The sequence below is a fragment of the Chlamydia abortus genome (assembly GCF_002895085.1).
Lineage (GTDB): Bacteria > Chlamydiota > Chlamydiia > Chlamydiales > Chlamydiaceae > Chlamydia > Chlamydia abortus.
On sequence record NZ_CP024084.1, the window covers coordinates 805561 to 863231 of the forward strand.

The following is a 57671-nucleotide window of genomic DNA, read 5'->3' on the forward strand; positions in this document are numbered from 1 at the left end:
GTCTGCCTCCCGGTGTAGACATACCTGAAATCTACCCTCCTGTGATTATCGATATTAACACACTACCCAAAGAATCCCTCTACACGAAAAAAGCTAAAGAGCGCGGTTGTCAGATTCTTTACGGCTACGAAATGTTTGCTGAGCAAGCCCTCCTACAATTTTCCTTATGGTTTCCAGATAAACTCTCTCAAGAGAATAGAGAAAGATTCCGTCTGAGTGTAGAAAATATTATTAGCACTATGTAAAAAATTTCTATTTTGCTTTATACTTTTTGAAATTTTTTATTCTTTCTCCCATGCAAAAGTACTGGCTATTTTTCTTTTTTCTTTTTCCTACGCTTAGTGACTGTACAGAAACCTCGCGTTATGTAGAGGTAAAATCCATTCATGAGGTTGCAGGGGATATCCTGTATGATGATGCAGATTTCTGGTTAATACTTGATCTTGATGACACGTTACTCGAAGGAGCTGAGGCTCTAACACAAACATCGTGGCTCCAGAAAACAATAGAAGGATTTCAACAACTCGGCCTCTCTGAAAGTGAAGCTTGGCAAACTGTCTACCCTTATTGGGAAGGGTTCCTAGAAAAAGGATCGGTAAAAACTATAGAAAATACTATGCAGATCCTCATCTCAAAAGTCCAAGAAAAACAGAAAACCCTGTTTGTTTATACAGAGCGTAAACATTCCTCAAAAGCGATTACTCTACAGCAACTAAAAAGCTTAGGTCTATCTTTAGAAAGTACAGCTCCTGTGGTAACTCATGAACTTCCAAAAAGTATCCTTTTTTCTTCTGGGGTATTGTTTGGAGAAGAACTCCACAAAGGACCAGGACTCCAAATCTTCTTAGATACTATCGCAGCCTGTCCTGAAAAAATTATCTACGTGGATAATTCCAAAGAAAACGTGGCACGCGTTGGGGAGCTATGTAAATTAAAAAAAATTTCTTATCTTGGAATTACTTACTCAGCTAAAAAATTCTTACCTCCAGTATATCATCCGGAAATCTCTAAGGTCCAATATACATACACACAAAAACTTCTTAGCAATGAGGCTGCTGCTTTATTACTCAGACACCAAATGATAGAATAACATTAAGATAACAATTCCTCTATTTTCTCCAAAAATGATGGCATAAAAAAAACTTTTTTTTTTAGAGTCACAAAAAAGAACCACGTATCTTTTCTTTTGGTAGTTCATGGCGTCTTTTCGTTCCTCTCTATTATCTGCTCTATGTGCCTATGGCATGATGGTCATGCCTGCCTATGCTATTGATCCCAATCACCCTAAGCTCCACCATCATAAGTACTCCGAAAGATTGAAAAAAAGGCACACGGAAGATTCGTATCTTTCCTCTTCCTCGACGCTAGAATCCTCCAAAACCTTCGCCCAAGAACCTCGTCGTCACGTACTTACCCCCATACGTAATGTATTAGCAGATCGCCCTTGCGAAGAGGGATTGTCGATCTCCAAATTGTTCAACTCCATAGAAAAAGAGACGAACTCTCAAATTTCTGTGGATTTTACCATTCTTCCTCAGTGGTTTTATCCTAAGAAAGGTTTGCTAAAGGCAGTTGATGAAAAACAGCCGACTTGGCAATTTTACGTGAGTCCCAACGTTTCTTGGCAACTCTATAACAGCCCTACTGCAGGTGTAGGGAGTATCGATTTCTCCTATACCTTGGTACGTTACTGGAGAAACAACGCGCAAAATGCGAACAACGCTATAGGAATTGCGGGCGGGATTAATGATTATAGTACTCGAACTAATACGTTATCTCAGCTAACGTTTTCTCAGACATTCCCCGAGAATATCCTTACCATTTCATTTGGCCAATACAGCCTATATTCTATAGATGGGACATTGTACGATAACGACCAACAATCAGGATTCCTAAGTTACGCGTTATCACAAAATGCGAGTGCTACGTATTCCTCCGGAAGCGTGGGTGCTTATCTACAATTTACACCTACCCCCTCGATAAATATTCAAGCTGGTTTCCAAGATGCTTATAATGTTTCAGGTTCTTCTTTTGATCTGTATAACCTTACAAGAAACCGCTATAACTTCTATGGCTATGTCTCTTGGGCACCACAAAGTAGTTTAGGTAGTGGGCAATATTCTGCATTAGTCTATTCTACAAGGAAGGTACCTGAACAACCTGTGCAAACCACAGGATGGTCACTAAACTTCGGACAGCACCTAGGAGAAAAACTGTATGTATTTGGAAGATGGAATGGTGCCACAGGAACAGTGACCAACCTCAACCGCTCTTATGTTCTGGGATTAGCATCAGCAAATCCCATAAATCGCAATCCTCAAGATCTTTTAGGTGCTGCGTGCTCCATGAGCAAAGTCAATCCTAAAGTAATTACAGAAAAGAAAATCCGCAAATACGAAACTGTAATAGAAACATTCGCAACCATAGGATTTGGACCTCACATATCGCTAACTCCAGATCTACAAATCTATATTCATCCTGCACGAAGACCCGATAAACGTGCCGCTAAAGTTTACGGCGTCCGAGCGAATTTCTCTACCTAACATCCTACAACTTGATATCCTTAGGAGTTTGTACATGCCTTACGGAACACGCTACCCGACATTAGCTTTCCATACGGGAGGAGTCGGTGAATCTGATGATGGAATGCCTCCTCAACCTTTTGAAACTTTCTGTTATGACTCAGCTCTATTACAAGCAAAAATTGAGAATTTTAATATCGTCCCTTACACATCAGTACTACCTAAAGAACTCTTTGGCAATATTGTTCCTGTAGATCAATGTGTCAAATTCTTCAAACATGGTGCTGTTTTAGAAGTCATCATGGCTGGACGCGGAGCTTCCACAGTAGAAGGCACGCATGCTATTACTACAGGTGTAGGTATTTGCTGGGGACAAGACAAAAATGGCGAGCTCATCGGTGGATGGGCAGCAGAATATGTAGAGTTTTTCCCTACATGGATTAACGATGAAATCGCAGAATCCCATGCTAAAATGTGGTTGAAGAAATCCCTTCAACATGAACTAGATCTTCGCTCAGTTGTCAAACATAGTGAATTTCAATATTTCCATAACTACATTAACATTAAGCAAAAATATGGTTTCTCATTAACTGCATTAGGGTTTCTCAACTTTGAAAATGCCGATCCGGTAACAATTAAGTAAGGAGAATACATGATTTCTAATGGGAGTAAATCCGGGAAAAATCTCGGAGCCATAGCTTTAGCAGGCATGGTCATTAGCTCCATGATTGGGGGAGGGATTTTCAGCCTTCCCCAAAATATGGCAGCATCTGCAGGAGTAGGCGCAATTATCTTAGCATGGATCCTAACAGGCGTAGGCATGTTTTTCATTGCCAATACTTTTAAAATTCTCTCATTAGTACGCCCGGACTTAACGACAGGAATCTATATGTACAGCCGAGAAGGATTTGGCCCCTACATAGGGTTTACTATCGGCTGGGGATATTGGTTATGCCAGATCTTTGGGAATGTCGGTTATGCCGTGATGACCATGGATGCATTAAACTATTTTTTCCCTCCCTACTTTCAAGGAGGAAATACTCTACCCGCCATTCTAGGGGGCTCCATACTCATCTGGGTTTTCAATTTCATCGTCTTAAAAGGAATCCGTCAGGCATCGTTCATTAACATCATCGGCACAGTAGGCAAACTCGTTCCTCTGATTGTATTCATTATCATCACAGCCTTTCTTTTTAAACTTGCGATTTTCAAAACAGATTTTTGGGGGGATACGGTTACAAAAACACAACCGTTATTAGGATCTATGACTAGTCAGCTGAAAAGCACAATGTTAGTTACCTTATGGGCTTTCATAGGCATCGAAGGCGCCGTAGTCATGTCCGCACGTGCAAAAAGTCCTAGTGCTGTTGGAAAAGCGACGATTTTAGGTTTTACTGGGTGTCTCACTGTTTACATACTTTTATCTATCTTACCTTTTGGCTCCTTATTTCAACATCAACTCGCCGGTATTGCCAACCCTTCCACCGCGGGAGTATTGGATATTCTCGTAGGAAAATGGGGAGAAATTTTAATGAATGTTGGTCTCCTTATTGCCGTACTTTCTAGTTGGTTATCCTGGACTATGATCGTTGCTGAGATCCCGTATTCTGCAGCAAAAAATGGGACATTCCCAGAGATTTTCGCTATCGAAAATGCGCATCGCTCTCCTAAAGTTTCATTATATGTTACTAGTGCTCTCATGCAAATCGCTATGCTTCTGGTATACTTTTCAACCGACGCATGGAATACCATGTTGAGCATTACAGGCGTAATGGTCTTACCTGCCTATTTCGCAAGTGCCGCTTTTCTTGTGAAGTTTAGTAAAAACAAAAAATACCCAAATAAGGGACCTATCAAAGCCTTCACTGCAAAAATTACAGGACTTCTGGGTGCCGTTTATTCTATTTGGCTCATCTATGCTGGAGGGCTGAAATATCTACTTATGGCTATCATTCTCTTGGCGTTAGGCATTCCTTTTTACATCGATGCCGGGAAAAAAGGCAGAAATGCAAAAACATTTTTTGCAAAAAAAGAGGTTACAGAAATTACCATCATTGCTTTTCTAGCCTTATTGGCTATATTCCTCTTTTCAACGGAAAAAATCCGTTTATAACCAAACGATCTAATCACCCTTTGGGAGAGGCCTTTGCGCCTCTCTCATTTATCCTCAGGGGAGATATAGAGTGAATTTCTAAATTCAGATCCTAGATTTCAAGGTAGACTTATGCGTATAGCAGTTTTAGGAGCAGGATATGCCGGGCTTTCTGTAACTTGGCATTTACTGCTGCATTCTCAGGGAACAGCAACTATTGATCTTTTTGATCCTGTACCTTTAGGTCATGGGGCTTCGGGATTGTCTTCAGGTCTCCTCCACGGATTTACTGGGAAAAAAGCGATTAAACCTCCCCTCGCCGATTTAGGAATTACCTCTACGCATAGCTTAATCACAGAAGCTAGCAAAGCATTACATACCCCTATTGTTCTTTCCCGTGGGATCATCCGCCCAGCAGTAGACAATGAACAGGCGGAGATTTTTATGAAGCGTGTCGAGGAGTTTCCTCAAGAACTCGAGTGGTGGGAGAAAGCACGTTGTGAAATGACTGTCCCCGGTATTGTTTCTGATCTCGGAGCTTTGTTCATAAAGAACGGTGTAACCATAAATAATAACGCTTATATTAATGGTCTCTGGGATGCTTGTGCTAATCTTGGCACCCAGTTTTACGATGAGCTTATAGAAAATCTCTCTGATATTGAAGAGTTTTATGAGCATATTATCGTTACACCAGGAGCGAATGCCCATTTCCTTCCCGAATTACAAAAACTCCCCTTATCCAACGTAAAAGGCCAGCTTATAGAAATTGCCTGGCCTAAGGATCTGGCTATACCACAATTCAGCATCAATGGCCGGAAGTATATGGTAGCAAACACAGAAAACCATACCTGTATTTTAGGATCTACTTTCGAACATAATCAACCCGAAATTGTTCCTGACGAAAATGTTGCCTATAATGAAATTATGCCTCCTGCTCTCTCCCTATTTCCAGCTCTTAAAGATGCGACTATCCTGAATTATTATGCGGGGATGCGTTCATCAAGCTCGACACGTTTACCCTTGATTAGTAGGGTAAAAGAAAACCTTTGGTTCCTAGGAGGTTTAGGATCCAAAGGTCTACTTTATCATGGCCTTACCGGAGATATGCTAGCTCAAGCTGTTTTAAAACAATCTACAGCTTATATAGCTAAAGAGTTTCTATTTACTCTTTAATCAGATGGTCTTGAGAGGTTTGCTTCATTAAGTAAAAGTCAAAAGAGAAGTTAAAGAAAAAAGAAAGAGCTGGTGTAAGAATCAAAGCTATGGGCATGACCAAGACCAGGACCTCCATTAAAAACGATCCTGTGTTCATATCGGATAAACACACAAGATGTGACATCAAATAAAACGAATCTAAGGCGAGCCAGCTACACAATGCTAAAGGTGTCGCTGCTATGATAAATCCTATAGACTGTTTCAATACGTTACCTTTAAAACAACTTAATAACTGCATATAATCCACGCTTTCATGATCGCTAAGCACAGGTATGCAAAAAAATAAAGATATGAAAGCACCGAGAAATAGTAAGATCAAAGTTGTTGCTGAAAGATAGGGAACAAAAATTAACAACGTGTGAAACACTTTACCAATCCAAGGCAAAGAGCTTAAAAACATCGATAACAAAATTATTGTACTGACTACAACCATAGCAATAAAAAATGGCATAGAAACCAGTAAAGATAACCACAGGGATTTCCAATTTTTATGAAATGTTGCTGTGATTTTTTCTACGTGACCCACAGATTCTTGTTTTAATAACGCCTGGACAACCACAGCAGATGCACACACAATACTAAAAGAAGAAAAAAACGCTCCTAAACCTAGGGTTGATAGCGAAAAACTAAGAACAAATTGTGAGCATAATTTTAAAAATATAGAAAAAACAAAACCAAAACAGCACAAACTAGAAAAAATAAAAAGAAATCGCTGTTTATTAAAAATCTTTTTAAAAGCATTTTGACTTAATACGTCAAAAGATTGAGTCATAAATCACCCCATTAACTTGTGCTATAACAAAGATACATTGGCTTTTTCCTGAGAAATTTCATCCAAGGAAATTTGAATCTTATTTTTTATAAAGGTATCCCAAAGCAATCCAGGAACAATCTCATAATCCCCAGAAGGCAGCATACGACATGGAAAACCAAAAATTAAATCTTCAGGAATACCATAGGGATTGTAGTCAGAGCATACTCCAGTAGAAAACCACTCTCCATCTTTAGGGAGAAAAATAGAGCGTGCTGCCTCTGCTAAAGCACGAGCAGCAGATGCTGCAGAGGATTTCCCACGAGCTTCTATAACGGCACTTCCTCGATTTTGAATAGAGGGTAACATGATATTCTCAAGCCAATCGCGGTCACCAATCACTTCAACAGCAGGTTTCCCTGAGATTAACGCTTGAGTAAAATCGGGAACTTGTTTTGCCGAATGATTTCCCCAAATGACAACGTGGGAAACTTCATCCAAAGGCACTTCGGCGCGATGAGCTAACATTGTATGCATCCGGTTCTGATCTAACCGCAACATAGAATGAAAATTCCGTCTATTCAATCTTGGAGCTTGGCTCATCGCAATCCAGCAATTCGTATTTACAGGATTACCAACCACAAAAATTTTTGCGTCACGCTTGGCAGAAGTATTTAAAACAGATCCCTGAAGGGAAAAGATCTCTCCGTTACGCTTTAAAAGATCCGAGCGTTCCATACCAGGACCTCGTGGTGCCGCTCCTATAAGAAAAGCCGCGTCAATACCATCAAAAGCATCTTCTAGAGAAGTTGTAACACGCAGAGACTGCAAAAGAGGATAAGCACCATCATCGAGTTCCATACGAACACCTGAAAGCACTCTCTCTAACCCAGGGAGGTCATATATACGTAAATCTATCCCGCAATCACTACCAAAAACATCACCATGAGCTAGAGCAAATAGAAAACTATAGGCAATTTGCCCTGTCCCCCCTGTAACAGCAACGCTAACCGTACGCGTTAGTTTCATAACCACGCCTCCCTAAAAAAAAACACTATAATCCTTAAATAAAAACAAAATCAAGCGCGTCTATTTTGTGATAGCTAAGAGAAAGCGATTCCTAAGCTAAAACCGTGTCAAGAGGCGAAATACATATAAGCGTTACGCTCCTATCCACAATACTCCGCATCTGAATTCTATACCAAGACTTATGCTTTACTAACGTTTCTGTCAAACCCTAGTTGTTAGCATAAACCCAGTAAATCCCAAAGATATCAGAGTAAAATTGAGGTAGTACGTTGCAAAAAAATACTGCTGAGCAAAAAAAATACAAAGAAAGACGTTTGCGTCTTAAGAACTGTTGAAAATCAGGAAATGTGCTCAGGAAGCTATACGATAGAAAATGGCTCCTCGAACACCTACCCAAACCCCTGAACGAGATTTCATCACCTGTTCTCCCTTACGCGTAGATAAAACACCGTGAATATCTAAAAAACCTAATGAACGCACACGAATAAAAAACATAGCGTTTCCATCCATCGCTAAAAAAATGAAGACACTATTGTAGCATAAAAACTATTAAAACCTTGAGGGAAAATGAGTTCCCTCTCTGGCAACAGACTTTAAGATTTTTTCTTCTGTGTACTGTTAAAAAGCTTTAACAATGCTTCTGCCTCAAGGCAAGCCCCTTCTTTCGCCTGCCCCTGCATAATTCCCAGAACCTGGTTGGCGAGATCTTTTCCTAGAGTAACTCCTTCCTGATCGAAAGAGTTAATCCCCCAGCAAAAGCCTTGGAAGACGATCTTATGTTCGTAGAAAGCCAAGAGAGCTCCCATAGTGTAAGGAGTCAGCCGCTCAGCAACAAGAAGAGAAGAAGGACGATTGCCTCTAAAGCTCTTATTCGGGTTAGTATTTTCTCGTCCCTTGGCTAAAGCTATAGATTGCGCGACCATATTAGCAAAAAGCTTCTGGGAAGAGGTAGATCCAGAAATGACGATATCTCTTCCTCTTTGATTATCAAGAAAACCAATAAATTCTATAGGAATGACATCGCTACCTTGGTGTAGGCACTGAAAAAAGGAGTGTTGGCTATTGGTACCGACTTCCCCCCAAAGGATCGGACTGGTAGCAAATCCTATTATCTCCCCAGTTTGAGCAATACTTTTCCCGTTGGATTCCATACCACATTGCTGCAAGTGCGCGGGGAAGTACTCTAAACCCGCAGAATAGGGAACAATCACTGAGGTAGGGTAACCCAAGAAATTACGGTTCCAAATTCCCAACATTGCTGCTAACATAGGCAGGTTTTCACTCATTTGCGGTGCCAAAGCAGCTAAATCCATAGCTGCAGCTCCTTCAAGGAGCTGAAAAAAAACATCAAATCCATAAGCAAAGCCTAAAACAACACCACCGACCATAGATGTAGAGGAATACCTCCCCCCAATGCTATCCCAAATATGGAAAACTTCAAGATACTTACTTCTGTCGTCCATGGGACTCCCCTCACAAGTAACAGCAATGAAGTGGTCACGGAAGTGGAGACCCTGTTTTAAGAAATGATCAGCAATGAATTCTTCATTCACAGCAGTTTCTAATGTAGTTCCTGATTTCGATACAGTCACAACTAAAGTTTTGGAACAATCGATCTCCTGTAAAACTTCTGCTGCATTATCGGGGTCAATATTAGAAACGAAATAGACTTTCTTATCCGAAGGACAACAACCTTTTAAGGCACGATGTAAAGCTTTCGGCCCCAGCTCCGAACCCCCAATACCAATCTGCACAATAGTAGTAAAAGCATCTCGATATTGATGTAAGAAGTCTTTTAAGCGTTGTGCTTCAATTTTAGACCTTAAAGCAATATCCTCTGCATTTCCTGTTAAAGGAATTTCCTTAACCCAAGCACGTGTTGCTGTGTGCAAGGCAGGGCGAGATTCACTAGGGAAATTATCAATATAGTTTACAACCTCGCCGCTTTGCATCGCTTGCATAGAAGACACAAGACCACGTTCAGAAGCTAAATCCGTCAAGGCTGATACAACACCTTCATCAACTCGTTCTGTAGCATAGCTTAGGGTGAAACCTCCTATGGATAATGAAAATCTTTCTACACGCTCTTGTGAAATTATTCCCGGGGTAGTTAAATCCACAGGCGCGACAGCCAAATCTTGTAATATCTTTGTTGAGGGGCTATCTAAAAAGCCTTTTCTATCCATCATCTACCTCATCCTAGCTTAAAATCTACCTACAACCTATACTAAAAACTAGACCAGCCGAAGTTCGATTTTATGACCTCAGCCCAGTTTTGCGATGCTATCCTTGAACAATTTACTCTTTTTCTATCAGTAGATCGCGGTCTTAGCTCCAATTCGATTTCCGCCTATTGTCAGGACATTACCTTATTCCTAAAAATCAACACCATTACATCAATTGCAGAAATCTCTCAAGACAGTGTGCATCTGTTCGTTCGTCAGCTACATAAACGCAAAGAAGCTGAAGCCACTTTAGCACGTCGTCTCATCGCCCTAAAAGTATTCTTTCGATTTCTCAAAGAGGCGAAGCTTCTTGAACACCCCCCTCTGATCGAGCATCCCAAAATTTGGAAACGCCTACCCACTGTACTCACGCCACAAGAAGTGGATGCCCTTTTAGCGATTCCTAAGAAAACGCCAACCTCTTCTCTCATCTCTACTCGAGATACGGCTATTCTCCATACGTTATACTCTACAGGTATACGTGTATCTGAGCTCTGCGGTTTACACATCGGAGATGTTAGCGATGACTTTCTTCGCGTTACAGGGAAAGGTTCGAAAACACGACTTGTTCCCTTAGGGAAACTTGCGAGCGCAGCCATTGACGCCTATCTCTGTCCTTTTCGAGAAAACCTCCAAAAGAAACAATCTGAAGAGCACCACCTATTTCTCTCTATACGCGGACATAAACTCGAGCGTTCTTGCGTATGGAAAAGAATCCATTATTACGCAAAGCAAGTCACCCACAAACGCGTCTCACCCCACTCGCTAAGGCATGCCTTTGCTACTCACTTATTAGACAACAAGGCCGACCTCAGAGTCATTCAAGAAATGCTCGGTCATGCACGCATTGCCTCTACAGAAGTCTATACACATGTAGCCGCAGATACCCTAATGGAAAACTTTCTTTCCTATCACCCGAGGAATCTCTCCTAATCACATTGATAGAAAAACGTTCCGTTCTCTAGGTGAGAATAGCAGTCTTCATGTCCTTGTGATGTTCCAGTATATCCTCCATAAGTCTCAGGATAATAATACCCGTATTCGTATGGATAGTAAAAGCTGTAGGGCACATGACCATTCTGCTCCTGAAACTGCAGTCCTGAGACAGCAACCGCTTTGACTAAGGGTGTAGACTCTGCTACACAGGAATTGCCTCCAAAAGCTGAAGAAAAACAAGCACCTAGGAAACACGCTAGGGCTAGAAGCTTTTTCTTCATAAACTTCCTCAAAAAAATCTAAAACTCTAGATTTTATTTTACTACGGATGGGAATTTAATGATGTGTCTACAAGGAAAAAGCGTTGAAATGCCCAGGATAGGACTTGAACCTACATGCCGCGAAGCACTGGATCCTAAATCCAGCGTGTCTACCAATTTCACCACCTGGGCAGAAAAACACTCTATGATGGCTAGCGGGTTCATTTTGATTCCTCTAACTGTTTTTGTAAATAGAAAACCCTATATTCTCGGTGATTCTCTCTTATAGTCTAACCCTTTTATAATCAAACTTGCAGGAAAATTACGTTTTATATAATTTTCATCGCTTCTATGTCCCCATAAATCACTCGTGCGAAAATTAGTATGAATACACCCCTGCCTTCAGCAGTCCCGTCTACCAATGTCACCCTCAAGGAAGACGCCTCTTCTTCGTCCTCAGCCTCAACATCTTGTAGTATTTTAAAAACCGCAGCCGGCGATGTTGTACTTTCTTTGTTTTCTTCAGAGGGGTCAGCACCGGCTTCGTTAAGTTCCCTTGCTACGCTTGCTTTAGCACAAATTTCTGCGATGGCTGGCGACAAAACTGATCTGTTTCAAGATTGTGCTCATAATTTTGTATTCTTATCTCCTGAAACAGTTGAACTTGAAATACAGATTGCCGACCTCCTGCAAACTTTAGAAACGTTAAATCCTCAGACAACTAGCGAAGAAAAAACCCATTGTAAGCAACAAGAACAGAGCTTACTCCACAAAGGCTACGAACCTCGGGAAGTCGCACCAAAATCGGCAAAAGATATCCCGAGCTCATCCAAAACATTGCCCCAGCCTCTAAAAGCGTTTTCTGGACATGCGTCTGCGAAAACTTCCGATTCCCGCCCTTCGGCAAACTCTTCAACGATTCCACATAACTCGGAACAATATACATCACGAGCTTCGCATTCTTCTACGCCATCGCAGCAACCTCGAACAGAAAAAGAGAGTGATTTCATTTCGTATTCATCTTCCCTTGCCTACACCACAGAAAAAAAAGAACAACAGATCTTTACAACGAAATCTCAAGAGTCCAAACAAGACCGAGAAAACCGAGATCAAAAGCAAGATCAACAACGTAACGGGCAACATCAAGAAGAGAATCATCAAGAAAAACAGAGAGAAAAAAAACACAAGTCACAGTTTGATATCGACAAAAATCTCCCTACATCTTCTCCATTATCTATAATGCAACTTCAGTATTTTGATGACTTACGCCAATCTCGAGAAATCGATATGGAGAAAGAAAACACCTTTAAGAAAAAAGCACCATCTCCGATGTCGTTGTTTGCTTCAGCAACGCCTACTCCAGGGTATGCTCCCATACAAACGCCAAAAATCGAAAACGTGTTCATACGTTTTATGAAACTGATGGCAAGGATCCTGGGGCAGGCGGAAGCTGAGGCTCAAGAACTCTATCTTCGTGTTAAAGAACGTACTGATAATGTTGACACTTTAACTCTATTAATTTCTAAAATTAATGCTGAGAAAGGTGCCATTGATTGGAGAAATAACGCAGAAATGAAAGCTCTTGTTGACCAAGCGAGAAAACTCGATGTCACCATATCAGATACGTTACAATGGACTGAAGAAGAGAAAAAGCTTCTGAGAGAAAATATTCAGATGCGCAAAGAAAATATGGAGAAAATTACCCAACTCGAAAGAACAGACATGCAAAGGCATCTTCAGGAAGTCTCGCAATGTCACCAAGCACGCTCCAATGTATTGAAACTTCTCAAAGAGCTCATGGATACCTTTATTTACAACTTGCGTCCGTAATGTCATATTTAGCGTATTTATTAGAAAAAGTAGCAGCCTCTAGCAAAGAAGATTTTCCTTTTCCTGATGATTTGGAAAGTTATCTTGCAGGATATTTCCCAAATCAAGATCTTCCTTTGGACACGTACCAAAAGCTATTCAAAATCTCTTCAGAAGAGCTAGAACGTGTGTATAAAGAAGGCTATAACGCCTATTTAAATAGAGAATATCAAGTAAGTAGTGAAACTTTCCGTTGGCTAGTATTCTTTAATCCTTTCGTCTCGAAGTTTTGGTTTTCTTTAGGAGCTTCTTTACATGTGAGCAAGCTCTATCCCCAAGCTTTACATGCCTATGCAGTCACGGCATTATTAAGAGATAAAGATCCTTATCCTCATTACTATGCTTACATTTGCTATACACTCATGGACGAACATGAGAACGCAAATAAAGCTTTAGAACTTGCTTGGGAACGCGCCAAACATCATAGCGCTTACCAAGAACTAAAAGCAGAAATCTTGGATATAAAAAACCATGCATAATCCCATAACTATGGGGAATTGACTATGTCTTCCTGGCTCGCACAATCTACAGAAATCCTCTTAAATCAACAGCCGTATATCCCAGATAGTCCTAAACAATCTGAAGCCACTTCAAGTATAAAGTATTCTATTACTCAAGCTACAGAATCTTCTGGGCAATCCTTAACAAAAATTTTTATCAACAAGCAATGTGAGAGATTGCTGACAAAAAATGGCGAGAAAGTTGTCACAAATAAACCCCTGACCCCCGCAAGTCCTAGAGAAAAAATCCTACAATTTGGAAGTTCTCTAGCCTCACAATTACCAAGAAAAGAACAGACTTCATCATCTTCTCCTTGGAATCTCTTTTCACGAACAAATTCTAAAGAATCGATGACAGCTCTTCGCAAAGATTTAATGATGCCGAAATTTGAAGAAGCAGCTACCGAGAAGAAAGTCTTTTCTGAAAAAACTCCCTACACGGAAACGTGTGTACAACATAAACAACAACCAAGAACTCAACATGACATAGAAAGATCTAAGACGTTCTGTGAATCTACAGAAGATACAGAACATACACTACTATCCGAGGAGAAATTTCTTTCTTCTCGGGATGCTGATTTGCGTAATAAAGAAGAACATCGACTAACTCTAAAATCGCCTCTAGGAAAATATAGCAAAGGATTATCACAAGATGAGCATCCAGGAAAACAGCACCCTCAAAAATGTGTCTTTAAAAAATTCCAAAAAAATAAAAAAACGCGAGCAGCTTCTGTTGTTCCTATTATTCATCCTCCTTCTGTTGGTGTATTTACCTTAAGTTACCTACTCACAAAACAAGGGATACTTTCCGATTTTTCAGCTTATGCATCCTATAAAGATTGTGTAGAAACTACGCAAAAAGAACTTGATGCAACACATGCAGAGCGTATTGAACAAATCCAAAAGTCTATTGAGAAGGAACGGCAAGCGCAACGCTGGGGCTCTTTAGCCACTCTTATGGAATGGATTGTGCCCTGGACCAACTTGGGCATCTCTACTTTTGCTGTAATCATGGGGGGAGGGATTTACTATTGGGTAGCTGTGCTATCCGCTCTTATTATACTCACACTCACCTTATTGAATACTATAAACGGTTGGGACGCTATTGAAAAATTCCTCCCAGGGAAAGACAGGCAAACAAAACAAAAAATACTAAGAATTGTACAAATTGTTCTTTATGCCATCGCCACTATATTATCCTTTACCGTTATAAATATGGAAAATCTTGGGCTATCTCCACTTATAGAAGGAGCCCTGCATGGGTTAATCCCCGCTTTAGAAGGGGCTGTAAGCCTACTACGCGGGGCTACGCTGTGGATACGCTCAAAATTATTCAAAATGAAGTCCCGCTACATGCTTCTCGAAACAAAAATCGAACTTCTTAGCTTAGAAAGGGATGATTACATCGCGCGTACTCAAGAAATCTTGGAAAGTCTTCATGACTCTTTCGAAAATCTCGTGCGCATGCTACAGTTGTGCAGAGAAATCGACAGAACGTTTCTGGAATCTCTAAAGTAAATTTTTTGTAAGGAATCTTATGACAGCATCTTGTGCAGTAACAGCCGGTTCAACTGCAGAAAGTACGGAGATCGATTTACTAGCTACAGCATCAGAAACTGAAGCATCTGCAACAACCGACGCTGAGGTGAGTGTTCCTGATTGCTGTCAGATGGCTATTTTGCGTTCCATGTCGGATGCCTGTCTAAGCTTATTGAACCAATCAGGTTCGGTATTCTCACAATTTTCTCCTCAAAACAAACCGGCACCTTCAGAAACTCTATTGGCAAAAAATGGTATGTTGATGAAATCTTCATCTCTACCTAATCTATCATCACAAAAATCCCTGGATACATTTTCTTCAACTGATAGAAACCCTTCTTTACAACAAGCTCGGCTATATTCTTCTTTTACCTCAACAAAAGAAGAAAAAACTCCATCGAGCTCAGTATTTTTTTCTTGTCCAGCTCCTAAAGACGCAAGTCTCATAGCAAAAACAACAACATTACTCTTAAAGCTGCCAGAATCTAAAGAAGATGGAGATAGTCGAGATAAGTCTTCTTTTAATCTATGTTCAACAAAAGTTCAAGTGCACACCTACGACAAGGAAACAATAAAAGCGCATAGCTCTAAAAACTCGACGAAAACTTCTGAAGAATCTGCAAAATCCTCCCCTTCTTTACCAAAACCTTCTACGTCTTCTCTCAGTCCTCTGGCCCTATTTAGCCATGTACAAAAAGAAATTACGGAAACACGTCGCGATACTCAATCTCAAGAAAAAGAAGAAGGCCAGGGAGAACAAGGACAACAAGAACACCAAGAGCAACAACAGCATAAACAGAAAAAAGACTTGGCTATTGAAGAACTTTCTCATCAAATATCTTTTCATTATACGCCATCTTGCAGTTTACCTAAGGAGATTGTTGAATTTTCTCTTACAGAAGCTCAGCTGAGCTCATTGATGCATATGCGCGTATCGAATCTAGATATTCTTAAAATCTGTGCAGAAATTATGAAGCTGATGTTGAACAGCCGAGAGCAGGATAATCTCGCCCGTTTAGAAGCTAGAAAACATCTTTTAGAAAAAGCCCACGAACTTATTGAAAGTTATGAAAGTCAAGCTAAGCTTTCTCAATGGTTAGGGATTGCTACAGCAACTTTAGGAATTCTAGGTGCTGCTACTCCTATCATCGGAGAAATCTCTGGGAAACAGATTCTTGGATTTATCCAGCAACATACAGGATTGTGGAAAAAAGCAACAGCGCATACCTTCTTCAAAGGCATGGGAAAAATGTGTTCCTCCCTATCACAACTTACAGAAACCTCGTCTAAAATCTATGAATTAAAAGAAACAGCATCAAGAACATTTGCAGAAAACTATAAAGAGATATTCCGCATAGAACATGATGAAATCACCCGATCTATTGAAGAGGTGAAAGATCATTGGAAAAATATGGACAATTTCCTCTTGCAAATACTACAAACAGAGCACGATGCTGTTCGCAGCCTCTACCAATAGAAAGCCTTTATTTCCTTATATTTTTATATGCTTTCGTCTTCCCCCAAGGGAAAATGACATTGCAGCTTTTCTCAGTGAAAAACAACTGATCCCCTCCAGGTAAAGAATCCAAAGGAAAGGAAATACTGATAACCATATTTCCAGGTTTCAGCTCTTTCAAAGCCTTTAAAACACTTTTTAATACCTTTAAAGAATACGAAGAACCATAGAAGTAAACACAAGAGGCTTGAGACAACAGTGTTTCGTGGAAATGTTCTTTCAAAAATACCGCAGGTTGTACAGATAAGAGACGATGTAGATACGAGGAAAAGTTTATGAAAGTAGGCTGATTATCCACACCGACAACCTGACATCTAAGGATATGGGAAAACCAAAAACAGACTTTTCCTAATCCACAGCCTAAATCATAAACAACATCTTGAGAAGTCACTCCAAATTCCCTACTGACTTTATTCAAAGCCAACCAAGGAGTTTCTCCATATACATTCCCTTCTCTCAATAATGAAGATTGTGGAGAACGACGTAACTTTCGGTAAGGATTTTTTAATAAAGAATAAACAAACTTCGCTAGATCGTATAAAAGCAACTTTGGATAGCGAACATAGAGGGATACAGATAGACCAACATATTCTCTAATAGAAAACCATATTCTATACATCCATACGCGCAATACATATATGAATGAAGACTTTTTAAGTACGAAGCTCTTTAGGCGGTTGGAATACGACATCTTCTGTAGTAAATATATCCTCTTCAACTTGTAAATCAGGTATTAATTCTTTCAACCTAGAAATACAAGATTGAATAATATGCTCAGGAGTGGATGCTCCTGCTGTTACGGCAATATCACCAGAATAATGTAAAATTTCATCAGAAATATGATCGGGACTATTCACTAGCCGTGCGGGGATATTTCTTTTTTCAGCAACCTCACGTAACCGGTTAGAGTTAGAACTTTGAACATCTCCAATAACATAAACAAAATTCACCCTAGGCAGCACTGCACGTAATGCTTCTTGGCGATTTTGTGTAGCATAACATACTGAAGAACTCGGTAAAGTAATAATATGAGGATAACGTGCCTTCAAAGCTTGGGTCACCTCGGCAACATCATCTAAACTCAAAGTGGTTTGAGTTACAAAAAATAAAGGCACATGAATATCGAAGGGTAAGTTGGCAACATCTTCTACTTTTTCTACTACGGTGACACTCTCGGGAGCTTCACCTCGAATCCCTATAACTTCCACGTGCTTCTTCTTGCCTATCAAAATAATTTGATAACCTTTGCTCGCATAAAGCTTAACCGCAGAATGAATCTTAGTTACCAAGACACAGGTCGCATCTATATCAAAAAGATTCCGAGCCTTTGCCTCCTCACGAACTTCTGGAGGGATACCGTGAGCAGAATAAATAACCTTTTCTCCACAAGGAACATCCTTAAGATCTTCTATAAAAATTGCCCCACGTCTCTTAAGATCATCAACTACATGACGGTTGTGAACAATTTCATGTTTTACATAAATAGGAGCTCCCCATTTTTCTAAAGCAGATTCCACAACTTGAATAGCCCGAACGACTCCAGCGCAAAATCCTCTAGGATTACTTAAAATCACTCTACGCATACATCCTCCAAAATGGGTGTGATGCTTAATAAAAAAAACCTTTAGAAAAATACGCTTTTTTCTAAAGGTTTCTAAGTATAACTGAAGATTTTTTATATTGTAATCCCTATTACGACTCAGTGATTTTGTCTGCACTTTCTTCCGTATGAGAGGCTGTCTCATCTTTCTCAACAAGCTGAAGAACTATACGTTTTACACTACCAATGTAATCCGCATATCTTCCTGTTTGTATATCCGCATCTGTAAAGCCTAAAGATACGTGAGGAGACACTCCTAAGTTCTCTATGTATGAACCATCTGATCTTACTGCTAGAGAACCTGTTAAAGAACAATTTTTAATCCCTGTTCTACTAGGAAAATCAACAGTAAAGACAAAACCCCCAGCTCCTGCTGTAGTCGTTCCTACAATGAGAGCTCGACCATTATCTTTCATAATCGCAGGCAATAAATCTCCACAGGAGAAATCCTCTTCATTGATCAAGACACAAATAGGATGTGTGTAACGATGCTCAGGGTGCGGGTGTACATAAGCAAACCCTAATAAAGGTACAGGAACAGTGAGATTGATATCTCCTCTTTCCCAGCAATTTAAAATCGTGTGTGAGAATTTTTGTAGATACCCCACAGCATGCATATCAATTGGATACCCTTCCATATCTTGACCGAGAGCATTTCTTGCTTGCTCATCTGTTTCCACACCTTCAAGCATCTCTAACCATTTTATGGCTGCTTGCACTTCACTTTGAGTGAGTATCATTCTATGTTTAGGTGTTTCTAAAGGCTTATCCGTTAATCTACTCAATAACCCATAAAGATAGAAAACACTTCCCCCAGGATTATTTGTTTGATCGATAATTAAAGCCTCTGACTTAGATTGAAGAACGTCGATGATCCCGTTGAAGTCTTCCCATGGGGAATTCATGTTCTCAACACTACGATCTTCCATATCGGTCCATGAATATGTAGAAATTCTAAGGAATCCGATTTCATGAGATTGCCCACGATCATCTGCCACTGTAAATATGTAAGCGTGATATGGCTCACTTTGTGCTCTCCATGTCACTTTCCCAAAATCAGGAAGAAAGCCTTTTTTACTTCCAATATTGTAATCACTGTAGAAACCACGTTTATATTGCTCACGTAATTCGCTCCAGAAATACGGGACCATGGCATTCGTAAACAAACATTTGTCAGAAACACCGGATAATAAAGGTAAAGCGCGTGGTGATTTCATCTCTATTACAGGATTTTGTACCAAAGGAGATATCAAAGATAAATCCCGAATATGTTCAGGAGTATGACGCCATTTAACTTTTAAAGTACGCGTTAAACCACTAGGACGACGAATTTTTAACGTAGCTATCCCTACAGGAATCTGATGCCCCAAAGCAGCAGAACGCGAAAAGAGCATACGCGTAGCTGTAGCATAGTCAGAAGGAGCTCCTCTACCAGTACGTATACTTTCGATCGCCTCCAAAATGGGTACACCATCCATCTCCAAAATTTCATCACCTACAGATATATCAGAGTGGTAGGTATGCACGTCGACAACAAAACACCTATTATTGCTACTTAACTTTAGTGTATAGGGTAAATACGACCCCTCTGTAGCAAAGAATGTGATCCCTGCGTGGAAGTCATTTAAACTAGCAATATACTCAGAAAGAACCCCTTGACAATACTTTACAGAGGGATTTTCCTCTAATTTTAACTTTACACGCGCTTGATCTGTGACATCTTTAAGATCCCAACGGAAAAGCTTATGCTTCCAATCTTTAGGAGCGTATTTAATATCCAATAAGTGTTCTAAAAAATCCAAATCTGCGCATGCGCTTTGGTGAACCAAGGTCTTCGCAGAACCCGAAAAGTGAAAACCCAGTAACAGGGAACAAATCAAGACTGTAATTTGTTTTAGCTTCATATTTACCTCTCTTCCAAATAGAGAATATTTATAAGGAGGTGGTATGATAGAGGTATAAAGATTTTATTAAAACAAAGTTTTAAAAAATTTTTTTACTCAAAAAACAACCACGTCAAAAAAACATGGCGATACGCTCGAGCATAAAATATGAAAACAGACCGCCAAAATAACTAGCCAAAGCAATCCAAGAAATTGTCTTAAGATACCATAAGAAATCCACCTTCTCAATGCCCATAAAGGCAACTCCAGCAGCTGATCCAATGATTAAAATGCTTCCTCCAGTGCCTGCTGCATACGCGATTAATTTCCATAAAGTATCATCAATTGGAACTTGATACATACCCATAGTCGCAGCAACAAGGGGAACATTATCTAATACACTTGAAATAAGGCCAATAAAAATAGCAACCACGTTCCTAGAAAATATTCTATCCATACTTACAGAGAGTTCAGAAAGAATATTTGAAAAGGTTAAAGCATTGACGGCCAATAAGATTCCTATAAAGAAAGTAATTGAGGAAATATCAATCTTCGTCAAAATATGTGGGATACGCAGATGGTAGCGATCCTCACCGTGAGGAGAATGCACCCAATCACTGGCTAGCCAAACAAGCCCAAGACCTAACAAAGCACCGATAAACGGAGGTACCCCTAAACAGGCTTTCCATACCGGGACCATTAACAATGAACCCAAACCAATACAAATAATTAAACCACTTTTTTTAGGCGATCCTTCTATCTCAACATCCTTAGAAATCATTCCGGAAGAGCGTTTTTTCAGCAGGAACTGAGCACAAATTCCAGCAATAAGTACACAGACCAAACTAGGAACAAATAGAGCGCGAATAATTCCCCAAGAAGTGACTTTATTATTAATCCACAACATTGTTGTTGTTACGTCTCCTAAAGGTGTCCAAGCTCCCCCAGCATTCACACTAATCACACAAATAGCGCCTAAAAGTAACCGATCTTCTCTAGATTTCACCAAGCGTTTCAAAATAGAGATAATAATGATGATAGAAGTTAAATTATCGAGAGCTGCTGATAAAAAGAAAGAAAGCCCAATAAGGACCCAAAGCAATAGAGTTCTCGATTGTATGTAACAACACCGGACGATAAGAGAAAACCCTTTGTGTGCATCTATAAGTTCAACTATAGCCATTGCTGCGAATAAAAAAAAAATGACCTGAGCCATGTCAGCAATTTCTTCAGCTAGAATCATGTGATCTGCATGTTGTATATGAGAAAAACACACTAGCCACATCAAACCTCCCATAGCCAGAGCTACAGCAGACTTATTGACTCGCACAATATGTTCGAAAACAATCGCGATGTATCCAAATAAAAACAGAGCACACAATTGGAATTTCAACATAATGACCTCAAAAATAATACTACGAACTAGTGTACTCCTATTTACAGGTTAGGTAAAGTAGGAAAAATTCTTCCGTGATTAAGAAAAACTTTTGTTTTTTTACACACTAAAATTAAAATTTGTTATTTATCACCGTTTTATAGAAAAATTCTATATTCTTGCAGCTTAGATTTGAAGCAACAAAACATTTATAAATATAACGAACTATTTGACAAAGATACAAAAGAACTCAACAATAATAAAAGTTCTCTAGTTCTGGATCACGTTAGGAGTCTAGTGAAAGTCGCCTTATCGTTTAAACATCTTATTCCCAAACTCTATACTTGTATTAAGAACGGTTATACCTTTAATACATTTAAAAAAGACTTCATAGCCGGACTTACTGTAGGTGTATTAGCATTTCCTTTTGCCATTGCTATTGCTATCGGTGTCGGCGTATCCCCCATACAAGGTTTATTAGCATCCATCATCGGAGGATTTATAGCCTCAGCATTAGGTGGTAGCCGTGTTCTTATATCAGGACCCACTAGTGCTTTCATTTCTATACTTTATTGCATTTCAGCAAAATACGGCGTTGAAGGGTTATTTACAATCACCCTCATGGGAGGGATATTCCTCGTAGCCTTTGGACTTACTGGACTAGGCACCTTCATTAAATATATGCCCTATCCCGTCGTCACAGGATTAACAACAGGGTTAGCTGTTATCATTTTCTCCTCTCAAATTAGAGACTTTTTAGGTCTACAAATGGGGGATACTATCCCTACAGACTTTATTGCTAAATGGGTAGCGTATTGGGATTACCTATGGACATGGGATAGCAAAGCTTTTGCTGTAGGGCTGTTCACTCTACTCATCATGATTTACTTCCGTAATTACAAACCACGATATCCGGGAGTGATGATAGCAATTATCGTAGCTTCAACACTAGTTTGGTTACTAAAAATTGACATTCCCACGATCGGCAGTCGTTATGGAGCTCTACCACAATCTATACCTTTACCTGCATTCCCCCATCTCAGTCTGACAAAGATGTTACAACTCATGCCAGATGCATTAACCATTGCTGTTCTTTCAGGCATAGAAACCTTGCTGTCGGCTGTAGTTGCTGACGGTATGACTGGATGGAGACATCAATCTAACTGCCAACTCGTAGCTCAAGGCATTGCGAATATCGGGACATCTTTCTTTGCAGGGATGCCTGTAACAGGGTCTTTATCAAGAACAGCTGCAAGTATTAAATCTGGAGCTACCACTCCTATTGCAGGATTAATTCACTCCGCTTTTATTTGCGTTATTCTTTTGGCCTTAGCCCCCTTAACAGTAAAAATTCCCCTTACCTGTTTAGCCGCTGTCCTTATCCTCATTGCCTGGAACATGAGTGAAATTCACCACTTCATTCATTTATTTACCGCACCTAAAAAAGATGTCGTTGTTCTTCTGACCGTTTTTATTCTTACGGTTATGACAACCATCACGTCTGCAGTGCAGGTAGGTATGATGTTAGCCGCGTTTCTATTTATGAAACAAATGAGTGATCTTTCTGATGTGATATCCACAGCAAAGTTCTTTGATGAAAATAAGCAGACAAAAGATAATGATCTCTTTTCTAAATCTGAAGTTCCTGCTCATACAGAAATTTACGAAATCAACGGCCCATTTTTCTTTGGAATTGCCGATAGATTGAAAAATCTTCTAAATGAAATAGAGAAACCTCCTAAAATTTTCATATTGTGCATGAGTCGCGTACCTACAATCGACGCATCTGCTATGCACGCTCTAGAAGAATTCTTCCTTGAGTGTGATCGTCAGGGAACGCTTTTACTTTTAGCAGGAGTAAAAAAAACACCACTAAGTGATCTCAAACGTTATCATTTAGATGAACTTATTGGTGTTGATCACATCTTTTCGAATACGAAAAGTGCTCTCTTATTCGCTCAAGCCCTAATTAATTTAGAGAGCAAATCGTCTCATTAATGTTTCCCCACCATAGATTCGGGAACAACAAGACGATCGAACTCTTCTGCTGATAAGTAGCCCATCTGTATACAGGCTTCTTTTAAACTTAGGTTTTCATGAAAAGCTTTCAAAGCCATTTTCGAGCATTTATCATAACCTAAAACAGGAGTTAAGGCAGTAACAAGCATCAAAGAGTTATCCAAGTATTCTTTAAGTCGAAGCTTATTCACTCGCAAACCTGAAACAAAATAATCAGCAAAGGCTTGCATACCACCTGAGAGGATATCTACAGATTGTAAAAAGTTATAAATTATCAAAGGTTTCATTACATTAAGTTCGAAGTTCCCTCGACTTCCACCAACAATGATTGCCTGGTTATTACCAAGAACCTGAGCACAAACCATCTGCAAAGCTTCGCATTGCGTTGGGTTGATCTTCCCAGGCATTATCGAAGATCCCAGTTCATTCTCAGGAAATAGTAATTCCCCTAAACCGCATCGAGGACCTGATCCCAAAAAACTTAAATCTGTAGCAATCTTTGTTAAAGCACAGGATAAAGTAGCTAAAACACCATGAGCATGTACTAAAATATCGTGATTCGATAATGCTGAAAAATAATTAGATGAGGCAATGAAAGGCTCTCCTGTTTCTTGACGCAAATAGTGAATCATCTTATCTACAAAGCCTTCAGGAACATTTAATCCTGTTCCTACTGCTGTTCCTCCTATCGCTAATTCATACATGTGCGTCAGCGAAAAAGCCACTCTCTCTAAACATTGACGTATTTGGCTACTGTAACCAGAAAATTCCTGCCCTAATGTCATAGGAACAGCATCCATTAAATGTGTTCTGCCAATCTTGACACAATCTCGAAATTCCGCAACCTTAGCATCTAACGCCCTCTGTAAATGATCCAGAGCAGGAATGAGTTTCTTCTTCAGACTCATGACTGCAGCAATATGCATAGCTGTTGGGAATACATCATTTGAAGATTGAGATTTATTTACATGATCATTAGGATGTATGGGTGTTTTGCTACCTAAAACCCCTCCGTGACGTTGAATAGCTAGATTCGCAATCACCTCGTTCACATTCATATTTGATTGCGTTCCACTACCTGTCTGCCAAACTTTTAGAGGGAAATGTTCATCAAAATTGCCTGCGATAATCTCATCAGAAGCAGAAACAATCATGTCACAATATTTTGAATCTAGAAAACCTAGATCACGATTGGCCTTAGCAGCACATTTTTTAATCCATACTAAAGCTCGAATAACTTCTCGAGGCATCACCTCAGGAGCCCAGGAGAAATACTTCTGAGAACGCGCTGTTTGCGCTCCATACAACTTGTCTTCAGGGACTTCTACGATTCCTAAACTATCATTTTCTTGCCGCATATATTCTATTCCCCTATGATTCCCTTTTATTTTCCCCTCTACATTTACCAAATGAAAAAAAAACTTTTATGTTATTTTCTAACTACTTCATTTTTCCTTTTGTTTTGGGAATATTTTTCTAAAAATAATCCCTCCTTTTCCTTTTTATGCCCTCCACCATCAAAAATAGCTGTTAATTTTTTACATTCTACACATCTTATTGCTTCTTCTTCCTGGTATACTCTCCAAGGGATTTTAGGGGGATTCTTTTTAGCCCTATTATTGTCTATAGGGCTCGTCATCCTCATGCTAGCCTATAAACCTGCAAAAGATCTCCTGAACCCATTTTTCATATTGGTACAATGTACCCCCATGTTTACCCTAGCCCCTCTCATCGTACTATGGTTCGGCTGGGGATTGAATGCCGTCATTGTCCCGACAGCACTCACAGTATTTTTCCCATTAACAATCACGATCTATCAAGGGATAACATCAACTCCTGAAGAATTCCTAGAGCAATTTATTTTGCATCAAGCAACAAAACAACAAATTTTCATCAAACTACGTCTCCCTCATGCTCTTCCTCATATATTTTCAGGACTCAAAATTGCTATGGGATCTGCAGGATTTGCAGCAATAGCTGGAGAGTGGCTGGCTTCACAGTCTGGTCTAGGGATCCTTATCCTAGAAAGTCGAAGAAACTATGATATGGAAATGACCTTTGCAGGATTGTTTGCTTTAACCCTGCTCACATTTACTCTCTTTCAAAGCATTTTACTCATTGAGAAGCTAACCTTTGCCCTCTTTCGCATAGAAAAAACAACAAAGAAATATAGACTGCCTAATAAAAAATTCGCTTGTCTACTCATCCCATTACTCATTCTACCCCTATGGAAGTTTAAGACTAAGCAAGTACACCAAAGTCATCTCACACCTATAACTTTACTTTTAGACTGGACGCCTAACCCTAACCATATCCCGCTATATGTCGGCGTATCCAAAGGATTTTTCCGCGATCAAGGTATAGATTTACACATTCAAAAAAGTACAGATACAGGTGCGGTTATTCCCCATGTCCTATTTGAACAGGTCGACCTTACCCTATACCACGCTCTCGGAATAATAAAAACTTCGCTACAAGGAGCTGATATACAAATAGTTGGGTCTTTAATCGACTCTACACTACAAGGGTTTATCTATAGGAAAGAAAGTAATATTTCAAAAATAGAAGATTTGAATAATAAAGTTTTAGGATTCTGTTTAAACAACTCACGTGATCTTTCCTATCTATTAGAGACATTACGTCTACACGGTGTTGTTCCCTCGGAAGTACGAAATGTAAGCTCAGATTTAATCTCGCCAATGTTATTGAAAAAAATCGATTTCCTCTATGGAGCGTTTTACAATATAGAAGGCGCGAAACTAGAAACATTAGGAATGCCTGTAGGCTGCTTCCTCTCTGATTCCTATGGTCTTCCTACAGGGCCTCAGCTCCTTCTATGTGGAAAAAAAAATACCAAAGCCACCTCTCCAGAAGTTGTGGAGGCCATACAAATAGCTCTCCAAAAAAGCATTAACTATTGCAAAAAACACCCTAAAAAGTCCTTCCAAGCGTATATTAAAGCTACACCTGACACACCGAAAATCATTAAAGATGAATTTCTCCAATGGAAAATCACTCTCCCTTTACTGTCGAAATCTCAAGAGCCATTAAATACACATCTAATCGACACCTTGTTGCAGGCTATCCTAAAGCGCTATCCAAACTTTGAGGATAAAATCCTCAGTTTCTCTCCAGAGCAGATATACCCATCTAATTCACAGGTCTGCCAGGATGAGAAAAAACGTGAGCAAGACGAGATAGAACATCTCGAAGCACTTCCATTGGCTTCTGCTCAGCACTAATGCGCGATACCTTATGAATGGGATAATGTTGAATAATCGCATCTATGTCTTTTTGATAGGACTGCAAACGCTTTTGTAATACTTCAATACCTACTTCATTGATTCTTCCCTTACTATAGAGAGAATTTTGCGTGCGTTTGAGTAACTGCGCTTCTTCATGCACTTCTAAAATAATTACATGACGTACATGAATATAGGAATCAAGAAGCTTGGCTTGATCCACCGTTCTTGGAAGCCCACTAATAAGTAAATCCTGACGATCTGGAAGAAACTTCCCCGTAGCTATCAGCCCTTGAACATAGTAGTTCCAAACAACAACAACATCTTCATCAGGAATCAAAGATCCGGAAACTGCATATTTATGAAACAGTTGGCGAATCGGAGACTCTATAGGATAACAACGGAAAATATCTCCTAAAGAAACATAAACTTGGCTACCACCGTGTGCTATAAAATTTCCTAATAAATCTTTACCAGCACCCGGAGGACCGAATAAAAGAATAGAAGAAAAAGGTTTAGTATAAAGTTTTATGCTTTCAGCTATCAATTTATCGATCATAAGATATTTTAGATCCTATTTGTCATGTTTCTTCGCACTTTAGTTGATTACCTTGAAAAATAATAGCCCTAGCATATAAAAATTCTTCCCATGGACACTTTTTATTCTTTATTACCTCAAGCTTGTATACTATTGCTGGCGACGGATGCCTTAACTAATGTGTTAGTGTTAAATCACGTACTAGCGCGTTACTCAAGAAAAGAACGGTTGTCACTATTAGTACGAGAAAGTCTGTTCGCTCTTTTTAGCATGTTTGCTTTATATGAAGCCGCCGTGGGCACCTTGTATGTATTAAAAACTCCTCTATGTGCAATACAAGTTGTAGGAGGCATTGCCGTCACATTGACAAGCATGAGGGCTATTTTAAACCTAAGTAAAGAAAATAGTTGGAAAGGTTTTACGACTCCCTCCGCTCTATCTATGGTAACGCCCATCGCTTTACCTCTAATGATCGGTCCTTCTTGGCTAGCAGCTTGTTGCATTTTGATAGGGAAACGTTACAGCTTCGCTTCCATTTCTCTTATTCTTATTCTTTCTTGGGTCTTTATTTCTCTAACCACTATAATCTTACAAGTTTTTGTCAGCGGAGGAAAAGATAAGGCAAAGGTACTCCTTGCTACCCAAACAGTACTTGGTCTCTTCGCAACGATCGTGGGTACCCAACTACTCATGTCCGGACTACAACTCGCCTTCTTATAAAAGAGACATTTTATGCTAACTCTCATCAATCTTAGCTTATTATTTTACGTACTTTTTGATTCTCCTGGATCTATCCCTGTTTTCGTATCTCTGTTAAAGCGCTTTTCTGCCAAAAGGCAACAACGCATCATTCTCAGAGAATGTATTTTTGCTCTTGTTACCCTAATACTTTTTGTTACTTTCGGAAGAAAATTCTTCCACTTTCTTGACATTTCCTTGTACGCATTTCAATTTATTGGAGGCGTTCTACTGTTCTCCGTCTCATTAAAAATGATGCTTGTACCCCCACCAGTAGAATCCGACTCATCTGAACCACAATCCGAGCCCATCTTCTTTCCCCTGGCTTTCCCTGTAATCACTGGCCCTGCTGTAATTACTTCTTTACTCAGCTATATGGAAGAAGCTTTGTTATCTAAAGAAATTATTTTCAGTGCTATGATCATTGCTTGGGTACTTTCCGTATTTACTTTATTAAGTTCGAGCTTTTTTAATCACATTCTGGGATCTTCAGGCTTAGTCGCCTTAGAAAGATTATTCAGCATCGCGTTATTATTAATGTCGGCAAACCTCATGCTTAAAGGTATTTCAATAGCATTTAATATAGGATTTTATATTCAGTAGTGTAGATAAATGAAAAGAAATGATCCCTGCTGGTGTGGAAGCAAACGTAAATGGAAATATTGCCATCCTCTGGCCCCTAAACTATCTTGGGAACAACAAAAACAATATTACGCTTCGCAATACGATATTATTTTAAAGACTCCAAAACAAATCGAAAAAATCCGTCATGCTTGTCAAATAACTGCGCATATACTCGACGCTCTTTGCCAAGCATCTAAAGAAGGCGTAACTACAGAGGACTTAGACCAACTCTCCCGTCAATTACATAAAGAATATGACGCAATTCCAGCACCTCTAAATTATGGCTCTCCTCCTTTCCCAAAAACGATTTGCACTTCACTGAATGAAGTGATCTGTCACGGCATTCCTAACAATACCCCTTTAAAAAACGGCGATATCATGAACATCGATGTTTCTTGTATTGTTGATGGGTATTACGGAGATTGTAGCAATATGGTCATGATTGGCGAGGTCTCTGAAATAAAAAAACGCGTCTGTCAAGCATCTTTAGATTGTTTGAACGCAGCAATTGCTAGATTAAAGCCCTATGTACCTCTATACGAAATCGGCGAAGCTATAGAAGCTTGTGCCGATAGTTATGGATTTTCTGTAGTAGATCAGTTTGTAGGTCACGGTGTGGGTATAAAATTCCATGAAAACCCCTATGTCCCGCATTACAGGAATCGTAGTGCTATACCCTTGGCTCCTGGTATGATATTTACTATAGAGCCCATGATCAACGTAGGCAAAAAAGAAGGGGTTATAGATCCCAATAACCATTGGGAAGCAAGAACTTGCGACAATCAACCTAGCGCACAGTGGGAACACACCCTACTTATTACTGAGACAGGTTATGAGATACTAACTCTTCTAGAGAAATAATTTCTTCTTCCAGAGATTCTATATGCTCTAGAAGATTCTGAATTATCTCAATGTCTCTCATGTCTGTAAAGGTAGAGACATTTTCTTCTTGTTTTTGGAGGGTAAGATACTTTTCTCGAACTAAGAAAAGCTCCTTACGAACTTCTGTTAAAATCTCAGTTTTTTCTGCAAACTGTCCCCGCAATTGAATGTATTTATCCTTATAGGACTTAATTTCATGGTCATCAGCCGATATTTTAATTGCAGTCTCTTGTTCTTTTATACAAGCATGCAACTTAATAATTTCTTCATCCTTTTGATTTAAAAGATTCTGCAATTCTTCTAACTGTAACCGTAATTGCTCTACTTCTTGAACATAGGCCTGAAAACTATCACATTGATCTTCTAAACTCTTCCTTAAGAGTTTTTCTTCGATAAGCTGGTTTTCCAGAGACGTCATTTTTTCGTCTTTTTCTTGTAAAGCACGTAACCATAACTCAGTTCCCTCGTTCTCTCTATGTGAAACTGTGTCTTTTCCAGATACCCAAGAAAATACAGAAGTAGTCTCATCTCCAGCGACAAGACGGACATATTCGTTATGCAAAACAGCATAATCTTCTAGCCAACTATTTTTCTGATCTGCAAGAATTTGTAAATCCAAAGCCATATGTTCTTGTTTCTTACAAGAATCATGTAACATAGCTCGGCACTCTTTAAGCTCAGATTCTAAAGCATGTGCTCGTTTTTCTAAAAATTCACACGCTATAGATTTATCATGAACTGCTTGATCATAAGATATTTGTATCTCACTATACTCATTCGCTAATTGATCATATTTCTGTTGCCGTTCGTTATTTTCTTCATCAACAAAGGAAATACCAAAAACAAAAATTCCCCAAGATAATAAAAAAGCCAAAGACAATCCTAAAGCCCATAATAATGAAAAACTTACATTAATATATCTGTAATAATATACTGCTAAAAATACACAGGACACGACACCGTATCCCCAAAAACGAAAATATACAGACGCAACTAATGCTAAAGCAGAAAAAAACATAGTCAGTAGAAGTAAAGTGGCATCAACTACATAAGCACAACCTAATCCACTGAAAATCAAAATTATAGACGATAGAAATACCCATTCTACTGAGAAAGATCTACACCTTCCCAACAAAGTTCCCCACCTAAATCCTTGATAAACTTTTCGATAAAGACGCTTATTAAAAACGTGCATGGCCTCAAATCCCATACAAGAATACGCCTAGGACTCTTCTAAAGAGTCATGAGCTTTAGTTAATAAATAGCTAATTACAGCAGGATCTCCTTCATAGGTCATCTCCACTTTCATCTTGCCGTCTGAAGACACATGCGCGCAAGTCACCAGCACATAAGCACTCACATCCTCATCGAAAGTTCCTGCACCGTCATCACATTCGTTTCCAGACACTTCCTTCTCCTCGCTAGCTAAAGGCTACTATTCTCAATCAAGCAACCTCATGTGCACCGATTGATAGCAAGTCCTTTATTTTCTTTAGAAACTCTAAATTTTAGAGATAAAAACTTTTTTACTTTCCTTGCAAAATTTTTTAATTTTATTTGTCGCTAAAGGAAAACAACTTAATAAACAAACCAAGCGTTTGTTGAATTTATTATTTAATAAAACGTTTTGTTTATTGGTAAAATAAAACTAAACAAAACTAAAAAATTTTCCATTATGGCAGTACAACCTATTAACACCACATCTACAGCTTCAATAGCATCTGGAGAAGCGACGCAGGCTACTCAACTTCCCCCCTTGGATCCACTAAATACACCTCCTATTGGCGCTTTGCTTTTTAGCATTTACGAGCTTCTTTTACAAGCGATTGAAATTCGACAACAAACAGTTCTGACTCAATCACAACAATTAAATGATAATACTAATATCCAACAACAATTAAACCAAGCAACTAATCAAATCAAATTTGCTGTGGTAAGTGCTGGGGCGAAAGAAAACGAAATCACTCGTGTACAAAACCAAAACCAAAACTACTCTGCTCAAAGATCAAATATTCAAGATGAATTGGTTACTGCTAGACAAAATGGGCAAATTATTCTCTCACACGCATCTACGAACATCAACATCATCCAACAACTAGCCTCACAAGATTCTTCCTTCTTAAAGACGACCAGTTCTATTGGAAGTACAGTAAACCAATTAAATAAACCTCCTTCATAAGCAGGTAGGGAAACAACTTAAAGTTAATTGAAGATAAATAGGTAGGAAATTATGTGGTTCTCTTCTACACCACTGCAAGCTAACCCAAGAGCCGTTATCGATGTTCCAGGAACATCTATCACAGGCGGTCCTAATACAGCAACAGCTGATGAAATTATTGCAAAATTTGCTAAAGATTCCAATCCGCTGATTATTACCGTGTACTATGTCTATCAATCTGTATTGGTTGCTCAAGATAACTTATCTATTATCGCTCAAGAACTTCAGTCTAATGCTTCTGCTCAAACTTTTTTAAACAACCAAGAAGCTTTATACCAATACGTAACTATCCCTAAAAATAAATTAAACGATAACTCATCAGCATTCTTGCAAGATGTTCAAGCAACGAACCAAGCTGTTGGAGCTTCTAGACAAGCATTACAAAACCAAATTTCAGGACTAGGAAATGGCTCCCAAGTGATTTCAAGTCACTTGAATACCAATAATAACATTATCCAACAGTCTCTACAAGTTGGTCAGGCTTTAATTCAAACATTCTCACAAATTGTGAGCTTGATAGCTAACATTTAATTATAAGGAACCTAGAATAATGAGCGTCTATTCTATAGCACCAGATGTGGATAAAGTCCCTACAGTAGTTCCCCCATCGACAAAAGTTGTATCTGACAACACGGTAATAAATAAACCCTCTGCCATCTACTTCTGTATTTCCGTTATGCTACAGTTATTTACATCGACTACAGAATTTGGAAAAGCGATCATGGCAGTATTACAAGATAATACGATAGCTCAACAAAAGAAAACAAAAGAGCTAATCAACCTACCCTTATTAAAAGTCCCTGATCTGCAAAAAGCTGATAATTTTAATGAGGATAAGCCCGAGTACAAAAACCAAACTGAAATCCAAGCATACCAAACTTCAAACCAACAAATCTCTGCTAACCGACAGCTTATCCAACAAGAGCTTTCCGCAGCACAGCAAAGAGCTCAAGCAAATCAAAAGGCAGTGAATGCAACTTCTACAGAGTCTATGAAGTTATTGCAAGCAACTACAGCGCTCCTATCTTCATTACAAGAATATACTATTAAAGCAAATCTAACGACATCTCCGTCTGATTAATTATTTAATGACTTCTAATAAAACAATCCATAATCTAGTATAAGGCATTACTAAAAAGAAAAGAATCAGGTCAAACCTCTATGAGGGTTATCTTTCCAGATAAACATAATAAAAACCCGTTTCTCACTCAGGTACTTAGACAGCTTCCTTCATTTATCTTAATAACCTCGTGTATATCTCCCCTACTTTCATACCTGATGAAAAGGTTATTCGGTATTCCAGGGATCATCGAAACTCTAGCCCTATCCAGAGCAGGAATTCATAAACACAATTTTTGGCAGTTTATTACCTATCCCCTCATTACAGCTGACTCCCTATGCATCCATAAAGAAGGCTGCATGGACATCACACAACGTCTACTCGTGAGAAATGTATTAGGCTTCACCTTTTTCTATAAAACAACTAACCACATTATTCGAAAACTAGGATCGATAACTTTTCTTATTCTTGTGACTAGCCAAATCCTAATAACAGGAGTAGTGGTGTGGGCATGTCTCAAATTATTTCATAGTTCGCAAGCCCTATTCGGACCAGAATGTTTAATTAGCACGCTTATGCTCATTTGGGTTTTCCTAGATCCAGAAAAACGCCTTGGCCTTCACCCCTTCCCAATAACCATATCACGTAAATGGGGATTTGTCGTTTTGGCAGCCTTTTACTTCCTGATTCTACTATTTTCTGGAGCCTTTGCATTATTCTTCGGATCCATACTCTCATTAATCCTGGGCGTTCTGTTTTGCTATAAAGAAAAAATTCCTAACCCTTACAGAATATCCCGAATCTTTTAAGCTTCATCGGCAAATAAAGCTAAAATTGCTGCTCTAGCCTCACCTAATCCGGAAAGCACCCCCTCTTCAAAACGGAACAAAGGGTTTTCTTCCAATAAAGAAAAATCCATAGGTTGCAACACATCGTCCGAAGTTAAATTAGGAATGATTTGCTCCCCCACGTTTTGTAAACGAGATTTTTGATTTTCATAAAGCTGATTCAACAACTCATGAATTTTATTTTTCATTTTTCTCTTTTCGCTTCTCTATAAAAAATTGTTTCATTAATTGCTCAGCATCCGCACAACAAATTCCGAAGAAACACTCCACCTGATGAAATGGATGTTTTTCTTTAAAAACATTAAGCCAACTCCCCCCTGCTCCCAAACGCAAATCAGGGGCTGCCCAAACGATTCTACGAATGCGAGCCAGTTGTATAGCTCCGGCACACATCAAACAAGGCTCAAGAGTACAATAGAGCACAGTATCAACCAAACGCCAGTTCTCTAAATATTGTGCTGCAGCTCCAATACATAAAATTTCAGCATGAGCTGTCGGATCTTGAAGTTTTTCCGTCGTGTTATGACCTCGAGCAATGATTTTATTATCTTTTACGATCACACAGCCCACAGGAACTTCGTCCTCATCATAAGCCTGGCGCGCCTCCTTAAGAGCCTGATTCATAAAAAATATATCTTTTTCTATATCCATCGCCTGTATACTAGATAACTCAAAACTACTTTTTGCATCGGATTATAAGAAAAAAATTCCCTAATAAGAAATAGTAAAAAGTCGTCATATTAGTTTAACGACCATTTTTCAATGAGATCAAAAACGTAGAATTTTTATTTTCAAATCAAAAAAACCCATCTCACTATACCAAAAGGTGTACATTAACAAACTTCTCAAGTATAATTGGCTTTTGCGGCAATTATTTTAAGGAGACATCCAATGTCTTTGGATAAGGGAACTAAAGAAGAAATTACAAAAAAATTTCAACTTCACGAAAAGGATACCGGTTCAGCAGATGTGCAAATCGCCATATTAACAGAACACATTACAGAACTAAAAGAACACCTCAAGAGATCTCCTAAAGACCAAAATTCTCGACTAGCTCTGCTTAAGTTGGTAGGACAAAGACGAAAGCTCTTAGAGTATCTTAATTCTACAGATACCGAAAGATATAAAAATTTAATTTCAAGATTAAATCTAAGAAAATAATCTTTTATTTATTTTCCCCGGCAAAAAAATCTAATTAGGAGACCTTCATGACATTTGAAACTATTTCTGTTACCCTTGAAGAAGGCAAAACGTTAGTATTTGAAACGGGGAAAATAGCGCGTCAGGCTAACGGCGCAGTTCTTGCTCGCATGCAAGAAACATGGGTCTTTTCTTCTGTTTGTGCGGCTAACCTTGAGGAAGCTGTTGACTTCCTACCTCTAAGAGTTGACTACCAAGAAAAGTTTTCCTCTATAGGAAAAACTTTAGGCGGGTTTATTAAAAGGGAAGGTCGCCCAACAGAAAGAGAAATTTTAACTTCTCGCCTGATAGATCGCTCCATGCGTCCTTCGTTACCCAACCGGTTAATGCAGGACATTCAAATTTTATCTTACGTATGGTCATACGACGGAGTCACTCTTCCTGATCCCATCGCAATTTGCGGTGTTTCTGCAGCCTTAGCAATTTCTGACATTCCTCAGACTAGTATTGTCGCTGGTGTTCGTGTCGGCTTTGTGAACAATCGTTGGGTAGTTAACCCAACAAAAGCGGAAATGGACGTTTCCAGAATGGAACTCGTTTTAGCAGGAACAGAAAATGCTATCCTAATGATCGAGGGACACTGCGACTTCTTCACAGAAGAGCAAGTTATCGAAGCTATTGAGTTTGGTCACAAACACATTGTTACTATATGCAAGGCACTAAAGGATTGGCAAAAACACATAGGTAAAGAAAAAAATACAAGTGGAATTGTTTCTCTTCCAGAGGAAGTCCAATCTGCCGTAAACACATTTGTGGAAGGAAAGTTTGTTGACCTCCTGAAAATTAAGGAAAAGAAAGCTTTCGAGGCTGCTTCAAAACAGTTAGAAAATGAAGTCATCGAACAGCTCCAAGAAGAAAATGAAGTCTTTACTGCGTTCAATATTAAAATTGCTTTTAAGCAAGCAAAGTCTAACTTCATACGTGGTTTAATACGTGAACAAGGTCTACGTTCTGATGGACGTTCTGTAACGACTATTCGTCCTATCTCTATTGATACGTCTTTCCTCCCCAGGACTCACGGCAGTTGCTTATTTACTCGGGGAGAAACTCAAACTATGGCTGTCTGTACGTTAGGTAGCGAAGCCATGGCCCAACGGTATGAAGACTTAAATGGTGAAGGATTAGCCAAATTTTACTTACAATACTTCTTCCCTCCCTTTTCTGTTGGAGAAGTAGGAAGGATCGGCTCTCCAGGAAGAAGAGAAATCGGTCACGGTAAACTTGCGGAAAAAGCATTAAGTCACACGCTACCCGATCCTATGAAGTTCCCCTATACTATCCGCATAGAATCCAATATTACAGAATCTAATGGTTCTTCATCTATGGCATCTGTTTGCGGAGGTTGTTTAGCTTTAATGGATGCTGGGGTGCCTATTAAAACTCCTATAGCTGGTATAGCCATGGGACTAATATTAGAGGATGACCATGTAACTATTCTCTCAGATATTTCCGGATTAGAAGATCATTTAGGTGATATGGATTTCAAGGTTGCTGGAAATACCGAAGGAATTACAGCATTTCAAATGGATATTAAAGTAGAAGGCATTACTCCTGATATTATGCGAGCTGCCCTAGCCCAAGCTAAAGAAGGTCGTCAAGATATTCTTGAAACCATGAAACAAGCTCTTGCGGCTCCTAAAACCGACTTATCCCAATACGCTCCTCGCATTGAAACAATGCAAATTAAGCCGAATAAAATTGCTACTGTTATTGGGCCCGGAGGTAAACAGATTCGTCAAATTATTGAAGAAGCTGGAGTACAAATTGATATTAATGACTCGGGTCTTGTCAGTATTTCTGCCTCTTCACCACAAGCCATAGAGAAAGCTAAATCTATTATTGAAGGCTTAGTTGGCGAAGTTGAAGTAGGTAAGATTTATGAAGGTCGCGTAACATCTGTTGTCCCTTTTGGAGCCTTTGTTGAAATTCTCCCTGGTAAAGAAGGTCTTTGCCATATTTCTGAATTTTCTAAACAACGTATAGACAATGTTGGTGATTTCGTTAAACAGGGGGACACCCTAACTGTTAAACTTTTAAGCATCAACGAAAAAGGACAGTACAAACTCAGTCATAAAGCTACTCTCAGTGAGTAGTCCCCCCCTTTTTCCTTTATTGTTTTTCTTTAGATCTTTTTGAAAAGATAAAAAAAAAGCCCCTAGTTAGGGGCTTTTCACATCAGTACATAATCTATAGATTATGTAGTGGTGTTATTGAGTTTTAACGTACCATCTTTCATAGCATCTTCTTGAGGAGGAGGAGGAGGTAAATCGTCAGAAACTTTCTTGAACGTCATACCTTCTTCTTTTAAACGTGCTCGTTTTTTCTCTGGGTCCCAAGTGTGATCCATGATTTCTTTAACATCTTTAGCGTCTAAAGTTTCAAACTCTATTAACATCTGAGTCATCAATTCCACTTCATCACGATGTTCTCTGATGATGGTTAACGCGCGTTGGTATGCAGCATCCAATAAGGCACGCAACTCACTGTCAATAGCTTTTGCAGTTTCCTCTGAATAACTTTTCTCATGATAAGAGCCGTAACCTGTAGAGGTATCTGAACGCTCATCATAAGTTACAGTACCTAATTGCTCACTCATTCCCCATTCGCAAACCATACTACGAACTAATTTCGTAGCTTGAGAAATATCTTGCTGAGCGCCACTAGAAATATCCCCTAAAAAGATATCTTCTGCGGCTCGGCCTCCCATAAGAACAGCCAACTGATCAAACAACTCTTTTTTCCAGTAGCTAAGTTTATTCTTCTCAGGAAGAAAATGCGTAGCTCCTAAAGATAAACCCCTAGGAATAATAGTAACTTTGTCCACAGGATCGGCATGTTGAACACACAGCCCAACAACCGCATGACCTGATTCATGATAGGCTGTTGTTTTTCGTTCTTCAGCATCCATTTCTAAGCTACGACGCTCTTTACCATAGAGAACCTTATCACGAGCTTCAGCAACATCTACAGCAGTCACTGCAGTACGATCCTTACGCGCAGCAAGAAGAGCAGCCTCATTTAATAAATTCTCTAAATCTGCTCCTGAAGCTCCGGGAGTACTTCGTGCAACTGCCATAAGATCGACTTTAGGATCCAATTTGATTCTCTTCGCATGTACGGAAAGAATTTCAAATCTCCCCTTAATATCAGGTAAATTCATCACCACACGACGATCAAAACGTCCAGGACGCAATAAAGCCTTATCTAAAACATCAGGACGATTCGTTGCAGCCATGAGGATCACACCCTCATTAGTGCCAAAACCATCCATTTCTACAAGCAGTTGGTTTAATGTTTGCTCACGTTCATCATGACCTCCGCCTATACCAGCGCCTCGATGACGACCTACAGCATCGATCTCATCAATGAAAATAATGCAAGGAGCATTTCTCTTAGCTTGTTCGAACATATCGCGAATACGACTAGCTCCAACACCAACAAACATCTCTACAAAATCAGATCCGGCTATAGAAAAAAATGGTCGGTCCGCTTCTCCAGAAACAGCTTTAGCTATTAAAGTTTTTCCTGTTCCAGGAGGCCCGATTAACAACACGCCTTTAGGGATTCTTCCCCCTAAACTCGTAAATTTCGTAGGGTTCTTAAGAAAGTCTACGATTTCTATTAATTCTTCTTTTGCCTCTTCTATACCCGCAACATCAGCAAAAGTGACTTTGTTTTGGCCCTTCATTAACAAGCGCGCTGGAGATTTCCCGAAGGACATTGCTGAACCGTTCATACCACGCACTTGTCTAGAAAAGACAAAATAGACAAAGACAAGCACAAGTATAATAGGTAAGAAAGTAAACAGATATCCTATGTAATGCGGCGCAGGCTCTTCACTCTTAAATGTTTTCTCTAATACTAAATTTCGTGGCTGATCCGGAGCTTTGAAAGTTAAAGCACGGTTATTGGAGAATCCTTCCCACTCTTGTTTAGCTCCAGAAAACCAATGAGCAAATACCTCAGGGTCTTGTTTTTCCAAAGCTCGAGAAGATAGCTCTTGGTTATTAAAATACCACACCACCTGGCTAAGCTCACCACGAAGCTTATCTAACTGTGCTTGATTAATCTGACTATCTTCTATAAGTTTCTCATATTTACTACGTTCTTCACGATATAAACGTACAGAACGCAATTGTCCAAAATGCTCTCCTCTATCAGATAAAACTAGTGATGTAGAAATCCTCTGTAGAGAAGATAAAACTTTCTCATAGAGAACACTAAGCTGCTCCGCATCCATTGACTGAGTTAGAGAAAGCTCAACCTGTTGATAAAAATCTTTGAGTTCACGCTTTATACTCTCAGAACCTATGCCCAAAGCTGGGGACAAATATTTCCCAATAAGCTCATATAAATCAGAACCAAACGTACGTAAAGCTTCACTAGATCGAGGCAGGGTGGGATAACGTTGCTCTAAAGAACGCAAATTGACAATTTGGAAATTATTCGAACCATGAATAACAAGAGCTTCCAAAGAAGACTTTCCTAATTCTGCACTAGGAGATATCACATAACCTGTTTCAGGAACCGGAAACCCAGAAATTGCGGAAAACCACAAAACAGAACTCTCGACCTCTTTTGCAAGATTATCGACATTCTTACTCACTTCCTGAAGATCAAACTCTAATTGATGTTTTTGATCTATTAACTCTAAGTAATGATAACGCAGCTGACTGTCAGCTGTTGGAGATTCACGAAAACGCCCACTAAACGAGACTAAATTATCGTTTAGGGCAATTTTCCTACTATCTTCAGGATAAATCAATTTTAAATTTACTAAATGCTCTAGCTGATGGCTAAAACTGACCCGAGCTTTCTTGGCAACTAGAAAATTTTGAACAGCAATCACGCCGAAAATTACACCAAATAGAAGGAAAAAAAATACCGTAGGAAAATTTTTTTTCGATTCGGGCTTTATTTTTTTATCTTTAGACATAAACTACACAACTAAGCTAATCAATCAGACAGGTAATTATTTAATGTAGCATATTTTTTATTATTTTGTTTATAAAACCAAGTTATAAAATAAAAAATATGAAAATCTGCTTATACAATGACCTACTACTCATCATCTTCGAATACAGTATAAGAACCGTCATTATATACTTTCTATTCTATCATTACTACCCCAGCTTTTACGATGACTCTTTTATCTCGAAGTCGCATTTCTGCTGGTAAATTCCGGCTTAAATGATCATAAACCATTTGTAAAAAATGCCTTGAAACAACAATACCAACCTTATAAAAGAACTCCTTACACACCCACTTAGCAAGAAAAACTTGTTCTATCAATGGCTTAGGAATTTCAATAGAGCAAGTTGTATGTTCTTGCCGTATATTTTCAAGAAAGGGTTGCGCTTGTTGTTTCATATAACAGGAAAGTTCCTCAGAATCTTGAGCGAGTGTGAGTAAAGGTTGTGTGATGTTCTTAGCAAAAATTTCTTCTAACCAAGGAAATATCTTATTCCGCATTCTAGCACGTAGATACCGTTCATCAGTATTTGTTACATCATGAACATAGGCAATATTTTCAGCATCTAAAGTCTGCATTAAAACCTGTTTGGGGATATGCAATAAAGGCCGTAAAAGAGGGATTCTGTTGTAAGAGGCTCCACTCGTCATCCCTTTTAAATTCCCTAAACTCGCTCCCTCTAATACACGCTTTAATACAGTTTCTGCTTGATCATTAGCATGATGAGCTAAAAAGATCCCCGCAAGGTTGTCTTCCCGACAAATTTTACAAAATAATGCATAACGATAACGCCTCGCCGTATTTTCTGGATCTTTTGATGTTGTATATTTGGAAGGAACATGATCGACTATAAGGGGAACGCCTTCTTCTTGACATCTAAGCTTAAGCTCCTCAGCTTCACGATAAGATGACTCTCTCCATCCGTAATCTACGTGAACAGCAGTAAAAGAGACTCCTCGAGATTTAAGAAGATATAGGAGAAATAATGAATCGCTTCCTCCTGATAAAGCAAGTAGATAGCTTTTTTTCATATCTAAAGCAGAAAAAAAAACTTCTAATCGCTTATCATTTCTGAGTAGGCAAGATAACATAATTTAAATACATGTCCGTATAAATTCATTACAAATACTTTCAGGCTTATCAACTTACAGAGATAGGCTTACTTTGTCCTTAACCTTGAATAACTCCTGATACCAGGTATGCTATGCCCATTTTATGGAAAGTCTTAATTTTCCGTTATTTAAAAACTGTGACTTTTTGCACGCTTAGCCTTATCTGTATTTCTATTATTAGTTCGCTTCAAGAAATCGTTAGTTATATAGCAAAAGACGTTCCTTATCCAACAGTGTTGCGACTAACAGCTTACCAGATTCCCTACTTATTGCCCTTTATTCTTCCTATTTCTTGCTTTATTTCTGCTTTCTCGCTTTTTCGAGGATTGTCTGATAATAACCAAATTACCTTCCTGAAAGCATCTGGAGCTTCCCAAGCGATCATTACTTTTCCGGTGCTTATGGTTTCTTGCGCCATTTGTTGTGTAAATTTTTATACATGTTCTGAATTAGCTTCTATTTGTCGTTTTCAAACCTGTAAAGAAATTGCCAATATGGCCATGACTTCGCCGACATTATTACTCCAGACACTACAGAAGAAAGAAAGCAATCGTATTTTTATTACTGTGGATCATTGTGCTAAAAGTAAATTTGACAATGTAATTACTGCTTTAAAAAGAGATAAAGAAATTGCTAATGTGGGGCTGATTAAAACTATCATTCCCGATGTTGCTAATGATACTGTACAAGCACGGGGTGTAGTGATGATCTCCAAGCTGCCCTCCACACTGACGGATCAATGCTCTTCGCATTCCAAAGAATACTATATAGAGACCTTAGATGAAATGTTAATTCCTAAGATAACTTCAACGTTATTTGCTGGAAAATCTTACATGAAAACGCGGACAGATTATTTACCTTGGAAGCAACTTGTAAAACAATCATTTAGCCATACATATCTACCCGAAACCTTAAGAAGAATTGGTATAGGTTTGCTCTGTATTACTCTTACCTATTCTGGTATGGTTTTAGGTACCTATAAGCCAAGATTTCGCAAATCCATAACTCTTTATTGTATTTTCCCCGTGATGGATTTAATTTTATTAATAGTTGGCAAAAACACGTCCTCTCTATTTCCTGCTCTTACGTTGTTTATTTTCCCTCAGGTAATTTCTTGGATTGTTTTTGCTATCAAAGCGTATCGAGAAAATAGGGGTTATGCATAAGTCATGTATATTTGGAAACGTTATGTGTTAACCAAGTTTTGGTTTTCCTTGGTATCATTAATTGTATTAGCTTTTGTTTTTTATGCCTCTATTCATCACTCTCTTCATACTATCAAAGGGAATACTACCTCTCTGGCCTCAGGGGCATCGTTAAAGCTCTCCATTCTCTATTACCTAGCCCAGATAGCTCTTAAAGCAGAATTCCTCATTCCGCAGCTAGTGGCTGTAGCAACTACCATCACTCTATTTTCCATGCAAAATAAACGTGAAGTCCTTCTCCTACAAGCCTCCGGACTCTCTTTGAAGTCTTTAACAGCTCCTTTGATCCACTCGAGTTTTATTATTACACTACTTTTATATGCGAATTTCCAATGGCTACATCCTATATGTGAACAAATATCCACAACTAAAGAACATATAGACAGAGGCACTCTAGATAAAGTCCAAGACAAAGTCCCCGCTCTCTACCTTAAAGATCAAACCGTTCTACTGTACTCTTCTATTGAGCAGAAAACATTAACCTTGAATCAGGTGTTTTGGATTAAAAATCCTAAAACGATCTACACGATGGAAAAACTGGCATTTACAACACCATCTCTTCCTATAGGGCTAGATGTTATACGCTTTTCTGCAACAGAATCGGGAAGTATGGAGCTGAGTGAATACTCTGATATGAAAGAGTTCCCTGAAATTGAATTTGGATTTTACGATAATCCTTTTTCTAAAATTTTCACAGCAGGAGGGAAAAATCGCCTTTCGGAGTCGTTTCAAGCTATTCCTTGGAATGCCACAGGCTTAGGGTTGTCTACAACTATTCCTCAACGTATCTTATCTTTATTGTCGACATTTTACTATATGCTAATTTCTCCTTTAGCTTGCATATCCTCTATGATTATCTCTGCGTATCTTTGTTTACGATTCAGTCGTGTTCCTACAGTGACTCTTGCCTACCTTGTGCCTTTAGGAACAATAAATACCTTTTTCATCTTCTTAAAAGCAGGTATGGTCCTGGCTAACAGTAGTGTGTTACCGATATTGCCTGTAATGTTCTTCCCGTTAATTATCTTAGCTATAATCACAAACTATGCTTATGCTAAGCTTCAATGATTTCATTGAGATAACCTGAGAACTGCCATTTTTCTAAATCATAATTGTAGAACGGTCTAAGGTTAGAAAGGTTCTGTCTATTTTTCCTCAAACAATTGAGAAATTTACTCATCAATTCTATATGATGTGCAAATACCAGCCGGTCTCTAGCTACTAAAGTCGGTGCAAGAACCTTTGTCATCAGCAATTTTAATTTGTGCTCATCCCAAGCTTCTTCACTAGCAAAGAAAGTAAATCCTGCAATGAGTATCGATGCGTAATCCAATCCGTCCTTAGACATGACTATAAGGTTATTTGGATCTATAATTTCTATAAGCTTAAAGACTGTGAGGTAGGAAATAATATGCAATAGCAAGAGTTTATCGTTTTTAAATAAAATCTTTTTCTTAGAGAAGAAAGTGTCTTTTAGAACTGAGAGGCTAGCGTCAAGAAAATCATAAATTTGGCCTTTGGATATACTCGGAACGGAAAACAATGATAAAGATCCGGATTTATTGAATTCTTCTTTAAAGATAGAAAAGAATCCAACAAAGGTTTCTTGTTCTCCGTGAACTTTTTCCATATGTTTTAATAGATCCTCAGGTTCTGGGAATGAAAATATATGCGCCTTATCGATGCTATCTAAGCTTTCTTCTATAACACGGCTTCTTGCACGATCTTTCCTAGATAAACGATTCTGTATGTTTAAAATTAGTGTGATATCTCCGAGGCCTTCCTTAGCATTGAGAAATCCGATAAACTCCTCATTACAATTCGCATAGAGTATAGAGCTTTGTGTTATAGGGCTTGGGGATCTTATGATATTTATTGATTTATCTCCTAACTTCAATGTGCCTTCTAATCCTGGAAATACTCCTAAAACAATAGGATCAAATACTGTGGAGCGAGAATCTAATATTCTGTCTATAGCTTTAAATAAAGGGCCATTCGGATATTTAGAAAACAACCGATACAATTCCTCGTACACTTCAGAAACGTATTGTCCGGATGATAGAGGTTTCTTATCTTTCTCGTTTTGGATTTTTGAGTGTATATGAAAATATAAATATCGAGCTGCTTCTGTAAATGTCAGTTTAGTTTCAAAAATCCCACTACTTAAAGAAGACATTAGTGTGTGTGCATGTCGATAATGCGTCTCATTAGTAGGAACATTGTTTTGTGTTTTCCATGCATCTCTCAAGAAATAGAGAAAATCATTAAAGTATTGGAGATTATCTTTCTGAGGATTATGAGAAACCATGGTGGTTGGATATCTAGATAAGAACAGCCCCATGACAGCATTGTGTATTTTTTCTGTAGATTTGATCTCTAGATTACTCAAAGCCTTCTGATAAAATAACCGTATAGGCATATCGTTCGTGAATACTAACGAAGACGCTAAATTATGAAGTTCTTCGCTATTCCAAACTGATGTTTTTATTAACGGGTCACCTTCATGAGCTGTTTCATGAATCTTTCCCTGTTTGCAGATAATCTGCGTGAGTGTATCTGTATAAAAACGCCGATTCTCCTCGTCAGACATGTAGAAAAGCTCATAGGAACGGTCTCGTTTTACTTCTACTAAGTTATTTAAGAAATGCTCTTCCTCCTGCATTTCTTCTAATTCCCGTTCGATGATTTCTTCGTTGTCTTCTTCTTCCTTAATAATCTTTCGGCTGAGATTGGCTTGTGTTTTATTGTACACCCTACTTAGCTCAGAATAATCATGAACTAAACTCTGGTATAGCCCTCGCTCTCTACTTTCTAGGAAAGAAAAGACGTTTTGCACCCCAGCTATAAGGAAATTAGACTCTTGTAAAGCCTTATTTGCTTCGCTTTTAGGTAGAGAACCCGCTTTCTTAAGATAATCTTCTATATTCTTGATTGCCTGTTTCATTTCATCGACACAATGATCTTCAGAAAATACATCATCAGGCTTAGTGTTACGAATAAAAGACGATGGCAAATTATAAGAAATCTTTTTTAACTTCTCTAAATGCTGCAATGCTTTTTCAAAATTATGACAAGACTTTCGCATATTTACTCTTAAACGAATCAAAAAATTAGATTATTATCTTACGATCGTTATATTAGTTTATTATAAAAATAATTTAACCATCAAACTAATTTGAAAAGAAAACGAAACTACAATTAATAAAACATTGAATTAAAGAAATTAAAAACTGATAAAAAAATAAGAGAGGATAAAAATAAGAGAAAAGCTTGAAATACGCTAAAAGACTGACATCTAAAAAGAAACGGAAGAAGAGGGATTCGAACCCCCGGACCCTTTCAGGTCTCCTGTTTTCAAGACAGGTGCATTAAACCGCTCTGCCATTCTTCCTTAAGAAAACTGCTGTAAAAACCTTAAGTCGTTTTCACAGAAAAGACGAATATCGGAGATACCATGTTGTAACATAGCTAACCTCTCGATACCCATGCCAACAGCGTAGCCTGTATAGATCTCAGGATCAAATCCGCTGTTACGCAAAACTTGAGGATGTATCATACCAGCTCCAGCTACTTCTAGCCAACCAGTATGTTTACATAAGGAACATCCTGCTTGTCGACATTCACAAGAAACATCGACTTCTATTCCCGGCTCAACAAAAGGAAAGTAGCTGTGACGTAAACGCAACTCTATTTCCCTTTCAAAGAACGTATGGTAAAACTCCGTAAGCATCGCTGTCAAGTCAGAAAGTGTTACATAACGATCGAGATAAAATGCCTCTACTTGATGAAAAATCACATGGGAGCGCGCTGAAATATCCTCGTTACGGAAACATAGACCTGGAGCGACTACTTTTATCGGAGGTTGCCCTTTGCGTAGTTCTCTAACCTGAACGTTGGATGTGTGTGTGCGTAATACTGTTTTAGGATCTAAGTAAAAAGTATCATGCATTTGTCTCGCGGGGTGATCTTCCTCGAAATTCAGCAAAGAAAAGTTATTTTCTTCACTTTCGATGTTTGGAGCTTCGCGAACACAGAAACCGAGATGAACAAAGATATCCACAACATCGTCTAAAACTTTTTTCACGATGTGTTTCCCTCCAGGACAATGCGGTTCTCCTGGCAAGGTAATATCAATCTTTTCTCTTAAGAATTCTGCTGCTTCTTCTGCTAAAAGGATCGCATGATTTTTATCACGGATGAGATTTTCGATATAGGTTTTACAGTCATTTATGGAAGCACCCATTAGAGCCTTTTGGTCTGCAGGACACTCCCTTAACTTATCTGCAAAACAACGGAAAAGACCTTTCTTCCCTAGATAACGCACCTTTAGGTCAAAAAGATCTTTTGAAGAGTTAACTTGACTGAGTTCTGCACAAAATTGTTGCTTTGTAGCTTCAAGCTCCTCTTGAATCGCCATGAGATTTATTTCCTAAAGATTTGCCTCTAAAGCTTTTTTAGCTTGATTAGCCACTTCTGCAAAACCCGTGGGGTTATGAATAGCCATTTCTGATAGCATTTTTCTGTTTAAATCGATTCCAGCGCACTTTAAGCCATTAATTAAGCGGCTGTAGGATAAACCGTTGATTCTAGAAGCGACGTTAAGACGAGCAATCCAAAGGCTGCGGAAGTCACCTTTACGATCTTTTCTATGCATGTAATTGAACGCCATAGCTCTCATTACTGAGGAGCGGCTTTGACGAAAATGGCCTTTTCTATCTCCCCAAAAGCCTTTAGCTTGTTTTAATATACGCTTACGACGGCACCTGGAAGCTACTGAACCTGTTGCTCTCACCATAATACAATTCCCTTACCTTTAAACAAGCATCATTCGCTTATACATACCTACTTGTCCCTTATCGACTAAAGGCTGCTTAGATAGGTTACGTTTTTCCTGCGAAGATTTTTTCGATAATTTATGCCTCTTGCCTGGACGAGTTCTCTTTAACTGGCCAGAACCTGTCAACTTAAAACGCGCCGCAACGGACTTATTGCTTTTCATCTTGGGCATTGATCTTGTCCTGCTTTTTCTTAGTTTTTACCGTTCCTGGAGCGACTACGCAAATTAAGGAACGACCATTTAATTTTGGCTCAGATTCTATGAATCCTACGTCTTCGAGACCTTGGCTCATCTTTTGCACAACTGTGTACCCGTGTTCTGGGTAAGCAAGTTCACGACCTCGAAACATACACGTAATTTTTACTTTATTCCCTTTCTCAATAAAGCCTCGTGCTTGTTTTAACTTTGTAGCGAAGTCATTGTCATCAATATTTGGCTTCAATTTGACTTCTTTCACACGGACTTGGTGTTGAGCTTTTTTAGAGTCTTTCTCTTTCTTTGTGAGATTATAGCGATATTTGCCATAATCCATAATTTTACATACAGGTGGCTCGCTGTTTGAAGCAACTTCCACAAGATCTAAATCGGACTCCCTGGCCAAGTCTAGAGCATCTTTGGTATTCAATATACCCAATTGCTCGCCAGCAGAACCTATAAGACGGACTTTAGGAGCTCGTATCTGTCTGTTAATTTTTAAATTTAATGCCACACTCTATCCCAGTTGCTCGTTAATACGATTCTTTAAATGATCAGAGGCTAGTACTTTGCCCTGGAGAAAACCTATAGAAACAATCTTCTCCTCATCTAGACAAAGAAAGATAGAATCTTAGAGAATCCTTAAAAGAAAAGCAATTGAAATCCCATTGCCCAACAGCTTGTTTGAGAACTTTTCATCTCCTAACATAGGGGAATCCTGCCTTTTCAAAACTTATTTTATAATACTCTAAATAAAAAATGGTTGAAAGTCATCCTGAGGTTTATGATTTTTTGTTGCATTTAAAACTTTATAAAATATAACCTTAGTGCTTTCTCATTTCGCATCCTTCTATACTAAGTTCCTAATTTAGCAAACTGTAATAAATCATTGTTGTTTTGGTGTCATAATGTCTACTCTGACTCCTGAAAGCTCCTTAGGGTCTTACGTCAAACTTCCTCGTCCTCTCCCCAAACAAAAAATGCGGGAGATTGTACTGCAAATGCTTTATGCTTTGGACATGGATCCTATGTCTGAAGAGAGCCTTGTTCCTCTCTTAATGTCGGAGACTGCCGTTACTCAAAAACACGCTTCTTCTGCTTTAAATTTTTCAAAAGAAATCCTTGCAAAGTCTTCTGAATTGGATTTATTAATTGCTCAAACAGTTAAAAATACCTCTTTTGAGAAGCTGACTTTGATGGAGAAAAACGTTTTACGTTTAACATTGTATGAGCACTTTCATGGGCAGCCTATCAATACTGCTATCTTGATTGCGGAAGCCACAAGGCTGGTTAAGAAATTTAGTTATGTTGAAGCTTGCTCTTTTGTTCATGCAGTTTTAAATGATATTTTTCGTTTAGCAGCGCCGATGACACACCCTGATACTTCTCTCATGTGTTGTTAGACTTAGCGTTATTTTAAACTTATCTGGAATTCTAAATGTGAAAGCCTCTACTGTCATTCGTTTCCCTTTTTCAGTTCGCCGTAGTGTTTGGTTGAATAAGTATTCTACATTTCGTATCGGAGGGCCTGCGAATTACTTTAAAGTAGTGCATTCAGCTAGCGAAGCACAGCAGGTAATTCAGTTCTTACATAGTCATAACTATCCATTTATTATCGTCGGGAAAGGTTCGAATTGCTTATTCGATGATCGAGGGTTTGATGGTTTTGTTTTGTGTAATGGCATACAAGGAAAAGAATTTGTCTCTGAAACGACCATCAAAGTGTATTCGGGAACTTCTTTTTCTTTTTTAGGGAAAACTCTTTCTTCTTCAGGATATTCAGGTTTAGAATTTGCCGTAGGCATTCCAGGATCGGTGGGTGGGGCTGTATTTATGAATGCTGGCATTGGCAATCAGGATACGGCTGCTGTAATTGAAAGCGTGGAAGTCATTAATTCTAAAGGAGAAATCCTTTCATATAATACTGAAGAATTAGGATTTGGTTATCGGACATCGCGTTTTCAACATTGCAATGAATTTATTCTTTCTGCAACTTTCCGCCTATCTAGGAATTCTTCATCCGTAAAAATTGCAAAAGACTTGCTCCGGAATAGATTACTTTCTCAACCTTACCAACAACCTTCTACAGGGTGTATTTTCCGTAATCCCCCAGGAAATTCCGCGGGGAAACTCATCGATGAAGCTGGTTTAAAAGGCTTTTCTCTAGGAGGAGCTCAAATATCTCCAAAGCATGCGAACTTCATTGTGAATACGGGCAGAGCGACATCTCAAGAAGTTAAACAGCTTATTCAAATAGTTCAAGACAAGTTAAAATCACAGGGAATAAACTTAGAAGAAGAAGTGCGCATTATTCCTTACCAACTCCCCTAAGAGAACGGAACACAAAAAGCCTAGGGGCCTTATATCTATTCATAATATAGAAAGAGCCCACTTCCCAAAGCTTAGGATCTAATGTACATGCCAGTCCTTCAACAGAACACATCTCATTTGCTCCCTCTGCATGACCTGGATAGCATACTACGGTAACTACCCCTTGAGGAGCTACTAAGGTAAGTGCTTTTTGAATACTGATCATAGTTGAGTAGTCACACTTTTATCGCCCTGGGGAAGGTAACCTAAATTATAATGAAATAGTTTAGCTCCTGACTCGCTAATATGCTCATGGGACATCTCTTTAAATTCTATAATAGATTTTTCTTCATTGGACAAAGACGTAGAACACAAAAGAGAAGCCCTCATCAAAGCTTCTCTTTGTACATCATAAGCCACGAGTTTCCCTTTTCCTTGTAGTATACGGGCTAAAATCAAGCAATCTTTACCGTTTCCACAAGTGGCATCCACGACGGTATCTCCAGGAGTAAGCACATGTTGAAAGATTTCATGAGATAACCGGACAACATTTCCTTGAAGCAATCCTATTCCTTTAAACATCAATAAGCCTATTGCAAAGATACTCTTTTCTCGATAACATTATGCCCTAGTTTTTGGGGTATTAGCTCAGTTGGTTAGAGCGTCACGTTGACATCGTGAAGGTCAGCTGTTCAAGTCAGCTATATCCCAACTTTCTTTACAAATTCTGTGTAAAAAATTTCCTGTCCTTTCGATCTCCACAACCTTTCAAACCAAGAATCTCCGTAATTCTCCAGCATCTTACAATAATAAGGCTCTTCCAATTTAGGCAGTAAGCGTTGTTGCATAATCTTGATAGCCTGAAGAAGGTAATTTTTATCATCTGTAGCGAGAATGATAATTCCAGAGTCTACTAGAACCCTAACAATATCGTTCATAAACTCATATTGAAATAAACGATGTTTACGATGACGCGATTTTGGCCATGGATCAGGAAAGTTAACAACAATACGTTGTATAACCTCATTCTGAATATAATGACGGAAAAAGGTTTGAGCTTCACCGCAAACAATCCTCAAGTTTCTCACTTGAGAATTATGCATTTTAGACCAGATTTTCCTTACCCGATCAAAGCGTTTTTCAACTGCTATCCAATTCATGTTCGGGTTTTTGTTAGCTTGCGCAACTACCCAATCACCGTTCCCTGAACAAAGTTCACAGAAAATTGGGTGATTATTCCCGAAAAATTCTTCCCAACTAGGCATCTCAAACTGACCATGTTTGAAATAATGTTCAGGAATGTAAAGGACATCATCCTTGATTTGGGTTTTACGTTCTTCCCCAAAAAAAGGAGCTTTTAAATCTTGTGGTTTCATTTAGAAATAATAATAAGAGATTACAACTCAAGAAATTATAGAAGCTCTTTCGGTTTTCTTTAAGAGTTTTCTTTTCAAGAAAAAAAGAGAGAAAATACAATTTATATCAGAAAAAAAACGACCTTTGGGAATCCCAAAAGTCGTTAAAGTACGTGTATAATAATGATTTCAAAAAACTACCAACTTAAATTCGCAGCAGTCTGGTATTCTATTACACGAGTTTCAAAAAAGTTTTTCTCTTTATTAAGATCGATAGTTTCACTCATCCATGGGAAAGGATTCTTAGAATGATAAATAGGCTTCAAACCAATTCTTTCTAAACGACGATCAGCAATATGACGTACGTAGTCAATAAACATTGAAGCTTTTAATCCTAAAATCCCACGTGGCAAGCAATCACGAGCATATTCGATTTCCAAATCTACAGCCTTTTCAATAAGTGCGATAATTTCACTTTGAAGTTCTGGAGTCCATACCTCGGGGTTTTCTTCTTTAATTCCGTTGATAAGATCGATACCGAAATTCAAATGGATAGTCTCATCTCGTAAAATATACTGGTATTGCTCTCCAATTCCAGTCATCTTATTTTGACGATGGAAAGAAAGGATCATTACAAAACCACTATAGAAAAAAATCCCTTCCATAATGATGTAGTAGCCTACCAAGTTTTTAATAAACTGGCTCAATCCTTCTAGCGAATTCGTAGAAAAATTAGGGTCTAAAACATCCCCAGTCAAGGTCATTTGGAAATCATCCTTAGCCCTAATCGTTGCACGTTCGTTATAAGCATTGAAAACCTCTGCTTCATCTAGTCCCAAAGACTCACAAATGTAAAGAAACGTGTGCGTATGCACAGCTTCTTCAAATGCTTGTCTCAATAAATATTGGCGTGCTTCAGGATTTGTAATGTGCTTAAAAATAGCCAAAACAATGTTATTCCCTACTAAACTTTCCGCTGTACTGAAAAACCCAAGGTTTAAAAGAATAACTCGACGTTCATCTTCGGAAAGATTGTTTGATTTCCATAATTCGATATCGCGAGCCATTGGGACTTCTGTTGGGAGCCAGGTATTCGCGCATCCATTTACATAGTGTTCCCAAGCCCATTTATACTTAATAGGGACTAACTGATTCACATCCACCTGATTACAATTAACCAAGCGCTTGCTATTTAATTGGACGCGTTTTGATTTACCTTCTAAAATATCTGCTTCCATTGTTTCCATCCTTCTCTTTTATATTACTGGCAAGATTCGCAACCTTCCTCGAAAGAACAGACGGGTGTTTTCTTAGCTCTGTCTACGACTATACTTGTAGAAGCAGACTTGTTTTTCATCCATCTAGGTTGAATTCCTCGTTTATTGATATCAGTAAACGATTTTTCTACAGAGGTAGCTGCTGAGGACCTTAAGTAATACGTGGTTTTCAGTCCTTTTTTCCATGCTGTAAGATACATAGCAGAAAGTTTTTTACCGTTAGGTTCCGATAAATATAAATTGAGGGATTGACCCATGTCTATCCATTTTTGTCTTCTAGAAGCACATTCAATTAACCATTCAGGCTCAATTTCAAAGGCTGTAAGGAAGATCTTTTTCAAATCATCAGGAATCCGTTCTATTTCCAATAAAGAGCCGTCAAAGTACTTCAAATCATCTAACATATCGTCATCCCATAATCCTAATTCCTTGAGCTTACTGATCAAATAGACATTGGGAATTGTAAACTCTCCAGAAAGATTAGATTTCACAAACAGGTGCTTATATGTTGGTTCTATAGATTGAGTGACCCCGATAATATTGGATATAGTTGCTGTTGGAGCAATTGCCATAGTATGACTGTTTCTCATTCCATAAGACTTGATTGCTTCACGCACAGGAGTCCAATCCTTACGACATGATGTATCCATCAAAACATTTTCTTCTCCGCGGTATTCTTTCAATAACTCTATGGTATCTAGTGGGAGATAACCTCGATCCCATTTAGAACCTTTGTAAGAGCTATATGTTCCGCGTTCTTTAGCTAATAAACTTGAAGATAGTATGGCATAATATGCAACCAGCTCTGAACTCTTATCAGCGAACTCTACAGCTTCTGGAGATGCATAGCTAATATTCAGTTTATAAAGAGCATCTTGGAAACCCATAATTCCTAAACCAATAGCCCTATGAGATAAGTTAGCGTTAGCCGCTTCTTGAGTTGGATAAAAGTTAAGATCTATGACGTTATCTAAGATACGAATAGCTATTGAGATAGTTTCCTCTAGTTTCTTTTCATTGATATCACCATTTTCAATATGTTCTACCAAGTTTACAGAACCTAAGTTACAAACTGCTGTTTCATTCTCTGAGCAGTTTAACAAAATTTCTGTGCACAAGTTCGAACAACGTACAACACCAACATGATCCTGCACAGCACGAATATTAGAAGGATCTTTGAAGGTCATCCATGGATGTCCTGTTTCGTAGAGCATACTTAACATCTTACGCCACAAATCTGCAGCCGGTATCTTCTTATATAATTTGATTTCTCCTGTATCTATTTTGCTTTCGTATTCTTCATAAAGCTTATCAAATTCGGTACCATAAGCCTCATGTAATCCAGGAACATCATCGGGACTAAATAGAGTCCACATACCCTGCTGCTCTAAACGCTTGAAAAATAAATCGGGAATCCAGCTTGCAGTGTTGATATCATGAGTACGTCGACGCTCGTCACCAGTATTCTTTCTTAACTCTAAGAAATCTTCGTAATCTAGATGCCATGTCTCTAGATATACGGACGTAGCGCCTTTGCGTTTACCTCCCTGATTCACAGCAATTGCTGTATCATTCGCTACTTTAATGAAAGGAATAACACCTTGGCTTTTTCCGTTGGTTCCTTTAATCAAAGAGCCTGTAGCACGTACTCCAGTCCAGTCATTACCGATACCTCCAGCCCATTTAGAAAGCATAGCATTATCTGATATGACTTTATAAATATGCGCGAGGTCATCCTGTATTGTAGACAAGTAGCAAGAACTTAATTGTGAATGACGCGTTCCAGAGTTAAACAGGGTAGGTGTTGCTGGCGTATAACGGAATGTAGACAATAGATTGTAGAAAGTAATGGCCCAGAAGGTTTTATCATCACCTTCGTTCAACGCAAGCCCCATGGAAACACGCATCCAAAAAATTTGAGCTGTTTCTACTCTAAGCCCTTCATGTTGATTGAAATAACGATCATAAAGATTTTGTACTCCCATGTAAGAGAACTTTTGGTCTCTAGATATATCTAAAGCTTCGGCCAAAGCATCAAGGTCATACTCTTTCAAACGAGGATTTAACCGATACGTTTCTCCATTAAGAATATAGTTTTTAAAACATTGCTTTTGCGCTTCAGCAAGATCAGAATCCGTTGCGGTTTTCCCCATGGCCTCTTGATAGACCACATCCATGAGCAGCTCGGCTGCTACATATGCGTAATCAGGCTCTTTTTCAATATTGGCTCGCGCTGCCATAATGCAGGCCAAAGCAATTTCTGATTCTTTAATTCCAGAATAGAAATTGGCAAATGCCATATCAGCAAGTACCTGGGGATCTGTTGTTTCAGGGAATCTTTGACACGCCCAAATAAATTTATCAATTAGCTGAGATTTATTTATCGAATATGTAGTTCCGTCACTTTTAACGACATCATATACTTCTTCAACAAGATCTTTCTGAGCATCTATCTGTTGCTTGTTTTCACGAATTCTAGAACGTGCTTCTCTATACAAAATATAATTTTTAGCTACGTCATAATGGCCAACTACCATTAATTGTTTTTCAACAATATCTTGTATGACTTCTATATCAATAGTTTTTTCTGGAGAACAAACTCCTAAGATTTCTTCTACTATTTTATTTGTCAGCCCATTGATCTCAGAAAGAATCTCTTGAATAGAAACATCTGTGATTTTCTGTGTAGCCCTAAAAGCTTTTTCTAAGGCTGCAGAAATCTTCATGGGATTGAATTTTACAGTACTTCCATCCCTACGTATGACAGAAACACAATGCCACGACCCTTCCCGTTGTTCCTTATGATGGTCTCTGTAAATAATATAATCTCTAGCGACATCTTGCAAACCATTCACATACAACTGGTTCTCTACCATATCCTGAATACGTTCAACAGTAACAACCTGACCTTCTCTTATTTTTTGAATGACTTCATTGACAACTCGATGAGTAATATCGGAAATAGCATTTTCTAAATCTTTGGGTAAGGGAGAATCATTTTCCAGACTACGTGTATCACGAAAAGCAGCTTCCAAAGCTTGGAAGATTCGTTCCTGATTGAAGGGAACAAACATGCCATTACGTTTTACAACAGTATAATGTTTCTCTTTTACCTCGACCATATATCATCCCCTGAAAGCTGTATTTTCGATTCAAATAAGTATTTCTAAGCAATAACGGAATTCGACTAAACACTTAGGGAAATTCTAGGAGATCTCTCATAGTTGAACATCAAAAAACTTAGAGAAAAGTCTCCCTTTCCTAGAAGACGTTTCTTCTAGAAAAACCCAATATGTAGTGAAACATTATACACTTGTATACCATATATAGGAATAGACAACGTTTCGTGCAATTGAAAAGTACGATCATTCTCTGGAAAAAAATATCCTTCTGAGGGACATTTTTTAACTTAGATATACGATGATCTTTTTGGCAAAAACTTGTTGATTTTTGATGAATATATTATGCTATGCCTGTAACGAACTTCCGGAATTCTCATGGCAGAATTGGAACCAGAAATCCGAGGTAAGCGTCGAGTCGTGACTCCTAACGCTATCACTGCCTTCGGTCTCTGTTGTGGACTTTTTATTATTTTTAAGAGTGTTTTAAAGACATCATCTTCTGTAGAACTATTGCATCGTTTACAGGGGCTTTCGCTTTTGTTAATCAGTGCGATGATCGCGGATTTTTCTGATGGTGCTATTGCTCGCATTATGAAAGCGGAAAGTGCTTTCGGAGCACAATTTGATTCTCTTTCTGATGCTATAACATTCGGTATAGCGCCTCCACTCATTGCGATTAAGAGTCTGGATGGTGTGTATGCTGGGGGATTTTTTTCTTCCCTACTTTTAGTAACCTCGATCATTTACTCCCTGTGTGGAGTTTTACGGTTAGTCCGCTACAATTTGTTCTCTAAAAAACCTAACGAAACTACACGGCTTCCCTGCTTTATCGGTTTGCCGATTCCTGCTGCTGCTGCATGTGTTGTCTCTTTAGCTTTATTCATAGCCTCTGACTTTGGTACAGTACTTCCGGTACAAGTGCGTGTGACTTTGATTTCTTTAGGTCTACTATTTATTGGAAGTCTTATGATCTCCCCGTGGAAGTTCCCGGGGCTCAAAAACCTACGTTTTAAAGTTTCTTCTTTTTTACTTGTTGTTACTACTGGTTTAGTCGCATGTTTGTTTTTCCTAGGTCTTGTTGATCATTTTACCGAAGTATTTTTCTTAGTTTCTTGGTTATATGTTTTGGTAGCGTTCCCTATTTTTGCGATCACATATCAAAGAAAGACAAAACGGTTATGATAGACTTTTCAATAACGCATATTCTTGTTGCTTTCCTTGGCCTCAGCTTAGGGGTTGCTTTATCTTCTTATTATTATCGCAAGAGAGAATCTTCGTATTCCGAAGCAAGAAGAAACTTGGAACACGAAAATGAACTCTTGAAAAGTTCTTTAGAGTTATCACGTCGTCAAGAACAACTGATGGAAGATTTCAGCAATAAACTTGCCGTATCTTCGCAATCTCTTATTAAAGAGATGAAAGAAGAAACGAAGAGCTACTTCTCTGAGAAATCTAAAACTATTGAATCTATATTAACTCCTGTTCAGGCTACACTGACTGCCTTTAAGCAGAACTTAGAAACTTTCGAGACTAAACATGCTGAAGATCGAGGTTCCTTAAAAGAACAAATATCTCATCTTCTTGCTGCAGAAAAAAAACTTGAAAAAGAAACGCAAGCCTTGACGGATATCTTAAAACATCCAGGATCACGCGGCCGTTGGGGAGAGATTCAGTTAGAAAGAATCTTAGAGCTTTCAGGCATGCTTAAATATTGTGATTATGAAACACAAGCTACGGATGCTGAGGGTTCAGTACGCGCGGATATGATCATCCGTCTTCCGCACGAACGCTGTTTGGTTATTGATTCCAAGGCTCCATTTTCAGAAACTTATTTGTCCCAAGATACTTCTGATAAATCTGACCTGATAGGGAAAATCAAGGAGCATATCAAAACACTAAAATCAAAAAGCTACTGGGAAAAATTTCATTATTCCCCAGAATTTGTTATTCTTTTCCTTCCTGGTGAGAGTATTTTTAATGATGCTCTACGTATTGCTCCTGAACTTATCGATATTGCAGCAACTTCTAATGTCATTCTATCGGGACCTTTAACACTACTGGCTTTATTAAAAACTGTTGCCCATACATGGAAACAAGAAAACTTAAGAGCGCAGATCCAGGAAATAGGGCAATTAGGAAAAGAATTACACCATCGTTTACATGTAGTTTTTAACTATTTTCACAAGATTGGGAAAAATCTTAATAATACTGTGCAAAGTTATAATGATATGTCATCTAGCTTGCAGCATAGGATATTACCCACTCTACGGAAATTCGAAGATTTAGAGATTACATCTTCTCTACACAGAGTAGAGGATCCCTGTCCTATTCATAATCCCGCAATATCTTTTCTTCCAGGCTGCGAAGAAGATGACATCGCTTCAGAAGATCGCCTACTCCAAGAAGATAAGCTGTAATACCTATAAAGCTGATTTTATCGGCAACTCTTGATCAAAGCGGCTAGCGTTATCTTGTAGCATTTCTTTCCCAGCAAAGGAAACGAATGTTGCCTTATCTCTGTTGTCCTGTAGGTACTTCTTCATAACAGAACAGATATGTTCTTTAGTTACAGCTAAGACAGCTCTACGGAATGCTTGCCGTAAAG

Annotated in this window: 54 protein-coding genes, 3 tRNA genes and 1 pseudogene (2 of these 58 only partly in view); 29 read left to right on the forward strand and 29 right to left on the reverse strand. The window is 38.7% G+C overall.

Going from position 1 to position 57671, the window contains the following annotated elements; all coding sequences use genetic code 11:
- From CHAB577_RS03660 to CHAB577_RS03685, 6 genes are all read left to right on the forward strand, one after another.
- On the forward strand, positions 1-245 hold the 3' end of the coding sequence (locus tag CHAB577_RS03660; protein WP_006344307.1) for a bifunctional 3-dehydroquinate dehydratase/shikimate dehydrogenase. It extends 1189 nt beyond the left edge of the window; the window shows 245 of its 1434 coding nt (coding positions 1190-1434); its start codon lies off the left edge, out of view; its stop codon occupies positions 243-245.
- 50 nt (positions 246-295) lie between these two features.
- Positions 296-1090 carry a DUF2608 domain-containing protein gene (locus tag CHAB577_RS03665; RefSeq protein ID WP_011097270.1) on the forward strand — a complete coding sequence of 265 codons (795 nt, stop codon included), beginning with the start codon at positions 296-298 and terminating at the stop codon, positions 1088-1090.
- 106 nt (positions 1091-1196) lie between these two features.
- Positions 1197-2543 carry a porin AaxA gene (aaxA, locus tag CHAB577_RS03670; protein WP_011097271.1) on the forward strand — a complete coding sequence of 449 codons (1347 nt, stop codon included), beginning with the start codon at positions 1197-1199 and terminating at the stop codon, positions 2541-2543.
- Positions 2544-2577: 34 nt separating this feature from the next.
- Positions 2578-3165 (forward strand): pyruvoyl-dependent arginine decarboxylase AaxB, encoded by a 588-nt coding sequence (gene aaxB / locus CHAB577_RS03675; RefSeq protein WP_011097272.1) that lies wholly within the window; start codon positions 2578-2580, stop codon positions 3163-3165.
- Positions 3166-3174: 9 nt separating this feature from the next.
- On the forward strand, positions 3175-4635 hold the full coding sequence (gene aaxC / locus CHAB577_RS03680) for an arginine/agmatine antiporter AaxC (protein WP_011097273.1): 1461 nt from the start codon (positions 3175-3177) through the stop codon (positions 4633-4635).
- A gap of 111 nt (positions 4636-4746) precedes the next feature.
- Positions 4747-5787 (forward strand): NAD(P)/FAD-dependent oxidoreductase, encoded by a 1041-nt coding sequence (locus tag CHAB577_RS03685; RefSeq protein WP_011097274.1) that lies wholly within the window; start codon positions 4747-4749, stop codon positions 5785-5787.
- On the opposite strand, the gene CHAB577_RS03690 is transcribed toward CHAB577_RS03685, so the two are convergent.
- The 4 genes from CHAB577_RS03690 to CHAB577_RS03705 form a co-directional block, all read right to left on the reverse strand.
- Positions 5777-6601: a hypothetical protein gene (locus CHAB577_RS03690; RefSeq protein WP_006344313.1), complete on the reverse strand. Its 825-nt coding sequence runs from the start codon at positions 6599-6601 to the stop codon at positions 5777-5779. The genes CHAB577_RS03685 and CHAB577_RS03690 overlap by 11 nt on opposite strands.
- Positions 6602-6622: 21 nt before the next feature.
- Positions 6623-7609, reverse strand: a complete 987-nt coding sequence (locus tag CHAB577_RS03695) for a malate dehydrogenase (RefSeq protein ID WP_041461342.1) — start codon at positions 7607-7609, stop codon at positions 6623-6625.
- Between the two features lie 351 nt (positions 7610-7960).
- Entirely contained in the window at positions 7961-8104 is a 144-nt protein-coding gene (gene ltuA / locus CHAB577_RS03700) for a protein LtuA (protein WP_045071932.1), read from the reverse strand.
- A 98-nt stretch (positions 8105-8202) separates the two neighbouring features.
- The gene (locus CHAB577_RS03705; protein ID WP_041461364.1) at positions 8203-9795 is read right to left on the reverse strand and encodes a glucose-6-phosphate isomerase; all 1593 of its coding nucleotides are present in this window, start codon (positions 9793-9795) and stop codon (positions 8203-8205) included.
- 72 nt (positions 9796-9867) lie between these two features.
- Between CHAB577_RS03705 and CHAB577_RS03710 the strand changes: the two genes are divergently transcribed.
- Complete coding sequence (locus CHAB577_RS03710; RefSeq protein ID WP_011097278.1) at positions 9868-10767, forward strand: site-specific tyrosine recombinase XerD; 900 nt, start codon at positions 9868-9870, stop codon at positions 10765-10767.
- Here the strand turns inward: CHAB577_RS03710 and CHAB577_RS03715 are convergent.
- Positions 10764-11051, reverse strand: a complete 288-nt coding sequence (locus tag CHAB577_RS03715; protein WP_180379787.1) for a hypothetical protein — start codon at positions 11049-11051, stop codon at positions 10764-10766. The genes CHAB577_RS03710 and CHAB577_RS03715 overlap by 4 nt on opposite strands.
- Before the next feature lie 89 nt (positions 11052-11140).
- A tRNA-Leu gene (locus CHAB577_RS03720) sits at positions 11141-11222 on the reverse strand.
- 192 nt (positions 11223-11414) lie between these two features.
- On the opposite strand from CHAB577_RS03720, the gene CHAB577_RS03725 reads away from it, so the two are divergent.
- From CHAB577_RS03725 to CHAB577_RS03740, 4 genes are read left to right on the forward strand one after another with little or no spacing between them, the layout of a single operon-like run.
- The gene (locus CHAB577_RS03725) at positions 11415-12860 is read left to right on the forward strand and encodes a hypothetical protein (protein WP_011097279.1); all 1446 of its coding nucleotides are present in this window, start codon (positions 11415-11417) and stop codon (positions 12858-12860) included.
- On the forward strand, positions 12860-13378 hold the full coding sequence (locus CHAB577_RS03730) for a SycD/LcrH family type III secretion system chaperone (RefSeq protein WP_006344320.1): 519 nt from the start codon (positions 12860-12862) through the stop codon (positions 13376-13378). Before CHAB577_RS03725 ends, CHAB577_RS03730 begins: the two co-directional genes overlap by 1 nt.
- A gap of 24 nt (positions 13379-13402) precedes the next feature.
- Complete coding sequence (locus CHAB577_RS03735) at positions 13403-14917, forward strand: hypothetical protein (RefSeq protein WP_041461343.1); 1515 nt, start codon at positions 13403-13405, stop codon at positions 14915-14917.
- Positions 14918-14936: 19 nt separating this feature from the next.
- The gene (locus CHAB577_RS03740) at positions 14937-16415 is read left to right on the forward strand and encodes a hypothetical protein (protein ID WP_011097281.1); all 1479 of its coding nucleotides are present in this window, start codon (positions 14937-14939) and stop codon (positions 16413-16415) included.
- Between the two features lie 7 nt (positions 16416-16422).
- On the opposite strand, the gene CHAB577_RS03745 is transcribed toward CHAB577_RS03740, so the two are convergent.
- The 4 genes from CHAB577_RS03745 to CHAB577_RS03760 all read right to left on the reverse strand — a co-directional run bounded on the left by CHAB577_RS03745 (position 16423) and on the right by CHAB577_RS03760 (position 21333).
- Positions 16423-17145: a class I SAM-dependent methyltransferase gene (locus tag CHAB577_RS03745; RefSeq protein ID WP_006344323.1), complete on the reverse strand. Its 723-nt coding sequence runs from the start codon at positions 17143-17145 to the stop codon at positions 16423-16425.
- Positions 17108-18037, reverse strand: a complete 930-nt coding sequence (ispH, locus tag CHAB577_RS03750; protein ID WP_011097282.1) for a 4-hydroxy-3-methylbut-2-enyl diphosphate reductase — start codon at positions 18035-18037, stop codon at positions 17108-17110. Before ispH ends, CHAB577_RS03745 begins: the two co-directional genes overlap by 38 nt.
- A 109-nt stretch (positions 18038-18146) precedes the next feature.
- Complete coding sequence (locus tag CHAB577_RS03755; protein ID WP_011097283.1) at positions 18147-19958, reverse strand: protease-like activity factor CPAF; 1812 nt, start codon at positions 19956-19958, stop codon at positions 18147-18149.
- Between the two features lie 112 nt (positions 19959-20070).
- The gene (locus CHAB577_RS03760) at positions 20071-21333 is read right to left on the reverse strand and encodes an NhaD family Na+:H+ antiporter (protein ID WP_011097284.1); all 1263 of its coding nucleotides are present in this window, start codon (positions 21331-21333) and stop codon (positions 20071-20073) included.
- A 276-nt stretch (positions 21334-21609) separates the two neighbouring features.
- Between CHAB577_RS03760 and CHAB577_RS03765 the strand changes: the two genes are divergently transcribed.
- Entirely contained in the window at positions 21610-23310 is a 1701-nt protein-coding gene (locus CHAB577_RS03765) for an SLC26/SulP family anion transporter (protein ID WP_011097285.1), read from the forward strand.
- Here the strand turns inward: CHAB577_RS03765 and fumC are convergent.
- A complete protein-coding gene (gene fumC / locus CHAB577_RS03770; RefSeq protein WP_011097286.1) occupies positions 23307-24689 on the reverse strand; it encodes a class II fumarate hydratase in 1383 nt (460 codons plus the stop codon). The genes CHAB577_RS03765 and fumC overlap by 4 nt on opposite strands.
- Positions 24690-24740: 51 nt before the next feature.
- Between fumC and CHAB577_RS03775 the strand changes: the two genes are divergently transcribed.
- Positions 24741-26573: an ABC transporter substrate-binding protein gene (locus CHAB577_RS03775; RefSeq protein ID WP_011097287.1), complete on the forward strand. Its 1833-nt coding sequence runs from the start codon at positions 24741-24743 to the stop codon at positions 26571-26573.
- Here the strand turns inward: CHAB577_RS03775 and CHAB577_RS03780 are convergent.
- The gene (locus tag CHAB577_RS03780) at positions 26482-27132 is read right to left on the reverse strand and encodes a nucleoside monophosphate kinase (RefSeq protein WP_011097288.1); all 651 of its coding nucleotides are present in this window, start codon (positions 27130-27132) and stop codon (positions 26482-26484) included. The genes CHAB577_RS03775 and CHAB577_RS03780 overlap by 92 nt on opposite strands.
- Before the next feature lie 90 nt (positions 27133-27222).
- On the opposite strand from CHAB577_RS03780, the gene CHAB577_RS03785 reads away from it, so the two are divergent.
- The 3 genes from CHAB577_RS03785 to CHAB577_RS03795 are packed head-to-tail and all read left to right on the forward strand — an operon-like array spanning position 27223 to position 29334.
- On the forward strand, positions 27223-27831 hold the full coding sequence (locus tag CHAB577_RS03785; RefSeq protein WP_006344331.1) for a MarC family protein: 609 nt from the start codon (positions 27223-27225) through the stop codon (positions 27829-27831).
- 12 nt (positions 27832-27843) lie between these two features.
- Positions 27844-28452 (forward strand): MarC family protein, encoded by a 609-nt coding sequence (locus tag CHAB577_RS03790; RefSeq protein ID WP_011097289.1) that lies wholly within the window; start codon positions 27844-27846, stop codon positions 28450-28452.
- Positions 28453-28461: 9 nt separating this feature from the next.
- Positions 28462-29334, forward strand: coding sequence for a methionyl aminopeptidase (locus tag CHAB577_RS03795; protein ID WP_011097290.1), 873 nt, complete (start codon positions 28462-28464; stop codon positions 29332-29334).
- On the opposite strand, the gene CHAB577_RS03800 is transcribed toward CHAB577_RS03795, so the two are convergent.
- Both CHAB577_RS03800 and CHAB577_RS03805 read right to left on the reverse strand, forming a co-directional pair.
- Positions 29291-30439, reverse strand: a complete 1149-nt coding sequence (locus CHAB577_RS03800; RefSeq protein ID WP_173024181.1) for a hypothetical protein — start codon at positions 30437-30439, stop codon at positions 29291-29293. The two genes, CHAB577_RS03795 and CHAB577_RS03800, sit on opposite strands and share 44 nt — an antisense overlap.
- 138 nt (positions 30440-30577) lie before the next feature.
- Positions 30578-30763, reverse strand: coding sequence for a hypothetical protein (locus tag CHAB577_RS03805; protein WP_006344335.1), 186 nt, complete (start codon positions 30761-30763; stop codon positions 30578-30580).
- A 267-nt stretch (positions 30764-31030) separates the two neighbouring features.
- On the opposite strand from CHAB577_RS03805, the gene CHAB577_RS03810 reads away from it, so the two are divergent.
- The 4 genes from CHAB577_RS03810 (at position 31031) to CHAB577_RS03825 (ending at position 33442) form a co-directional block, all read left to right on the forward strand.
- Positions 31031-31534 carry a DUF720 domain-containing protein gene (locus CHAB577_RS03810; RefSeq protein WP_011097292.1) on the forward strand — a complete coding sequence of 168 codons (504 nt, stop codon included), beginning with the start codon at positions 31031-31033 and terminating at the stop codon, positions 31532-31534.
- A 51-nt stretch (positions 31535-31585) separates the two neighbouring features.
- On the forward strand, positions 31586-32104 hold the full coding sequence (locus tag CHAB577_RS03815; RefSeq protein WP_011097293.1) for a DUF720 domain-containing protein: 519 nt from the start codon (positions 31586-31588) through the stop codon (positions 32102-32104).
- A 19-nt stretch (positions 32105-32123) separates the two neighbouring features.
- Positions 32124-32654, forward strand: a complete 531-nt coding sequence (locus CHAB577_RS03820) for a CT847 family type III secretion system effector protein (protein ID WP_011097294.1) — start codon at positions 32124-32126, stop codon at positions 32652-32654.
- An 80-nt stretch (positions 32655-32734) separates the two neighbouring features.
- Positions 32735-33442, forward strand: a complete 708-nt coding sequence (locus CHAB577_RS03825; protein ID WP_011097295.1) for a hypothetical protein — start codon at positions 32735-32737, stop codon at positions 33440-33442.
- Here CHAB577_RS03825 and CHAB577_RS03830 read toward each other — a convergent pair.
- Positions 33439-33669 carry a hypothetical protein gene (locus tag CHAB577_RS03830; protein WP_006344340.1) on the reverse strand — a complete coding sequence of 77 codons (231 nt, stop codon included), beginning with the start codon at positions 33667-33669 and terminating at the stop codon, positions 33439-33441. The genes CHAB577_RS03825 and CHAB577_RS03830 overlap by 4 nt on opposite strands.
- Positions 33659-34132: a tRNA adenosine(34) deaminase TadA gene (gene tadA / locus CHAB577_RS03835; RefSeq protein ID WP_011097296.1), complete on the reverse strand. Its 474-nt coding sequence runs from the start codon at positions 34130-34132 to the stop codon at positions 33659-33661. The genes CHAB577_RS03830 and tadA overlap by 11 nt, the downstream gene beginning before the upstream one ends.
- A 240-nt stretch (positions 34133-34372) precedes the next feature.
- On the opposite strand from tadA, the gene rpsO reads away from it, so the two are divergent.
- A complete protein-coding gene (gene rpsO, locus CHAB577_RS03840) occupies positions 34373-34642 on the forward strand; it encodes a 30S ribosomal protein S15 (protein WP_006343425.1) in 270 nt (89 codons plus the stop codon).
- A gap of 47 nt (positions 34643-34689) precedes the next feature.
- Positions 34690-36774 (forward strand): polyribonucleotide nucleotidyltransferase, encoded by a 2085-nt coding sequence (pnp, locus tag CHAB577_RS03845; protein ID WP_011097297.1) that lies wholly within the window; start codon positions 34690-34692, stop codon positions 36772-36774.
- A gap of 101 nt (positions 36775-36875) precedes the next feature.
- On the opposite strand, the gene ftsH is transcribed toward pnp, so the two are convergent.
- Positions 36876-39617 (reverse strand): ATP-dependent zinc metalloprotease FtsH, encoded by a 2742-nt coding sequence (gene ftsH / locus CHAB577_RS03850; protein WP_011097298.1) that lies wholly within the window; start codon positions 39615-39617, stop codon positions 36876-36878.
- Positions 39618-39790: 173 nt separating this feature from the next.
- On the reverse strand, positions 39791-40744 hold the full coding sequence (tilS, locus tag CHAB577_RS03855; RefSeq protein WP_086393212.1) for a tRNA lysidine(34) synthetase TilS: 954 nt from the start codon (positions 40742-40744) through the stop codon (positions 39791-39793).
- A gap of 113 nt (positions 40745-40857) precedes the next feature.
- Between tilS and CHAB577_RS03860 the strand changes: the two genes are divergently transcribed.
- Together CHAB577_RS03860 and CHAB577_RS03865 are read left to right on the forward strand one after the other, a co-directional pair.
- Positions 40858-41931 carry an LptF/LptG family permease gene (locus CHAB577_RS03860; protein ID WP_011097300.1) on the forward strand — a complete coding sequence of 358 codons (1074 nt, stop codon included), beginning with the start codon at positions 40858-40860 and terminating at the stop codon, positions 41929-41931.
- Between the two features lie 3 nt (positions 41932-41934).
- Positions 41935-43038: an LptF/LptG family permease gene (locus CHAB577_RS03865; RefSeq protein ID WP_011097301.1), complete on the forward strand. Its 1104-nt coding sequence runs from the start codon at positions 41935-41937 to the stop codon at positions 43036-43038.
- Here the strand turns inward: CHAB577_RS03865 and CHAB577_RS03870 are convergent.
- From CHAB577_RS03870 to infC, 6 genes are all read right to left on the reverse strand, one after another.
- A complete protein-coding gene (locus tag CHAB577_RS03870; protein ID WP_011097302.1) occupies positions 43025-45055 on the reverse strand; it encodes a hypothetical protein in 2031 nt (676 codons plus the stop codon). The two genes, CHAB577_RS03865 and CHAB577_RS03870, sit on opposite strands and share 14 nt — an antisense overlap.
- Before the next feature lie 221 nt (positions 45056-45276).
- Positions 45277-45361: transfer RNA gene (locus CHAB577_RS03875), tRNA-Ser, on the reverse strand.
- Positions 45362-46387, reverse strand: a complete 1026-nt coding sequence (pheS, locus tag CHAB577_RS03880) for a phenylalanine--tRNA ligase subunit alpha (protein WP_011097303.1) — start codon at positions 46385-46387, stop codon at positions 45362-45364.
- Between the two features lie 12 nt (positions 46388-46399).
- Complete coding sequence (rplT, locus tag CHAB577_RS03885) at positions 46400-46765, reverse strand: 50S ribosomal protein L20 (RefSeq protein WP_041461344.1); 366 nt, start codon at positions 46763-46765, stop codon at positions 46400-46402.
- Positions 46766-46783: 18 nt separating this feature from the next.
- Positions 46784-46978, reverse strand: a complete 195-nt coding sequence (rpmI, locus tag CHAB577_RS03890; protein WP_011006725.1) for a 50S ribosomal protein L35 — start codon at positions 46976-46978, stop codon at positions 46784-46786.
- Entirely contained in the window at positions 46956-47516 is a 561-nt protein-coding gene (gene infC, locus CHAB577_RS03895) for a translation initiation factor IF-3 (protein ID WP_041461345.1), read from the reverse strand. Before infC ends, rpmI begins: the two co-directional genes overlap by 23 nt.
- Positions 47517-47910: 394 nt before the next feature.
- On the opposite strand from infC, the gene nusB reads away from it, so the two are divergent.
- Together nusB and murB are read left to right on the forward strand one after the other, a co-directional pair.
- Positions 47911-48405 (forward strand): transcription antitermination factor NusB, encoded by a 495-nt coding sequence (nusB, locus tag CHAB577_RS03900; RefSeq protein ID WP_011097306.1) that lies wholly within the window; start codon positions 47911-47913, stop codon positions 48403-48405.
- A 37-nt stretch (positions 48406-48442) separates the two neighbouring features.
- A complete protein-coding gene (gene murB, locus CHAB577_RS03905; RefSeq protein ID WP_011097307.1) occupies positions 48443-49333 on the forward strand; it encodes a UDP-N-acetylmuramate dehydrogenase in 891 nt (296 codons plus the stop codon).
- Here murB and mnmM read toward each other — a convergent pair.
- A pseudogene (gene mnmM, locus CHAB577_RS03910) lies at positions 49311-49894 on the reverse strand (tRNA 5-(aminomethyl)-2-thiouridylate-methyltransferase MnmM). The gene murB and the pseudogene mnmM overlap by 23 nt on opposite strands.
- A gap of 55 nt (positions 49895-49949) precedes the next feature.
- Here mnmM and CHAB577_RS03915 point away from each other — a divergent pair.
- Positions 49950-50023 (forward strand) — tRNA-Val (locus tag CHAB577_RS03915).
- On the opposite strand, the gene trmB is transcribed toward CHAB577_RS03915, so the two are convergent.
- From trmB to CHAB577_RS03930, 3 genes are all read right to left on the reverse strand, one after another.
- Complete coding sequence (gene trmB, locus CHAB577_RS03920) at positions 50014-50688, reverse strand: tRNA (guanosine(46)-N7)-methyltransferase TrmB (protein WP_011097308.1); 675 nt, start codon at positions 50686-50688, stop codon at positions 50014-50016. The two genes, CHAB577_RS03915 and trmB, sit on opposite strands and share 10 nt — an antisense overlap.
- A gap of 176 nt (positions 50689-50864) precedes the next feature.
- Positions 50865-51905: a ribonucleotide-diphosphate reductase subunit beta gene (locus CHAB577_RS03925; RefSeq protein ID WP_035395420.1), complete on the reverse strand. Its 1041-nt coding sequence runs from the start codon at positions 51903-51905 to the stop codon at positions 50865-50867.
- A 23-nt stretch (positions 51906-51928) separates the two neighbouring features.
- On the reverse strand, positions 51929-55066 hold the full coding sequence (locus tag CHAB577_RS03930; protein ID WP_011097309.1) for a ribonucleoside-diphosphate reductase subunit alpha: 3138 nt from the start codon (positions 55064-55066) through the stop codon (positions 51929-51931).
- 375 nt (positions 55067-55441) lie between these two features.
- Between CHAB577_RS03930 and CHAB577_RS03935 the strand changes: the two genes are divergently transcribed.
- Together CHAB577_RS03935 and CHAB577_RS03940 are read left to right on the forward strand one after the other, a co-directional pair.
- Complete coding sequence (locus CHAB577_RS03935) at positions 55442-56248, forward strand: CDP-alcohol phosphatidyltransferase family protein (protein WP_006344357.1); 807 nt, start codon at positions 55442-55444, stop codon at positions 56246-56248.
- On the forward strand, positions 56245-57483 hold the full coding sequence (locus tag CHAB577_RS03940; protein ID WP_011097310.1) for a DNA recombination protein RmuC: 1239 nt from the start codon (positions 56245-56247) through the stop codon (positions 57481-57483). Before CHAB577_RS03935 ends, CHAB577_RS03940 begins: the two co-directional genes overlap by 4 nt.
- Positions 57484-57486: 3 nt before the next feature.
- Here the strand turns inward: CHAB577_RS03940 and CHAB577_RS03945 are convergent, their stop codons facing one another.
- Positions 57487-57671, reverse strand: partial view of an insulinase family protein gene (locus CHAB577_RS03945; protein ID WP_011097311.1) — the end only. It continues 2740 nt past the right edge of the window; 185 of the gene's 2925 nt are visible here — the last part of the coding sequence; its start codon lies beyond the right edge, outside the window; its stop codon occupies positions 57487-57489.

What these genes read in the sequence shown, in the direction of transcription:
- CHAB577_RS03665 (WP_011097270.1), top strand. Translation starts at nt 296, where the DNA reads ATGCAAAAGTACTGGCTATTTTTCTTTTTTCTTTTTCCTACGCTTAGT.
- aaxA (WP_011097271.1), top strand. Translation starts at nt 1,197, where the DNA reads ATGGCGTCTTTTCGTTCCTCTCTATTATCTGCTCTATGTGCCTATGGC.
- aaxB (WP_011097272.1), top strand. Translation starts at nt 2,578, where the DNA reads ATGCCTTACGGAACACGCTACCCGACATTAGCTTTCCATACGGGAGGA.
- aaxC (WP_011097273.1), top strand. Translation starts at nt 3,175, where the DNA reads ATGATTTCTAATGGGAGTAAATCCGGGAAAAATCTCGGAGCCATAGCT.
- CHAB577_RS03685 (WP_011097274.1), top strand. Translation starts at nt 4,747, where the DNA reads ATGCGTATAGCAGTTTTAGGAGCAGGATATGCCGGGCTTTCTGTAACT.
- CHAB577_RS03690 (WP_006344313.1), bottom strand. Translation starts at nt 6,601, where the DNA reads ATGACTCAATCTTTTGACGTATTAAGTCAAAATGCTTTTAAAAAGATT.
- CHAB577_RS03695 (WP_041461342.1), bottom strand. Translation starts at nt 7,609, where the DNA reads ATGAAACTAACGCGTACGGTTAGCGTTGCTGTTACAGGGGGGACAGGG.
- ltuA (WP_045071932.1), bottom strand. Translation starts at nt 8,104, where the DNA reads ATGTTTTTTATTCGTGTGCGTTCATTAGGTTTTTTAGATATTCACGGT.
- CHAB577_RS03705 (WP_041461364.1), bottom strand. Translation starts at nt 9,795, where the DNA reads ATGGATAGAAAAGGCTTTTTAGATAGCCCCTCAACAAAGATATTACAA.
- CHAB577_RS03710 (WP_011097278.1), top strand. Translation starts at nt 9,868, where the DNA reads ATGACCTCAGCCCAGTTTTGCGATGCTATCCTTGAACAATTTACTCTT.
- CHAB577_RS03715 (WP_180379787.1), bottom strand. Translation starts at nt 11,051, where the DNA reads ATGAAGAAAAAGCTTCTAGCCCTAGCGTGTTTCCTAGGTGCTTGTTTT.
- CHAB577_RS03725 (WP_011097279.1), top strand. Translation starts at nt 11,415, where the DNA reads ATGAATACACCCCTGCCTTCAGCAGTCCCGTCTACCAATGTCACCCTC.
- CHAB577_RS03730 (WP_006344320.1), top strand. Translation starts at nt 12,860, where the DNA reads ATGTCATATTTAGCGTATTTATTAGAAAAAGTAGCAGCCTCTAGCAAA.
- CHAB577_RS03735 (WP_041461343.1), top strand. Translation starts at nt 13,403, where the DNA reads ATGTCTTCCTGGCTCGCACAATCTACAGAAATCCTCTTAAATCAACAG.
- CHAB577_RS03740 (WP_011097281.1), top strand. Translation starts at nt 14,937, where the DNA reads ATGACAGCATCTTGTGCAGTAACAGCCGGTTCAACTGCAGAAAGTACG.
- CHAB577_RS03745 (WP_006344323.1), bottom strand. Translation starts at nt 17,145, where the DNA reads ATGTCGTATTCCAACCGCCTAAAGAGCTTCGTACTTAAAAAGTCTTCA.
- ispH (WP_011097282.1), bottom strand. Translation starts at nt 18,037, where the DNA reads ATGCGTAGAGTGATTTTAAGTAATCCTAGAGGATTTTGCGCTGGAGTC.
- CHAB577_RS03755 (WP_011097283.1), bottom strand. Translation starts at nt 19,958, where the DNA reads ATGAAGCTAAAACAAATTACAGTCTTGATTTGTTCCCTGTTACTGGGT.
- CHAB577_RS03760 (WP_011097284.1), bottom strand. Translation starts at nt 21,333, where the DNA reads ATGTTGAAATTCCAATTGTGTGCTCTGTTTTTATTTGGATACATCGCG.
- fumC (WP_011097286.1), bottom strand. Translation starts at nt 24,689, where the DNA reads ATGCGGCAAGAAAATGATAGTTTAGGAATCGTAGAAGTCCCTGAAGAC.
- CHAB577_RS03775 (WP_011097287.1), top strand. Translation starts at nt 24,741, where the DNA reads ATGAAAAAAAAACTTTTATGTTATTTTCTAACTACTTCATTTTTCCTT.
- CHAB577_RS03780 (WP_011097288.1), bottom strand. Translation starts at nt 27,132, where the DNA reads ATGATCGATAAATTGATAGCTGAAAGCATAAAACTTTATACTAAACCT.
- CHAB577_RS03785 (WP_006344331.1), top strand. Translation starts at nt 27,223, where the DNA reads ATGGACACTTTTTATTCTTTATTACCTCAAGCTTGTATACTATTGCTG.
- CHAB577_RS03790 (WP_011097289.1), top strand. Translation starts at nt 27,844, where the DNA reads ATGCTAACTCTCATCAATCTTAGCTTATTATTTTACGTACTTTTTGAT.
- CHAB577_RS03795 (WP_011097290.1), top strand. Translation starts at nt 28,462, where the DNA reads ATGAAAAGAAATGATCCCTGCTGGTGTGGAAGCAAACGTAAATGGAAA.
- CHAB577_RS03810 (WP_011097292.1), top strand. Translation starts at nt 31,031, where the DNA reads ATGGCAGTACAACCTATTAACACCACATCTACAGCTTCAATAGCATCT.
- CHAB577_RS03815 (WP_011097293.1), top strand. Translation starts at nt 31,586, where the DNA reads ATGTGGTTCTCTTCTACACCACTGCAAGCTAACCCAAGAGCCGTTATC.
- CHAB577_RS03820 (WP_011097294.1), top strand. Translation starts at nt 32,124, where the DNA reads ATGAGCGTCTATTCTATAGCACCAGATGTGGATAAAGTCCCTACAGTA.
- CHAB577_RS03825 (WP_011097295.1), top strand. Translation starts at nt 32,735, where the DNA reads ATGAGGGTTATCTTTCCAGATAAACATAATAAAAACCCGTTTCTCACT.
- CHAB577_RS03830 (WP_006344340.1), bottom strand. Translation starts at nt 33,669, where the DNA reads ATGAAAAATAAAATTCATGAGTTGTTGAATCAGCTTTATGAAAATCAA.
- tadA (WP_011097296.1), bottom strand. Translation starts at nt 34,132, where the DNA reads ATGGATATAGAAAAAGATATATTTTTTATGAATCAGGCTCTTAAGGAG.
- rpsO (WP_006343425.1), top strand. Translation starts at nt 34,373, where the DNA reads ATGTCTTTGGATAAGGGAACTAAAGAAGAAATTACAAAAAAATTTCAA.
- pnp (WP_011097297.1), top strand. Translation starts at nt 34,690, where the DNA reads ATGACATTTGAAACTATTTCTGTTACCCTTGAAGAAGGCAAAACGTTA.
- ftsH (WP_011097298.1), bottom strand. Translation starts at nt 39,617, where the DNA reads ATGTCTAAAGATAAAAAAATAAAGCCCGAATCGAAAAAAAATTTTCCT.
- tilS (WP_086393212.1), bottom strand. Translation starts at nt 40,744, where the DNA reads ATGTTATCTTGCCTACTCAGAAATGATAAGCGATTAGAAGTTTTTTTT.
- CHAB577_RS03860 (WP_011097300.1), top strand. Translation starts at nt 40,858, where the DNA reads ATGCCCATTTTATGGAAAGTCTTAATTTTCCGTTATTTAAAAACTGTG.
- CHAB577_RS03865 (WP_011097301.1), top strand. Translation starts at nt 41,935, where the DNA reads ATGTATATTTGGAAACGTTATGTGTTAACCAAGTTTTGGTTTTCCTTG.
- CHAB577_RS03870 (WP_011097302.1), bottom strand. Translation starts at nt 45,055, where the DNA reads ATGCGAAAGTCTTGTCATAATTTTGAAAAAGCATTGCAGCATTTAGAG.
- pheS (WP_011097303.1), bottom strand. Translation starts at nt 46,387, where the DNA reads ATGGCGATTCAAGAGGAGCTTGAAGCTACAAAGCAACAATTTTGTGCA.
- rplT (WP_041461344.1), bottom strand. Translation starts at nt 46,765, where the DNA reads ATGGTGAGAGCAACAGGTTCAGTAGCTTCCAGGTGCCGTCGTAAGCGT.
- rpmI (WP_011006725.1), bottom strand. Translation starts at nt 46,978, where the DNA reads ATGCCCAAGATGAAAAGCAATAAGTCCGTTGCGGCGCGTTTTAAGTTG.
- nusB (WP_011097306.1), top strand. Translation starts at nt 47,911, where the DNA reads ATGTCTACTCTGACTCCTGAAAGCTCCTTAGGGTCTTACGTCAAACTT.
- trmB (WP_011097308.1), bottom strand. Translation starts at nt 50,688, where the DNA reads ATGAAACCACAAGATTTAAAAGCTCCTTTTTTTGGGGAAGAACGTAAA.
- CHAB577_RS03925 (WP_035395420.1), bottom strand. Translation starts at nt 51,905, where the DNA reads ATGGAAGCAGATATTTTAGAAGGTAAATCAAAACGCGTCCAATTAAAT.
- CHAB577_RS03930 (WP_011097309.1), bottom strand. Translation starts at nt 55,066, where the DNA reads ATGGTCGAGGTAAAAGAGAAACATTATACTGTTGTAAAACGTAATGGC.
- CHAB577_RS03935 (WP_006344357.1), top strand. Translation starts at nt 55,442, where the DNA reads ATGGCAGAATTGGAACCAGAAATCCGAGGTAAGCGTCGAGTCGTGACT.
- CHAB577_RS03940 (WP_011097310.1), top strand. Translation starts at nt 56,245, where the DNA reads ATGATAGACTTTTCAATAACGCATATTCTTGTTGCTTTCCTTGGCCTC.